This window comes from Methylobacterium sp. E-046, from assembly GCF_022829625.1.
Taxonomy (GTDB): domain Bacteria; phylum Pseudomonadota; class Alphaproteobacteria; order Rhizobiales; family Beijerinckiaceae; genus Methylobacterium; species Methylobacterium longum.
Genome location: NZ_JAKSYP010000290.1, coordinates 113,654 through 171,324 on the forward strand (window position 1 = coordinate 113,654; position 57,671 = coordinate 171,324).

A 57,671-nucleotide genomic window follows, 5' to 3' on the forward strand; every position below is an offset into this window, starting at 1 on the left:
GCCATCGCGCTCGCCCGCTCCAGGTCCAGGATATGGCGGGCGATCTGCATGGAGGCGTAGTTCTTCGCTTTGGCCTCGATCTCGAAATCCGCCCAGATGAGATGTCGGGCCACGAGGTCGTTCACCGCCCGGTTCCACATCATGTCGGAATGGGCCGCGAGGTCCCGGACCGCGTGGCCGGCCGCGCGCAGCGCCGGGTAGTCCGGCAGGGTGTCCGGATCGCACGCGGCCGAGACCGCCTCGCGCGACACGCTGATGTGAGCCACCGGCCGCACGCCGCGCCAGGACTCCCGGACCCGGCCGACGAGGGGATGATCCGGCTCGAGGTACGCGCCGCCGCTCTGGACCCAGTGGTGGTGCAGGTCGAGCACGATCGGAACCACGTCGGCGAGCTTCAGCACGGCCTCGACGCCGAAGACGTTCTCGTCGTTCTCCACCGTGATGAGGTCGCGCGCCACGCGGCTCGCCCGGGGGAGGGTGGCGCGGAAGCCCTCGACCCCGGGGTCGCCTGCGCCGACATGGATGTTGATGTGCGCGCCGTGCGGGTGCCAGCCGCCGCCGTAGCCCATGCGGTCGAAGATCTCGGCGTGGTAGTCGAGTTCCGAGAGGCCGTTCGCGATGGCCGCGGGATTCCGGCTAGCCAGCAGGCAGAACGGGCCGGGATGGAAGCTCAGGCGCACGCCGAGCCGACGGGCGAGGGCGCCGGCCTCCGCGAGGCCGCGCTCCACGAGCGCCGCCATCTCCGGCTCCGCATAGATCTCCTGCGCGATCGGGTGGGTGTAGCCGGGCAGGACGTTGCTCGCCATGCGCAGCAGCCGCTCGATCGGCGGCCGGTCCCCGACCCAGGCGATCTGTCGGGCGAGGGCGTCGAGGTTGTGGGCGACGAGACCGGAAAGCTTCGCCCGCCGGTCGGCCGGCTCCAGCTTGGCGAGGTGGGCCATCGTCACGCTGGTGAGGTTCATGTGGAGCGTCGCATCCCGCTCCGCCTTGAGGGTGGCGTGCGTGCCGGGCGGCTCGTCCAGGACGAACTTGCAACAGAATCCGAGGCGTGGCTGATCGCGCATAAGGAGCACAACGCGCGGAAGCACCGGGCGTCCCCGCGAAACCCGCGGAACGGCCGCTGCACGACGACGTTGGGAGTCCCGAGCGCGGCAGTTCCGCGCGGCGGATCGTCCGGACCCATGCTTCCGTCGCCCTCGCGTTCGACCGGACCGTCCGAGACCGGCTCGATCCTGTGGATCCTGATGCTCGGGTCCGCGCTGGTGGCCCTCGCCGCCGCGCCGGGGCGGCGCGGACCGTCGAGCCCATCCGAGACACCGCCGGCGGAGGGCGGCCGGCCCAGGGCGAATCCTGGACAGCAGAAGGGCGCGGCCGCCGGCGCGCGCTCGATCTCGGGCCGCGCCGCGCAGCTCACCGCGGCCACCCAGCCGGAGCGGGGACGCGCCGCCGAGAGCCCGACCGAGATGACCCAGTCCGGCTGGAAGGACATCGCCGTGCGGGTCTACCTGGAGTTCAACAAGGACCGGGTCCTGGCGGTCGCCGCAGGCGTGACCTTCTACACGCTGCTGTCGCTGTTCCCGGCCATCGCCGCCCTGGTGACGTGCTACGGCCTGTTCGCGGACGTGAACGCCATCAACGATCACCTCGCGCAATTGCACGCGGTCCTGCCATCGGGGGCAGTCGAGCTGATCGGCGATCAGGTCAAGCGCATCGCGGCCAAGGGCAGCGGCTCCCTGAGCATCACGTTCTTCTCCAGTCTCCTCCTGTCGATCTGGAGCGCCAACGCCGCGATGAAGGCGATGTTCGACGCGCTGAACGTCGTCTACGAGGAGGAGGAGAAGCGGAACTTCTTCTGGCTCAACCTCCGGTCCCTGACCTTCACGATCGGCGCCCTGCTGTTCATCATCATCGCGCTCAACGCCATCGTGGTGGTGCCGGTGATGCTCAACTTCATGGGGCTGGGCTCGACCGCGTGGCTGCTCGCGGCCCTGCGCTGGCCGGCGATCCTGATCGTCCTGCTCGGTGGATTGTCGGTGCTCTACCGGTTCGGCCCGAGCCGGGAGCATGCCCGGTGGCGCTGGGTCGGGGTCGGCAGCGTGGTGGCCAGCCTCCTCTGGCTCGTGGCCTCGCTGCTGTTCTCCTGGTACGTCGCCAATTTCGGCACCTACAACGAGACCTACGGGTCGCTCGGCGCGGTGATCGGCTTCATGACCTGGATCTGGATCTCGTCGACGATCGTCCTGCTCGGCGGCGAGATCAATGCCGAGCTGGAGCATCAGACCGGTCGCGACACCACCACGGGCCCGCCCCTCCCGATGGGCGCCCGCCGCGCGCGGATGGCCGACACAGTGGGTGCCGCCGCCTGATCCCGGCCAGTGTGCCGCGGCGGCGCAGGGCCGGCCTCGGGGCAAGCCGAACACCCTGCCGAACACCCCGCGCGATCCCTATATAGCGACGCGAATAGGGAGATCGTCATGGCCGACACGCCGACCACCAGCCCCGAGGCCCGCAGCGAGGCCGAGTGGCGCACCACCCTCACGCCGGAGCAGTACCGCGTGCTGCGCGAGCACGGCACCGAGCGCGCCGGCACGAGCTGCCTGCTCGCCGAGAAGCGTCCCGGCACGTTCACCTGCGCGGGCTGTGGCCAGCCGCTGTTCGAGCAGGGGACGAAGTTCGAGTCCGGCACCGGGTGGCCGAGCTTCTTCGAGCCGATGGAGGGGGCGGTGGAGACCACGGTGGATCGCAGCCACTGGATGGTCCGCACCGAGGTGCACTGCGCCCGCTGCAAGGGCCATCTGGGCCACGTCTTCGATGACGGCCCGGCGCCGACCGGCCTGCGCTACTGCATGAACGGCGCCGCGATGACCTTCGAGCCGGCAACGTGAGGCGGCGCCCGGTTTAATCTGGGTTGTCAAATCTGGGCGCGACGCTGGGATTGCGGGGACAGATTCGGTCCCCGCCGGAGTAGCGACCGGTTCCCGTCTTGATTTCGTCGCTTTTTTGCTTAGCGCTGTATGCTCTCATGTTGTCGCCATCCGGTGATTGCCGGCGGATGCGGTCAGGTTCGAGCGAATACGGCGTGGCGGCTCAGCTTATACGCCGATTCTGCCGGTTCCACTTGATGCGTGCCGCCGCGCCGGAAGACCTGAGGGGTGTCCGCCGGATCGGCGCGCCGCCGACCAAGCGGGAGGGTTTTTGAGTATATGAGCACCGTTCGCCGATTTCTGGTCGCCCCGTCCCTCGTCCGCCTGATCCGGAAGGAGCGCGGGGGCACCCGCATCACGGAGGGGCACTTCGCACCGCAGGGGGGCCGCGCCTCGTACGTGCGCGTCGACGGCCAGGTTTGCCAGCTGGTGCTCGTGAACAAGGGAGCCGACGGCACCCCGGTGGAGGAGCGAACCGACGTGCCGCGTGCCCATGGCGACGCGCTGCTCGACGTCTGCCCCGGCAAGGCGGCCTACGACCGCACCACCCTGAACGCCGGCGGTCGCGAGATCGCCCTCGATCGCTACGTCACGCCCGGCAGCCTGGATCTGATCAGCGTCACCTTCGACAACGACGGCGAGGCCGCCGGCTTCCAGGCGCCCGGCTGGTTCGGCCGCGAAGTCAGCAGTGAGCCGGCCTTTGAGCGGCAGGCGCTGGCCATCCAGGGCGTGCCGGCTGCCGAGGAGGTGTCGCTGAGCAACGCCGCGCTCGACGCGGTGCTCGACCTGATCGAGCCCCGCTTCGGGTTCGGCCGCTACGGCAGCTCCGCCCGGACCCAGGAGGCCGACGAGGGCGCGCTCCGCCGCGTCGTCGCCCCGCCCGCTGCTCCGGCCGCACCGCCCCCGCCCGCCGTCCCGGTGCCGCCGCCCGCGCCGGAACCCGTCGTCGAGGCTCCGGCCGCAGTGCAGCCCGAGCCGGCCCCCGAACACCCTGTCGAGCCCGAGCCGGCGCCCGCTCCCGAGCCGGCCCACCACGCGGTGCCGGCAGAGTCCGAGGCCCCGTCCGCCCAGGCCGGCGCCGCCGAGCCTCTGCACAGCGACGCCCGCATCGACGACGTGATCGAGAGCCTGTCGCAGGCGCTCGGCGCGGCGATCCACCAGCAGCCGGATCCCGCGTCCGAGTCCAAGGACGCCAAGGGCGAGGATGCCGGCTCGGTGTTCGAGCGCTGGACCGTGCGCCCGCGCCGGACCCAGCAGCAGAACTGACCACCCGCCGAGCGCCGCGGCGCGTCGGGGTTTTCGGGGCCGTCGTTTTCGGGGCCGCGGCGCGACAGGCGCTGCGGCCCTTCTGCTGCCCGGACCGGTGTCGGCGGCCGCAAACCGGTCAGTCGCGGATGATGACCGCCGCTCCGCCGCGGCTGCGGGCGAGGCCGAACAGGGCGGCCGCGTGCCCCGGCGCGAGACGGATGCAGCCGTGGCTCGCCCGGCGCCCGAGGGAGCCGGTCGCGTAGGTGCCGTGGATCGCGTATCCGCCGCGGAAGAACATCGCGTGCGGCATCGGCGAACCGTGATACTTGCGCGAGCGCCACATCGGAGCCATCAGCCCGACCCGGTAGCGGCCGCTGGGTGTGACGAAGCCGCGCCGGGCCGTCGAAACCGGCCAGTCGAAGGCGGGATGGCCGTCGACGAACACCCGCATGCGCTGCCGCGACTGGTCGATCTTCGCGACGATCCCGGCCGCGGCCGGATCGACGAGGGCGACGACGAGGAAGCCGCACAGAGCGCCGGTCGCAGCCCGATTCCGCACAGACACGGATGCCCCCGAAACGTCTCGAACCCCAGGATAAATCCCGGCGCCGCGCCAGGACAGCTCGGTTACTGGGGATGCGCCTAATCGTCAGACGGGAGAAGACTTTCCGGCGGGAATCGACAGGCTTTTGTCACGATTGGTTCCCGGCAGATTACCGAGCGGCCGTTGAGGCGCCGGGCGATAGTCGCTAGCGTGCCGGCAAATCGGGAGGGTGCGCGGCGGGCGCACGGGATGGACATGGCACAGGCAATCCACGCGACGAGTCCGGCCGCCGTACCCCGCGAGCCCTGGTACAAGGTGCTCTACATCCAGGTCCTGATCGCGATCGCGCTCGGCGTCCTGCTCGGCTGGTACGACCCGGCCACCGGCAAGTCGATGAAGTGGCTCGGCGACGCCTTCATCGGCCTGATCAAGATGATGATCGCGCCGATCATCTTCTGCACCATCGTGCACGGCATCGCGTCGATCGGCGATCTCAAGAAGGTCGGGCGCGTCGGGCTCAAGGCGCTGGTCTACTTCGAGGTGGTGTCGACCGTGGCGCTGCTGATCGGCGTCCTCGTCGGCGAGATCATCAAGCCCGGCGCCGGCTTCAACGCCGATCCGTCGAAGCTCGACGCCAGCAAGGTCGCGAGCTACGCCAGCAAGGCGGCCGCGGATTCCACCGTCGCCCACATCCTGGCGATCATCCCGAAGAGCTTCCTCGATCCCTTCGCCACCGGCGACCTGCTGCAGGTGCTGCTGATCTCGATCCTCACCGGCGTCGTGGTGACGAATCTCGGTGATCGCGCGGCCTCGGTGAACCGCGCGATCGACACCGCGGGCCAGATCTTCTTCCGGATCATCGGCATCATCGTGAAGCTCGCCCCGGTCGGCGCCTTCGGCGCCATGGCCTTCACGATCGGCGAGTACGGCATCCAGAAGGTCTACGACCTCGCGTGGCTGGTCGGCACCTTCTACATCACGGCGATCCTGTTCGTGCTGGTGGTGCTCGGGACGATCGCCCGGGTGGCGGGCTTCTCGATCCTGCGCTTCCTCGCCTACATCAAGGACGAGTTGCTGATCGTCGTCGGCACGTCGTCCTCCGAGACGGTGCTGCCGCAGCTCATGACCAAGATGCGCCGGCTCGGCGCCTCGGATTCGGTGGTCGGCCTCGTGGTGCCCACGGGCTACTCGTTCAACCTCGACGGCACGAACATCTACATGACGCTGGCCACGCTGTTCCTGGCGCAGGCCGTGGGCGTGGACCTGTCGATCAGCCAGTACGCGACCATCATCCTGGTGGCGATGCTGACCTCGAAGGGCGCCTCGGGCGTCACCGGGGCGGGCTTCATCACCCTGGCCGCGACGCTCTCGGCGATCCCGAACAGCCCGGTTCCGGTGGCCGCCATGACCCTGGTCCTCGGCATCGACAAGTTCATGTCCGAGTGCCGCGCGCTCACCAACCTCGTGGGCAACGGCGTCGCCTGCGTCGTGGTCAGCCGCTGGGAGGGTGAGTTAGACGTGACCAAGCTCAACGAGGTCATGGCCCACCCGCTCGCGATCGGCACCCACATCTCCGACGAGTCGCCGCAGCCGATGGGAACCGACAGCAAGGTCGCCGCCGCCGAGTGATGGGCACGCCCAGAGGACGTGCGCGCCTCGGCATCGATCTCGGCGGCACCAAGATCGCCGGGATCGTGCTGAGCCCGGACGGCGCGACCCTGGCCGAGGCGCGGATGGCGGCCCCGCGCGGCGACTACCGGGCGACGATCGAGGCGGTGGCCGCCCTGGTCCTGCAGCTCGAGGCCGCGGCCGGCACGGATTGCAGCGTCGGCATCGGCATGCCGGGCAGCCTGTCGCCGGCGACCGGCCTCGTGCGCAATGCCAATTCCGACTGGCTCAACGGGCTCCCGTTCGGCGCTGATCTCGCGCAGCGCCTCGCGCGGCCGCTGCGGATCGAGAACGACGCCAACTGCCTGGCGGTCTCGGAGTCGATCGACGGTGCCGGCGCGGGCGCGCACGTGGTCTGGGCGGTGATCCTGGGCACCGGCGTCGGATCCGGCATCGCCGTCGACGGGCGGGTGCTCACGGGCCGCAACGGCATCGCGGGCGAGTGGGGCCACGGCCCCCTGCCGGCGCCCCGCGACGACGAGCGCCCCGGACCCGCCTGTTATTGCGGCCGCGAGGGCTGCGTCGAGACCTGGCTGTCCGGTCCCGGCCTCGCGGCCGACCACGGACGGCGCCACGGCGGGACCCTTACGGCCGAAGCTGTGGTGGCCGCCGCCCGGGCGGGCAGCCCTGAGGCGCAGGCGACGCTGGCCGCGCATCTCGACCGGCTCGGGCGGGCGGTCGCCCAGGTGGTCAGCGTCCTCGATCCGGACATCATCGTGATCGGCGGCGGCCTGTCGCGGATCCCGGAACTGATCGCCGGCCTGCCCGCCGCGATCGCGCCCCACGTCTTCTCCGACGCCTTCGACACGCCGGTGCGCGCGAGCCAACACGGGGACGCCTCGGGCGTACGCGGAGCGGCGTGGCTGTGGGAAGCCGAGCCTGTCTGACGCGGCTGCCGTCCGCCGACGGGTCGTCGGCGGGCACGGGGGCGACCGGCGGCAGGACCGACTCACGGAGACGTCTCTTGCGGGGGCGCGGGGGGCAGGGCAGGACGGCGGCTTCCCAGCCTCGATGGCCCGATGATCGTCCGCACCCGGCCCAACCTGCTGACCCTGCTGTTCACCCTGCGCGGCTCGATCCTGCCGCGGGTGGCGCCCAAGCTCGCCGGGATCGTGGCGGTCTCCTGCGCGGTGGTCTGGGCGGAGGCACGCTGGCCCGAGGCCTTCCCGGTGACGGCCGGCGTCACGCCCTTCACGGTGGTCGGCCTCGCCCTGTCGATCTTCCTGAGCTTCCGCAACAACGCCTGCTACGAGCGCTGGTGGGAGGCCCGGAAGGCCTGGGGCAGCCTGATCGGAGAAGTCCGCAATCTCGCCCGCGCCCTGCCGGCCTTGCTGACGGGGCCGGAGGCCGCCCCGCAGCTCCGGCGGCTCTCGGCATTCGCGCACGGGCTCCATGCCCGCCTGCGCGGCCTCGACGAGGCTGCAGCGGTGGACCGGAAGGCACCCGGATCGGACCGGACAGGCCCCAACCCGACCGACTCGATCCTGGCCGCGATGACCCGGGATCTCGCCGCGCTGGTGCGGGCGGGACGTCTCACCGACATCCAGTTCGGCATCCTGGAAGCCCGCATCGAGGCCCTGTCGGGGGTCCACACCGCCTGCGAGCGCATCGCGAACACGCCGCTGCCGTTCGCCTACACGCTGCTCGTCTACCGCACCGCCTGGCTCTACTGCCTGCTTCTGCCGGTAGGGCTGACGGGTTCGCTGGGCTGGGGGACGCCGGTCGTGGTGGCGCTCGTCGGTTACACGTTCTTCGGTCTCGACGCCCTCGGGGACGAACTGGAAGAGCCCTTCGGCACCGAGCCGAACGACCTGCCCCTCGACGCCATGGTCCGCACCATCGACCGGATCGTGCATCACGCGCTGGGCGAGCCGATGCCGGAGGCGCTGGCGCCGGACGGCTACTGGCTGCGGTAGGGGCCGACCGCCCCTTCCGGGAATGGGCGCTGCGGCGCGCAGGTCACCGCTGCCATACCGGCGTCGATCGCACCGCACCCACACCGCTGTGGCGATCCGCTCTCCGACAGTCGGGCGGCGGGATCCCGCCCCCGACGGGGGCGCTCCGTTCGGCCGCAGCCGGTTGGACGGGCCGGCTGCAAGATGGCCCTTGCACCCGCACCGAAACGGACATAAACATATCTTTATGTCTATCGAACGCGAGCGCGTACTGGGATCGATCCCGTTCCCCGAGGCCCTGGGCGTCCTGCGCGCGGCCGCCGAGGAGACGCGCCTGCGGATCCTGGCGCTGCTGGTCGAGGGCGAGCTGTCGGTCTCCGACCTCACCGACATCCTAGGCCAGTCGCAGCCGCGGATCTCGCGCCATCTGAAGCTGCTGGTGGAGGCCGGGCTCGTCGAGCGCCATCGCGAGGGCGCCTGGGCGTTCTTCCGGCTGTCCGAGGGCCGCGCCGGCCTGGCCGACCCGCTGCTGTCCGGCCTCGACCGGACGGTGCCGCCGCTGTCGGAGGATCGCGCCCGGCTCGACGCCGTCCGGGCGCAGCGTGCCGAGACGGCTCAGACCTTCTTCGCGCGGTTGGCGCCCAAGTGGGACGAGTTGCGCTCCCTGCACGTGCCCGAGGCCACCGTGGAGGCTGCGGTCCTCGATGCGCTGGGCGCGCGCCCCATCGGCAGCCTGATCGATCTCGGGACCGGCACGGGGCGGATGCTCGGCCTGCTCGCGCCGCGCGCCGGCCGCGCCACCGGCCTGGATTCGAGCCACGCGATGCTGTCCGTCGCCCGGGCCAACCTGGAGCGGCAGGGCCTGTCGCGGGTCGACCTGCGGCAGGGCGATATTCACGCCCCGCCCTTCGCCCGGGGGAGCTTCGACCTCGTGGTGGTGCATCAGGTGCTGCACTATCTGGACGATCCCGCGCGGGCGCTGCGCGGCGCCGCGCGTCTGGTGGCGCCGAATGGCCGCCTCCTGGTGGTGGACTTCGCGCCGCACGAGTTGGAGTTCCTGCGCACGGGACAAGCCCACCGCCGGCTCGGCTTCTCCGCCGATCAGGTCTCCGGCTGGCTCGCCGAGGCCGGACTGGCCACGGTCACGACCCGGGATCTGACGCCGCGCGAATCGGGCCAGCTCACCGTGACGCTGTGGCTGGCCCAGGATGACCTCGCACAGGATGAACGTGCCCGAAACGGGCTGGCTCAGGACGCGTTGGCCGGCATCGACGCAGAACAGCCTCGGCGCGCCGTCGCCTGAGCCACACAATTTCCGCAGACTTCGTCTGAACCGACCGACATAGAGGACGAGACCCCGATGCGCCGCTCCACCCACCGCGCCAGCCGCGACGGCTACCACCCGATCCGCGTCTCGATCGAGTTCTTCCCGCCGAAGACCGACGAGATGGAGAAGATCCTCTGGAACTCCATCGAGCGCCTGGCGCCGCTGCAGCCGAGCTTCGTCTCGGTGACCTACGGGGCCGGCGGTTCGACCCGGGAGCGCACCCACAACACGGTGGCCCGGATGGTCCGCGAGACCGGCCTCAAGCCGGCCGCCCACCTCACCTGCGTGGACGCCTCCCGCGAGGAGATCGACGCGGTGGTCCAGTCCTACTGGGACGCGGGCGTGCGCCACATCGTGGCGCTCCGCGGCGACCCGGCCGAGGGCGTGGGCCATGCCTACCGGCCGCACCCGGAGGGCTACGCCTCGACCGCCGAGCTGGTCGAGGGGATCAAGCGGATCGGCGCGTTCAAGGTCTCGGTCTCCGCCTATCCCGAGAAGCATCCCGAGGCGTCCTCGCTCGACGCCGACATCGACGCCCTGAAGGCCAAGGTCGATGCCGGCGCCGACCAGGCGATCACGCAGTTCTTCTTCGAGAACGAGATCTACCTGCGCTACCTGGAGAAGGTCCGCGCCGCCGGGATCACCATTCCGATCATCCCGGGCATCCTGCCGGTGCAGAACTTCAAGCAGGCGGCGAACTTCGCCCGCCGCACCGGGGCCTCGGTACCCTACTGGCTGGCCGCCCGGTTCGAGGGGCTGGAGGACGACGTCGAGACCCGCCGCCTCGTCGCCGGCGCGGTGGCGGCCGAGCAGGTGCTCGACCTCGTGGACGAGGGCGTCAACGACTTCCACTTCTACTCGATGAACCGCTCGGATCTGGTCTACGCGATCTGCCACCTGCTCGGCCTGCGCGCCCAGGCGCCGAAGCTGGCGGCCGCCAAGGCGGCGGCTTAGATTTCAGTTGCGCCCGGTTCGGCCACGAGGCCAGTCCGACGCGGCGCACGGGATTGCTTCGCTGCGTTCGCAACGACGGTGTGCCCGAGCCGACGGCCTGGGCACGCACGAGAGACCGACGACCCCACCCTCCACTTCATCCTGAGGTGCCGCGCGAGCGGCCTCGAAGGAGGGCTCCTTCGAGGCCTCCGCTTCGCTCCGGCACCTCAGGATGAGGTGATCTGACAGGACGCACGATGACCGATTTTGCCCCCGTCGACGGCCCCGAGATCGCGAAGGCCCTGCGCCAGCGCGCGGCGGAGAAGATCCTCGTCCTCGACGGGGCGATGGGCACCGTGATCCAGCGGCTCAAGTACTCGGAGGAGGACTTCCGCGGCGACCGCTTCAGGGACCACGGGCACGATCAGAAGGGCAACAACGACCTCCTGATCCTGACCCAGCCCGACGCGATCCGGCAGATCCACCTCGACTACTTCCTGGCCGGCGCAGACGTCTGCGAGACCAACACCTTCTCGGGCACCACCATCGCCCAGGCCGATTACGGCATGGAGTCGATCATCCACGAATTGAACGCCACCGGCGCGCGGCTCGCCCGGGAGGCGGCCAAGCGCGCCGAGGAGACGGACGGCCGCCGCCGCTTCGTGGCCGGCGCCATCGGCCCGACCAACCGCACCCTGTCGATCTCGCCGGACGTGAACAATCCGGGCTTCCGCGCCGTCACCTTCGACCAGGTCAAAGAGGCCTATGTCGAGCAGGTCCGCGGCCTGATCGACGGCGGCGCCGAGCTGATCCTGATCGAGACCATCTTCGACACGCTCAACGCCAAGGCGGCGGTGGCCGCGGCCTGGCAGGTCTTCGACGAGACCGGCATCCGCCTGCCGATCCAGATCTCCGGCACGATCACGGATCTCTCGGGCCGCACCCTGTCGGGCCAGACCCCGGCGGCCTTCTGGCACTCCCTGCGCCATTCCGATCCGCTGACCTTCGGCCTCAACTGCGCGCTCGGCGCCCGCGAGATGCGCGGCCACATCGCCGAGCTGTCGCGGATCTGCGACACCCTGGTCTGTGCCTACCCGAATGCCGGCCTGCCCAACGAGTTCGGCCTCTACGACGAGAGCCCGGAGGCGATGGGCAAGCTGGTCGGCGAGTTCGCCGAATCCGGCCTCGTCAACATGGTCGGCGGCTGCTGCGGCACGACGCCCGACCACATCCGCGCCATCGCGGCGGCGGTCGCCGGCAAAGCGCCGCGGCCGATCCCCGAGATCCCGCGCCTGATGCGGCTATCCGGCCTGGAGCCCTTCGTGCTGACGAAGGAGATCCCCTTCGTGAACGTCGGCGAGCGCACGAACGTCACGGGCTCGGCCAAGTTCCGCAAGCTCATCACCAATGGCGACTACGCGGCGGCGCTGGACGTCGCCCGCGATCAGGTCGCGGCCGGTGCCCAGGTGATCGACGTCAACATGGACGAGGGCCTGCTCGACTCCCAGAAGGCGATGGTCGAGTTCCTCAACCTCGTCGCCGCCGAACCCGACATCGCCCGGGTGCCCGTGATGGTCGATTCCTCGAAGTTCGAGGTGATCGAGGCGGGCCTCAAGTGCATCCAGGGCAAGCCGATCGTGAACTCGATCTCCATGAAGGAGGGCGAGGAGAAGTTCATCGAGGCCGCCAAGATCTGCCGCTCCTACGGGGCCGCCGTGGTGGTGATGGCCTTCGACGAGCAGGGTCAGGCGGATTCCTACGAGCGCAAGGTCGAGATCTGCACCAAAGCCTATCGGATCCTGACCGAGCAGGTCGGCTTCCCGCCCGAGGACATCATCTTCGACCCGAATATCTTTGCCGTTGCCACCGGCATCGAGGAGCATAACGGCTACGGCGTCGCCTTCATCGAGGCGACCCGCACGATCCGCGAGACCCTGCCGCACGCCCACATCTCGGGGGGCGTCTCGAACCTCAGCTTCGCGTTCCGCGGCAACGAGCCGGTGCGCGAGGCGATGCACGCGGTGTTCCTGTTCCACTGCATCCAGGCGGGCATGGACATGGGCATCGTCAATGCCGGCCAGCTCGCCGTCTACGACGAGATCCCGGCGGAGCTGCGCGCGCTGTGCGAGGACGTGGTCCTCAACCGCCGCGACGATTCCACCGAGCGCCTGCTGGAATCCGCCGAGCGGTTCAAGACCGGCGCCTCGGCCCAGGCCAAAACCGCCGACCTGACCTGGCGCGAGGCCCCGGTCGAGAAGCGCATCGAGCACGCGCTGGTCAACGGCATCACCGAGTACATCCTGGCCGATGCCGAGGAGGCGCGCCAGGGCGTCGAGCGCCCACTCCACGTCATCGAGGGCCCGCTGATGGCCGGCATGAACGTGGTCGGCGACCTGTTCGGCGCGGGCAAGATGTTCCTGCCGCAGGTGGTCAAGTCCGCCCGCGTGATGAAGCAGGCGGTGGCCTATCTCGAGCCCTACATGGAGGCCGAGAAGCTGGCCAACGGCGGCGACGGCAAGCGGCAGGCCGCCGGCAAGGTGCTGATGGCCACCGTGAAGGGCGACGTCCACGACATCGGCAAGAACATCGTCGGCGTCGTGCTCGCCTGCAACAACTACGAGATCATCGATCTCGGCGTGATGGTGCCGGCCGCCAAGATCCTGGAGACCGCCAAGACCGAGAAGGTCGACATCGTCGGCCTGTCGGGCCTGATCACGCCGTCGCTGGACGAGATGGTCCACGTGGCCGGCGAGATGGAGCGCGAGGGCCTCGACGTGCCGCTTCTGATCGGCGGCGCCACCACCAGCCGCGTCCACACGGCGGTGAAGATCCACCCGGCCTACGCCAAGGGGCAGGCGGTCTACGTCACCGACGCGAGCCGCGCGGTGGGCGTGGTCTCGAGCCTGATCTCCAAGGAGACGCGTGGGCCCACGATCGAGAAGGTCCGGGCCGAGTACGCCAAGGTCGCCGCCGCCCACAAGCGCTCGGAGCTCGACAAGCAGCGGCTGCCCCTCGCCAAGGCCCGGACCAACGCCTTCAAGGTCGACTGGTCGGCCTACAAGCCGGCCAAGCCGACCTTCACCGGCACCCGGGTCTACGGCTCCTACGAGGTCGCCGATCTCGTGCCCTACATCGACTGGACGCCGTTCCTGCAGACCTACGAGTTCAAGGGCCGCTTCCCGGCGATCCTCGACGATCCCGATCAGGGTCCGGCCGCCCGCGCCCTCTACGAGGACGCGCAGGAGATGCTGAAGCAGATCGTGGCGGAGCGCTGGTTCAACCCGAAGGCGGTGATCGGCTTCTGGCCGGCCAACAGCGTGGGCGACGACATCGCCCTCTACACGGGCGAGAGCCGGCAGGAGCGGTTCGCCACCTTCCACGGCCTGCGCCAGCAGCTCTCGAAGCGCGACGGGCGCTCGAACACCTGCCTGTCGGACTTCGTGGCGCCGTCCGAGACCGGCATCGCCGATTATATCGGCGGCTTCGTGGTCACGGCGGGCCTGGAGGAGGTGCGGATCGCCGAGCGGTTCGAGCGGGCGAACGACGATTACCGGGCGATCCTGGTGAAGGCCCTCGCCGACCGCATCGCCGAGGCCTTCGCGGAGCGGATGCACGAGCGGGTGCGCAAGGAGTTCTGGGGCTACGCCCCCGACGAGGCCTACGCACCCGAAGACCTGATGAAGGAGGATTACGCCGGCATCCGCCCGGCCCCGGGCTACCCGGCCCAGCCCGACCATACCGAGAAGACGACGTTGTTCGACCTGCTCAAGGCCGAGAGCCGGATCGGCGTGAAGCTCACCGAGTCCTACGCCATGTGGCCGGGCTCCTCGGTGTCGGGGATCTACATCGCCCATCCGGAGGCGCATTATTTCGGCGTCGCCAAGGTGGAGCGGGATCAGGTCGAGGATTACGCCGCCCGCAAGGGGATGGATGTCCGCGAGGTCGAGCGCTGGCTCGGGCCGATCCTCAACTACGACCCGGCGCGGTACCTGGCGCAGGCGGCGGAGTAGGGGCGGGGCACCACCGTCATCGCGAGCGCAGCGAAGCGACCCACGGCAGCGCGACAACAGTCAGCGTGGCGCTACCGGGATTGCTTCGCTCCGCTCGCAAGGACGGCGCGGCGGCCCGAACCGCCCGTCCAGCCTCAGCAGGTCCCGGCACCCCGCGTGTTCACGTACAGCGCATAGACCGAGTGCGTGGACGTCATCAGCAGCAGGTTGCGGTTGAGGCCGCCGAAGCACAGGTTGGCGCAGCGCTCCGGCAGGCGGATCCGCCCGATCAGCTTGGCCTGCGGGGAAAGCACGATGACCCCGTCCTCGGCCTCGCTCATCCCCCAGCCGCACCAGAGATTGCCGTCGACATCGGCACGGAACCCGTCCGGCGTGCCGGTGCCGGCATCGTAGAACACCCGCCCGTTGGCAGTCTTGGTGCCGTTCTCGACCACGTCGTAGACGCGGATCAGGCGGTTGGGCTTCGCCCGCGCCTCGATGACGTAGAGCTTGGACTCATCCGGCGAGAAGCACAGCCCATTCGGACCCGCCACGCCCTCGACCACGACACTGGCCTGTCCCGTCTTCGGATCGATCCGGTAGACGTTGCCGGGCAGTTCCGGCGCCGCCATCGACTCGTGCGGGTTCGGCCCGAAGGCCGGATCGGTGAACCAGACCGCGCCGTCGGAATGGCAGACCACGTCGTTGGGCGAGTTCAGCGGCTTGCCGTCGAACCGGTCCATCAGCGTGGTGATGGTGCCGTCGTGCTCGGTCCGGGTCACGCTGCGGGTCCTGTGCTGACAGGTGATCAGCCGGCCCTGCCGGTCGCGGGTGTTGCCGTTGGCGTAGTTCGACGGCTTGCGGAACACTGAGAGCGCGCCGGAGGCCTCCTCCCACTTCATGATGCGGTCGTTGACCACGTCGCTGAACAGCAGTGATCCCATGTCGCCGAACCAGACCGGCCCCTCGGCCCAGCGGAAGCCCGTGGCGACGCGCTCCACCGTCGCCGAGGCGAGGCGGTACCTGGCGAAGGCCGGATCGAGGATCTCGACGGCCGGGTCCGGCACCCGCTGCGACGGTTCCCAGCCCGCTCCGGCCGCCCGTGCAGCGCCGAGCACCGCCGCCCCGGCCAGCAAGCCCCTGCGCGCGATCGTCACCATGTAACCTCCCTGTGGTCTGGCCCGCCGCCCGTTGCCGACGTTTCCAGCCTGTCAGTGGATCTCGGGTTCGGGGATGCCGCCCGCGCCCTCGAGGAAGTCGAAGTCGCAACCCTCATGCGCCTGCCGCACGTGCTGGGCGAACAGGCGGTTGTATCCCCGCGGATAGGTCCGGTCCGGCGGGCGGAAGGTCTTCACGCGCTCCGCGATCTCGGCATCGTCGAGGTGCAGGTGGATGCGCCGTCCCGGCACGTCGACCGTGATCAGATCGCCGGTGCGCACGGCGCCGAGGGGCCCGCCCGCGGCGGATTCCGGCGACACGTGCAGGATGCAGGCGCCGTAGCTCGTCCCGCTCATCCGCGCGTCCGAGATGCGGACCATGTCGCGCACGCCCTGGCGGAGGAGCACCTTCGGGATCGGCAGCATGCCCCATTCCGGCATGCCGGGGCCGCCGATCGGGCCGGCGTTGCGCAGGATCATCACGTGGTCGGGGGTGACGTCGAGGGTCAGGTCGTTCACCGCCGCGCTCATCGCGTCGTAATCGTCGAAGACGAGCGCCGGACCGGTGTGCTGCAGGAAGCGCGGGTCGGCGGCCGGCGGCTTGATCACGCAGCCGTCGGGGGCGAGGTTGCCGTACAGGATCGCGGTGCCGCCGGTCGACACGATCGGCTGGTCGAGGGGGCGGATCACGTCGTCGTTGTAGACCCGGACGCCGGCGAGCCCGTCGCCGATCGTGCCGCCGGTGACCGAGCGGGCCTCGAGGTGGAGGAGGGGGGAGAGCCGCGCCATCAGCGCCCGGATGCCGCCGGCGATGTGGAAGTCCTCCATCAGCCACTGGCCCGAGGGCCGGAGGTTGGCGATCACCGGCACCCTCTGGGCGAAGTCGTCGAACTCGGTGAGCTTGACCTGGAGGCCGGCGCGGCCCGCCATGGCGACCAAGTGGATCATCGCGTTGGTGGAGCCGGCGAGCGCGTTGTGGACCACGAGGGCGTTGTCGATCGAGCGGCGGTCGAGGATGTCGGAGGGCTTCAGATCCTCCCAGATCATCGCGACGATCCGCCGGCCGCAGGCGCTGGCCATGCGGGGATGGTCGGCATCCGCCGCCGGGATCGAGGCCGAGCCCGGCAGGCACAGGCCCATCGCCTCGGTGATCGACGTCATGGTCGAGGCCGTGCCCATGGTCATGCAGGTGCCGGCCGAGCGGGCGATGCCGGCCTCCATGTCGTTCCATTCCTGCGTGGTGATGGTGCCGGCCTCCTTCTCGGCCCAGTACTTCCAGACGTCCGAGCCCGAGCCGAGGATCGTGCCGCCGGAATGCCCGCGCATCATCGGGCCAGCCGGCAGGAAGACCATCGGCAGGTTCATGGAGATGGCGCCCATCACGGTACCGGGCGTGGTCTTGTCGCAGCCGCCCATCAGCACCGCGCCATCGACCGGGTGCTGGCGCAGCAGTTCCTCGACCTCCATGGCGAGGAGGTTGCGGTAGAGCATCGTGGTCGGCTTGACGAAGTTCTCCGACAGCGACAGCGCCGGCAGCTCGATCGGGAAGCCGCCCGCCTGCCAGACGCCGCGCTTCACGTGCTCGACGCGCTCGCGGAAGTGCTGATGGCAGGGGTTGATGTCGCTCCAGGTGTTGATGATGCCGACCACCGGCTTGTCGCTGAAGTCGGCGCGCTCGTAGCCCATCTGGAGCATCCGCGAGCGGTGGCCGAAGCTGCGCAGGTCGGTGGCGCCGAACCAGCGCTGGCTGCGCAGCTCGCCCAGGGTCTTCGTGCGCGCGGTCATGAGGGACTCACAGGTTCGGCCGCGAGGGACCGTCGGGAACGCCGCAGTGCTGGTCGGGCCCCGGGCTCAGCGGCCGGTCCGCTTCCGCCACGCGGCGAAGTCGGCGAGGCTCTGCTCGTCGGTGGCCGGATAGAGCCCGAGGATCGAGCGGCCCTTGCGGACCTCCTCGGTGACGAAATCCTCGTACGCCGTCATCTCGACGGCCTCGGCGGCGACCGCCTCGGCGATGTGGGCCGGGATGACCGCGACGCCGTCGCCGTCGCCCACGATCACGTCGCCGGGGAAGACCGGGGCGTCGCCGCAGCCGATCGGCACGTTGATGTCGATCGCCTGATGGACGGTGAGGTTCGTGGGCGCCGAGGGCCGCGCATGATAGCTCGGCATGTCGAGCGCCGCGATCTCGTCGGCATCGCGGAATCCGCCGTCGGTCACGAGGCCGGCGCAGCCCCGCACCATCAGCCGCGTCGCCAGGATCGAGCCCGCGGAGGCGGCGCGTGCGTCCTTCCGGCTGTCGATCACGAACACGGCGCCCGGCGGGCATTCCTCGACGGCCTTGCGCTGCGGGTGCGCCCGGTCGCGGAACACGGTGATGGGATTGAGGTCCTCGCGAGCCGGCATGTAGCGCAGGGTGTACGCCTCGCCGACCATCGTGCCGCCGCCCTTCCTCAGGGGCAGGACGCCCTGGATCATCTGGTTGCGGAAGCCGCGCTTGTACAGCGCGGTCATCAGGGTCGCGGTGCTGACGGTCTTCAGCTTGGCGCGCGTCTCAGGGGACAGCCCGGGCATCTGGTCTCCTCCCGATGGTCGTGTCGCCGGGAACCGGAGCGTCGCGGATCCGGCCCGAACGGACCTCTGGTCCCTGGGCGCCGACTGATATCTCAGGACTTGCATAGCACGCCGCGCGAAGCCATTGTCAACTCCAATGCACGCGGCCTACCGAGCGGCGGATCGATCTCTGAAACGGGCGAGAACTCTGTTGGCCAGCCCCAGACCTGTCACGGCTGAAGCGGACGGCGACGCCCTCGTGCCGAACCCGCGACCGCCGCGCTCCCTCGCGGAAACCGCCTACGACGCCATCGAGCAGATGATCATCAGCCGTCGGCTCGCCCCGGGCGCGATGGTGTCGGAGGGGGAACTCGCCGAGGAACTGGCCCTCGGGCGCACGCCGGTTCGCGAGGCGCTGGCACGGCTCAAGGCCATCGGCTTCGTCGAGGTCCACCCGCGCCGCGGCGTCCTCGTCACCCCCGTCGACATCATCAAGCACCTCGAACTCCTCGAGGCCCGCCGCCCGCTGGACGAGACCGTGGCCCGCTGCGTGATCGCGCGGGCCTCCGAGACGGACGTGGCGGCGCTCCACGCCTGCGCGACCGGCCTGATCGCGGCGGCCGGCGCCCGGGACCGCGAGGCGTATTTCCGGCTCAAGCGCGCGCTCCACGAGGCCCTCGTGGGGGCCGCCTACAACCCGACCCTGACCGGCACCATGGCGGCACTCCATGCCCAGTCCCGCCGCTTCTGGTACACCTACGAACCGACCGCGAGCTTCCTCGACTGCGCGCGCATCCACCTGGGGATCGTGGCGGCGATCGCGGCGCGGGATCCGGAGGCGGCGGTGACCGGGATCGGGACGCTGTTCGACTTTCTCGACCAGATGACCCGCAAGGCCCTCGACCGGCGGCCGCTGGTCTGACAGGTTGACGGCACAGGGCACGCCTTTATCCTCGTCTGAGATATCAGGCGCATTCCAGGCCGCGGGGCGTGATCGCGGCGGAGCGGTCCGTCATGGGATCCGGGCCCGGCAGACGCCAGGGAGAAACGGCTTGAACGCATCGCCCGCACGCACCGGCGCCCAGGTGCTCGTCGACCAGTTGCTCGCGCAGGGCGTGGAGCGCGTCACCTGCGTGCCCGGCGAGAGCTACCTCGCGGTGCTCGACGCCCTGCGCGACAGCGGCATCGACGTGCTGGTCTGCCGCCAGGAGGGCGGAGCCGCCATCATGGCGGAGGCCGCCGGCAAGCTCACCGGCCGGCCCGGCATCTGCTTCGTCACCCGCGGCCCCGGCGCCACCAACGCCTCGGCGGGCGTCCACATCGCCCGCCAGGATTCCACGCCGATGATCCTGTTCGTCGGGCAGATCGCCCGTCGGATGCGCGACCGCGAGGCCTTCCAGGAGGTCGATTACCGGCAGATGTTCGGCGGCGTCGCCAAGTGGGCGGTGGAGATCGACGAGGCGGCCCGCATCCCGGAGATCCTGGCCCGGGCCTTCCGGGTGGCGATGCAGGGTCGCCCGGGCCCCGTCGTGGTGGCGCTGCCCGAGGACATGCTCGACGACGTCGCCGCCGTGGCGGACGCGCCGCGCGTCGTCCCGGCCGCACCGGCCCCGTCGCCGGAGGACGCGGCGCGCCTCCGGGCGCTGCTGGCGGAGGCGCGGCGGCCGGTGGCGCTGCTCGGGGGCGCGCGCTGGACGCAGGATGCCGTCGCCGCGCTGGCGGCTTGGTCCGAGCGCCACGACGTGCCGGTGGCGGTCTCGTTCCGGCGGGCCCAGCTCTTCCCCGCGGACCATCCGAACTTCGCCGGTGAGCTCGGCATCGGTCCCAATCCCGCGCTGCTTGCCCGGATCAAGGACTCGGACCTTCTGCTGATGGTCGGCGGGCGCCTCTCCGAGATGCCGGCACAATCCTACGGCCTGCTCGGCATCCCAAATCCCGGCCTGCCGCTGGTCCACGTCCATCCCGACGCGGCGGAGCTCGGCCGGGTCTACCAGCCGGCGCTGGCGATCGAGGCGACGCCCGGGACCTTCTGCGCGGCCCTGCCGGATTTCGCGCCCACCGGCAGCGGGCGCGCCGCCGAGGCCCACGCCGCCTACCGCGCGTGGTCCGAGACGCCGGAACCGAAGCCCGGAGCGTTCCAGTACGGCGAAGCCATCACGTGGTTGCGCGGGCGGCTCCCGTCCGACGCAGTGATCTGCAACGGCGCCGGCAACTTCGCCACCTGGATCCACCGCTACTACCGGTTCCGCGCCTTCGGCACGCAGCTCGCGCCGACGTCGGGCTCCATGGGCTACGGCCTGCCGGCCGCCGTGATGGCCAAGCGCAGTCACCCCCACCGGATCGTCGTGGCGCTCGCGGGCGACGGCGACGTGATGATGACCGTCCAGGAATTCGCCACCGCGGTGCAGTACGGCGTCGCCATCGTCGTGGTCGTCCTCGACAACGGCATGTACGGCACGATCCGGATGCACCAGGAGCGCGAGTATCCCGGGCGCGTCTCGGCGACGGAGTTGCGCAACCCCGACTTCGCCGCCCTCGCCCGCGCCTGCGGCGGCCACGGCGAGCACGTGGAACGGACCGGGGATTTCGCCCCCGCCTTCGAGCGCTGCCTCGCCTCGGGCCTGCCCGCGATGATCCATTGCCGGGTCGATCCCGAGGCACTGACCCCGACCATGACCCTCGCGGCGATCCGCGAGAAGGCGCTCGACGCGCAGCGCGGTTGACCGCCATCGCGGGGCGCCGAGACGCTCCCCTATCACAGGATGAGGACATGCCCATGACCCTGCGCGGCGAGAACCTGATCGGCGCCGAGGCGCGGCGCGGCACCGAGGCGGCCTTCCGGGCCGTGGAGGCCGCTACGGGCGCGTCCCTGGAGCCCGACTTTCCGGGGGCGAGCCTCGCCGACCTCGACCGCGCCTGCGCGCTGGCGGAGCGTGCGTTCGATACCTACCGCGAGACCGACCCGGAGACCCGGGCCGGCTTCCTCGAAGCGATCGCCGCGAACATCCTGGAGATCGGCGACGATCTGGTCACCCGCTGCATGGCGGAGACCGGGCTGCCGCGCCCGCGGATCGAGGGCGAGCGCGCCCGGACCGCCGGCCAGTTGCGCCTGTTCGCCGGCGTGGTGCGCGCGGGCGGCTACGTCGAGGCCCGGATCGACCCGGCCCTGCCGGACCGCAAGCCGCTGCCGCGGCCCGACCTGCGCCTGCGGCGCATCGCGGTCGGCCCGGTGGCGGTGTTCGGGGCGTCGAACTTCCCGCTCGCCTTCTCGGTGGCGGGGGGCGACACGGCCTCGGCGCTGGCGGCGGGATGCCCGGTGGTCGTCAAGGCGCACCCGGCCCATCCCGGCACCTCCGAACTCGTCGGCCGGGCGGTGCAGAAGGCGGTCGCGTCCTGCGGCCTGCCGGACGGGACGTTCTCGCTGCTCTTCGATGCCGGCCAGTCCATCGGGCAGGCCCTGGTGGCCGATCCCCGCATCGCCGCCGTGGGCTTCACCGGCTCGCGCCGGGGCGGAACGGCCCTCATGGCGATCGCCGCCGGGCGCATGATGCCGATCCCGGTCTACGCCGAGATGAGCAGCATCAACCCGGTCCTGCTGTTTCCGGGGGCGCTCGCCGCGCGGGGCGCCGCGATCGGCACGGCGTTCGTGGCCTCGCTGACGCTGGGCGCCGGGCAGTTCTGCACCAACCCGGGCCTGATCCTGGCGGTGCCGGGGCCCGGCCTCGACGCCTTCCTGAAGGCGGCGACGGCGGCCCTCACCGAGAGCCCGGCCGCGACCATGCTGACGCCGGGCATCCAGCGCGCCTATCGCGAGGGCGTCGCCCGGGTGGCGGGCCACGCCGCCGTCACCCTCCTGGCCGAGGGCCCGGAGGGCGCGGCGGCGCAGGGCCGGGCCGCCCTGTTCGCCACCGATTCGGACGCGTTCCTGGCCGAACCCGTGCTGCAGGAGGAGATGTTCGGCGCCTCGGCCCTCGTCGTCCGCTGCCGCGACCTTGCCGCGATGCGGGCCGTGCTCGAGCACCTGGAAGGTCAGCTCACGGCGTCGCTGCACCTCGCCCCCGAGGATCACGCCGCCGCGCGGGATCTCATGCCGCTCCTGGAGCGCCGGGTCGGGCGCATCCTGGTGGACGGGTTCGGCACCGGGGTCGAGGTGGCGCACGCCATGGTCCACGGCGGCCCCTACCCGGCCACCTCGGACGGGCGCACGACCTCGGTGGGCAGCCTCGCCATCGACCGGTTCCTGCGGCCGGTGAGCTACCAGGACGTCCCCGACGCCCTGTTGCCGGCGGCGCTGCAGGAAGCCAATCCGCTCAACCTTCCCCGGCGGATCGACGGCACGCTCGACCCGCGCTGAGGCGGGCACGCGGGCGGGCCGCCGGAAACGGCCCCGCTCGCGGCTCGGCCATCTTGCCAGCCCGCCCCCCGGCGTCTAGAGAGCCCCGGCCCACGGTGGGGCGTCGCCAAGTGGTAAGGCAGCGGTTTTTGGTACCGCCATTCCCAGGTTCGAATCCTGGCGCCCCAGCCAAGCTTCCGCTAAGTCATTGATCTGATTGCAATTGGCTCTCAGCCGCTTCGGCGGCCTCACCGATTGTACGCAGAGCTGTTGCACGCGCTTGTCCACAGGGGCAGGCCGTTGACGATTTGTTCTAACGTGTACCGTCGCGGGGCGGTATATTGGTGGCGAAGGCGATTCCGTTGCGATGAGCGGACGCGACCCTCTGGTGCCCCGGTTAGGGGGAAGTCCATAACGGTCGCTCTGAGCCTGGGCACCTCCGACCCAGCAAGTGCGCGCACACTCGGCTGGGGACTCAACGCGGAAAGCCTCCGCGTCCGGGATGACCCCGCCATGCAAACAGCGGCTCAAATCCGCGACCACCTCCGCGCGTTCGTCGATCGGGAGCGAGGCGCGCGGATCGCGCGCTTGCAGCGTGACCTCAATCCACCGCGCGCACCTCTCATCGGCGACTGGCCCACGCTCATGGAAAAACGTGAGCGGGAGTATCGGATCTTCGGACGCCTGCAGACGCTAGCGGCAGAGGAAGGTTTCGACGCAGGGTACGACAGTGAACTTGATGGCCGCCTGAAGCGGGAAGGCTTCAGCCTGACCGAGCGCGGGGCTATCCGACGGCGCATCGAGAACGGTTACCTGCGCGATCTCGGTCGCCCGGACGAAACCGGCCGGCTCACGCCACCGCGCGCTTATCTTCAGACAATGCTGACCAGCATGAACGAGCCTGTGACGGAGGCCGGCCTCAATCGCTGCCTGCGTGGGCTGGCGGCGCTCTCCGGCCATGTTTCACGCGAGTTCGCCTCGACTTATGCCGAGGCGCGGGCAGATCCACGGGAGGCCTGGGCCAACCTCTCGGCGATGCGCGCCAGGGGCGAGATGCCGCGTGACACGCTGGGCTGGGCCGCATCCGACTTCGACGGCGCTGACAGTTTCGAGTGGGGCGACTTCGAGGTCCAGGTCCCCACAACACCGCCGCTGTCAGAAAGCAGTTATACAGATCCGGCTACTCCTAAATCCGAGCCCGTCGGCCAGCCGGCACCCGAGCAAGACCCCATAGCCGACCGGAAACATCCACCCGCGGCGCCAGCTCCTGCGTCGTACCCTTCAAAAACGGAGGCCGCCGCGCCGGAAGAGGCGTCAAGGCCATCGTCTGGATCTTCGGAGCTTGACGGAGAGGATCGCGGTCCAGCCGTCACCGGTTGCGCTCCAGCCCTCGACCAGCGAGGCCTGGACGATGCGCATGAGGACAGCGAAGCCGGTTTTGGCCCGGTCATGAACTCGCTGACCGAGATGGTCGAAGAGCTCATCACGCACAAGGGCGCCACCTGGGACGAGAAGACCCAACGGCAGCATCGGGCGGTCGCGGCAATGCTGGGCGACATCGCCGGCACCGATGACCTGCGGCAGATCCGGCATGCCCATCTCGCTGCCTATATCCAGAACCTGTCGAACCTGCCGAAGTCCTACGGCAAGAGTTCACGTGATGCGGCACTGTCGATTGCGGACCTGGTCGAGCGCGGCCGAACGATGCGGGCCGCGGGGCAGACAGAGAAAGTCGGGCTCAGCCCCGCGACCGTGAACCGGCATATCACGCAGCTCTCGACGATCGCGAAGTACTGTCGGGCCAAGCAGCGTCCGATTGGGCAGGTCGAGCTCTTGGGCGACTTCCGCCTAATCGACCCGGAGCGGGACGGCGAGAAGCGACCGGCCTTCGAGGTCGACGAGGTGAAGACTCTATTCGCGCACCCCGTCTGGACCTCGACGGCCTCGGAGGCGGAGATGCTGCGGGTCGCACGGGGGCAGCAGATTTTCGCAGTCGTCTACTGGCTGCCGCTCCTGGGCTACTACACCTGCGCGCGCCTGTCCGAGTTGGTCTACCTCGAGCTCGGTGACATCGACCTGGAGCAGGCCACGCTCAAGATCCGGCCGACACGCAGACGGCGCCTGAAGAACGCGGTGTCGCGTCGGACGCTGCCACTCCATCCAGAGCTGATCCGCCTCGGCTTCCTGGATTACGTGCGGGGTAGATCTGGTGCACGAAGCGATCTGATCTTCGCGGAGATCGCGAAGTTTGGCGAGAACACGCCCTTGTCGAACCTGTTCGACAAGCGCTGGACGGTCGTTCTGGACGAAGCCCTGCCCTCGGCCCGTGAGGAGCGCAAGACGTTCCATTCCTTCCGGCATTTCGGTAATACGGAGATGATCCGGCGGCTAGTGCTCGATCCGATCCGCGAGTCGATGATGGGCCATGAGGGCGCCACCGTGAACTCACGAAACTACAAGAAGACGCTCAAGCCTGAAGATCTGCGAACGGCCATTGCCGCCATTCCCGAAGTCACGCACGGACTTCGGGCGTGTGACTGGACGCTCATTGAGTCATCGCTCACGCTCGGCTCTCTGGAACGCCAAGTATCGGCAGAGGGAAGTTGGTCGCGCCGCCGATACCTCCCGTCATCGTCTCCGCACTCCGCGCGCAAGGACGCTGCGAAAGGACCTGGACGGTCCTCCCCGCATACAGAAGCTTGTCCGCGCCGAAACCAAAAGCCGTTTAAAGTGCCTTGAAGACCCATGCGGCACGTCCGCTTCGGCAACCAAGTCGCTGAAGCTGACGCGCCGCTTTGGGTGGATTTCCGCCGGTCCGTTTTCGGACGGCAACGTACGTGAGCAGACGTTGCCGCCGTGCCCGTTCACGTCCCAATCGAAACGTCCGGACCGCCCTGGGCGCTTCTCCGAAGCGGTCGTTTGTCGGTGCTCAACCGACTTCGGTTCGGGGCGGCGGGCGGACAGCTGCCCGTTACACGAGAGCCAGCGCGTCGCACCTAAACCGAGCAGGTCACGTCGACAATCGTCGGCGCGCCCTCGACGTTACCAGTCCTTGGCCACTCGGAGACATCACTGCAGAGCCGATCTGTGCCGCTCGTCAGGTCATAAGCAGTCGCGCACCCATCGCGTGGGACATGAAGAAGCGCAGCATCTCCCGACTCGCATCGGGGCCCTGGGGATCGGTGTGTGACCCGGATGGGTGGCCGCCGGCCCAGGCATGGCCGGCACCGTGCAGGAGCCATTGCTCCGATGACCAGGCTCCATAGGTCTCTGCCAGGACGGTCCGCTTGAACGACCTCCCGGCTGCGGAACGCCCCTCGGTGGTGGTGCCAGTTAGTTCCGTCCCCGGTCGCGATTGCGCTATGGCCTGGTCACCGTTGATCGATGCGACGGTCGCGTCGCGGTCCCCATGGAACACGATGGTCGGGACTGGATGCGCTGTCCGCAACGGTTGACGCACGGCGCCCCGGCGCATCGTCGAGAGGGCTGCCGCCATCGACCCGGCGGCCCCGCTGGCGAGTCCAGAATGGATGCCGACGGCGGCATAGATGTCCGGGTAGGTTTGGCCCATTACTGCGGCCGCTGCCCCGCCCGAGGACAGGCCCGCGACGTAGACCCTTGCCGGGTCCACGTCGAGGTCCTCCATGATCCGTCGGGTCAGCCCGGCGAGAATGGACGGCTCGCCCCTCCCGCGGTGCTGGTCGCTGTCCCTGAACCAGTTCCAGCTCTTGAGCATGTTGGCCGACCGGGGCTGATCGGGATAGGCCACGATGACGCCCTGCTCCTCGGCCAGCCGGTCCATCCGGGTTCCGATGGCGAAGTCGCGCGCGGTCTGCGAGCAGCCGTGGAGCATCACCACGAGCGGACGGGGACCGCTTCCGGAACCCGACGGCACAAACAGGTCGTAGGCGCGGCTACCGGCTTGGTTGCCGTACCGACGTGCCAAGGCGCCGGGCCGGTCGATGGATCGCTCCGCCAATTTAATCGCCGCGGGTCCGGGACGCTCTGTCATCGGGATGCTTTCAAGGATGGCCCTGTACGGAGCGGAATGCGAGCTACGGCAGGGCGCCGATCATGCCCTTTGCCTCGGTCATCGTATTCTCGCATGAGCGCTTGTCGCCGCCTCGGTCCTCGGCGGACGCCCGGACGATGAGGGTCCGCGCGGCGGCGATGTGGTCGGCGGTCGAGACCGTTTCGGGATCGCTCGGAGAGCCGCTTCGGACGGTGGTCAGGCCCCGTAGTGAGCCCGCTCGAAGCTCGTGGCCCGGCCGAAGGCCGGCGACCTGAACTGCTCCAGCGCTGTCAAGGCGACGCTTGATGGTGCTGATTTGCTCGGCGCAGGACGATGCGAGGGCGGGAAGCGGTAGGGTCGCAAGAACAGCGATGGCAATCAGGCGCATCATGATGTCTCTCCGGAGGATGGCAGCACCTCCGGACCCGCACGACGAGCGGACGATCGGGATGCCGTCCCTCACGCGGCGATGCGAGGGTAGCATCTATCCAACACGAGCCAGCGACGAATGTTGCACTGCAACACAAAACGCAGGGCAGACCCGTGTCGACCGCCATCGCTGCAACTTGCCGGTCCGGTCACCCGGTAATGGTCCGGCCGGGCGCGGTCGCCACCGCTTCCTGGGGTGATAAGGCTGCCAGCGTCCCGAAAGGCGGTCGGGCGATCCCATTCGCTAAAATTCTTATTGTCGCTCGTGGGATCAAGGGAGTCGGGGATTAGTTGTCATCATGCTTAGCGCTCGGCGGCGAGCGGTTTTTTACGCGGTTTAGCGCGTGATATTTTCCAGTAGGATCATCGAAATGAAGGCACTTACTTGGCAGGGCCGAGGCAAGATCTCATGCGAGACTGTGCCGGACCCGAAGATCGAGCATGGTCGTGACGTCATCATCAAGGTGACCGCCTGCGCGATCTGCGGCTCGGACCTTCACCTCATGGGCGGCTTCATGCCCACAATGGAGTGCGGCGACGTCCTCGGGCACGAGACCATGGGTGAAGTCATCGAGGTTGGTCGGGACAACGCCAAGCTGAAGGTCGGCGACCGTATCGTGGTGCCCTTCACGATCTGCTGCGGCGAGTGTCGCCAGTGCAAGTGGGGCAACTGGAGCTGCTGCGAGCGCACCAATCCAAATGGAGCGATGCAGGCCAAGGTGTTTGGCTATCCGCTCGCCGGACTGTTCGGCTTCTCGCACCTTACCGGTGGCATCCCCGGCGGCCAGGCTGAGTACCTGCGGGTGCCCTACGCCGACGTCGGCCCCATCGTCGTACCCGAGGGCCTGACCGACGAGCAGGTGCTGTTCCTCAGCGACATCTTCCCGACCGCCTACCAGGCCGCCGAGCATTGCGACATCGGTCCGGAGGACACGGTAGCGATCTGGGGCTGCGGCCCAGTCGGCGTGCTCGCGGTGAAGTGCTGCCTGATGCTGGGTGCCAAGCGCGTCATCTCTATCGACAGCGTCCCGGAGCGCCTCGCCCTGGCGCGGGAAGCCGGTGCCGAGACCATCGATCTATCCACCGAGAACATCCAGGACACGCTCATGGAGATGACCCACGGCCGCGGACCAGACTCGGTCATTGAGGCAGTCGGCATGGAGTCCCACGGGGCGGACACCACGCTGCAGAAGGTGTCGTCCGCCATTATGGAGCACACCGTCAGCCTGGAGCGTCCGTTCGCGCTCAACCAGGCGATCCTGGCCTGCCGCCCCGGTGGCAACGTCTCGATGCCCGGCGTCTTCGCGGGCCCGGTCGGTCCCGTCGCCTTGGGCGTCCTGATGAACAAGGGCCTGACCCTGAAGACCGGCCAGACCCACATGGTCCGCTACATGAAGCCGCTGATGGAGCGCATCCAAAACGGCGACATCGACCCGTCCTTCATCATTAGCCATCGCTCCACGAACCTGGAGGACGGCCCGGCGCTGTACGACATGTTCCGGGACAAGAAGGATGCCTGCACCAAGGTGGTGTTCAAGCCTCACGGCTAAAGAACGACCACGGAGCTGAAGAACGTTCATCTCCAAGGACGGGGCACGGCCGGCTCCTGATGGGTCGCCGCCGCCAACAACAGACAAGAAAGCGTCTCATGCCCACCGCGGTGATTTTCGACGTCGATGGTACCCTCATCGATTCGGTCCCCCAGCACGCCCGTGCCTGGCAGGATGCCTTCCGGGACTTCGGTCACGACATCCCTTTCGAAGAACTCAGGAGGCAGATCGGCAAGGGCGGGGACCTCCTGATGCCGGTGTTCCTGTCGGAGGCGGAGATCGCCGAGAAGGGCGATGCCCTGGAGGAGCACCGCTCGGGGATCCTGAAGGAGCTCTACCTCCCGACCATCAAGGGCTTGCCGCAGGTTCGGGCGCTCGTCGAGCGCCTGCTGGCCGACGGCAAGCAGCTCGCACTCGCCTCCTCCGCCAAGGGCGACGAGCTCAAGACTTACAAGAAGATCGCCGAAATCGACGATCTCATCAGCATCGAGACGTCGTCCGATGACGCGGAGGAGAGCAAGCCGAACCCGGACATCTTCCAGGCGGCCCTGAAGCGCCTAAACGGCGTCGCGGCACAGGATGCCGTCGTCGTCGGTGATACGCCCTACGATGCCGAGGCTGCTACCAAGGCCGGCATTCGGACGATTGGGCTGCTTACGGGGGGTGGACGGTCGAAGAACTCATGCAGGCCGGCTGCATCGCCACCTATCGGGATCCGGCTGAACTGCTCGCCCGATACGAGACCTCGCCACTCGTCGGGTCGCAGGCCTGATCGTACGAGGACGGAGCACCTCCCATGGCAGCCACGAGCTCAAGCCCGTCCGAGGGTCCACACCTGCGCACCATCGCCATGCCGCGCGACACGAACGCTGCTGGCGCTATCTTCGGAGGCTGGACGGTTTCGCAGATGGATCTGGCCGGCGGAACCTTTGCTGCCCAGCGAACTAAGGGCCGCGTGGCGACGGTCAGCATCGACGCAATGCGTTTTCTCAGGCCGATCTCGGTCGGCGATGAGGCGAGTTGCTACTGCACCCTACAGGAAGACGGCGAGACATCGTTGGGCGTTCGGATCGAGGTCTGGATCCGGGACAGGACCGGAGGTGATCCGCAGAAGGTCACCGAAGGGGTGTTCACCTATGTCGCCTTGGATGACGAGGGGAAGCCGCGGCATCGGGCCTGACTCCGGTCTAACAGGAACTGGAGGCGTTCGCCGTTCCCAGGTTGCAGGGCCGAGGTGTCTGGACTCCTATGCATGGCTGCTTTCGGGAAGCGCTGATGTCCTTCCTTACGGCTGGCATGGGTCGGGACCCGTCCGTCCGCTCTACGACCGGGTTGGGTGGATCTTTGCTGGTCCGCTTTCGAGACATCGGATCAAGGAAGCGGACCTTCGCGCGGGCGAGAGCAGTCGACTGCTTCTCGTCCATCTCTGTCATTTAATGCGCCTCGGTCGATCCTTAATAGCGGACGTCCAACGTGGCGGCTGCGGCGGTCCGTTCGCATAAGGGCATTTTACGAGTGGCCGCAGTAGCGGGGTGAAGTCGCGCGCCCGCTCGAAAAAGACCGTTTTGAGCGAATTTTCGGGGCAGACCAGATATTGTCGGCTGCTACGTGACCAGGCGAGGCTGTGCGGCCGGAACTGCACCGACATCCGCCAATGATTGCCCCCCAGGCAGCCTAATGGCCGCGCTCTGCAACGAGCAGATGATCAGAAATCCGCTGGGGTCGCCGAAGGCTGCGAGAACGCCATGCAGCTCTGGCGCGAGCTTCGCGAGCGCGGCTTCCCCGGCACCGCGAAGCAAATCCGGCGCTGTCTGGGCGAGCGACGTACGCGTCCGGCCAGGACCACAGCCGCGCGTTACCGGACGTTGCCCTCTGCCCCGAGGGCCGCCACGGCGTCGCCCCCCCCCAGCCGCTGCCCTCCCCGAAGCAGCTGTCCTGGCATCTCCTGCGCGATCCGGGTGAACTCGGCGCAGAGGCTGCGGCGGCGGTTGTGCGCGTGCTTCAGGATGAGGAGGTGACGCGGGTCGTCGACCTCGCTCGACGGTTCTGCCGGATCGTGCGCGGTCGTTGCAGCGGCGTACGGGCCGAGCCCGGCACCATCGCCGCCTTCGACGCGTGGTTGGGCGAGGCCCGTACGTGCGGAGAGCGTGTGGTCGAGGGCTTCGCCACCAGCCTCGGGCAGGACGGGGCCGCCGTCCGCGCCAGCCTCTGCCTGTCCTGGAGCAGCGGGAAGGCCGAAGGCCAGGTTAATCGCGTCAAGCTGCTGAAACGCCCCATGTACGACCGCGCCAAGCCCAACTTCCTGCGCCATCGCTTCCTCCTCGCAGCCTGATCCGCCAAACTCGGCGATGAACCACCCTGTGGGGGCCGATCACTTAGGACATTTCAAGGATCGATGGGGGTGGCCACGATCGAGCATGGCCTTTGGTGACACCTTAGGCGACGAGGCATCAAGCAATCGCATAAGTCCTTTATTATCACGCGCTGTTGGGAAGACGTACGGCGAAATCGCCCGCGGTCGCCGTCGCCAACGGCTCATCGCCCGCACCGGGGTTTCTCGCACGCGCCGGTGAAGCCTCTCCAACGACGCGTCCACTCTCATCGAGGACGAGGAGCGCCTCGCCGTCCGCGGGTAGACCGCGCAAGAGATCGAGGTAGGGCGCGGCCACCGAGATCGTCCGGCCTGGCCCGGCCACGGCGGTGATCCGACCGACTGCGATGCGGTAGGCATATATCGACCGAGGCTCCAGGACGCGCGCGGCGAGCATCGCCCCGCCCACCGCGATGAGCACCGGCACCATCATCGCGTCGAGGCTGCGCGTGAGCTCCACCATCAGCACCACCGCGGAGACGGGGCCTTGCGTCGTCGCGGCGAGCACCGCCGCCGCCACGATCACGGCGCAGGCTCCACAAGGGGCCCCCGGCCACAGGAACGCCCAGCCGGCGCCCGCTAGTCCTCCGAGCATCGCGCCGAAGGTGATAGTCGGGGTGAACAAGCCACCCGGCGCGCCGCAGCCGAGACAGGCCGCGGTGGCCAGCGGCTTCACCAGCGCCATCGCCGCGAGGATCGGCCAAGCCAGCGTACCCGTGAAGGCTAGCTGAACCGCGTCCTTGCCGTTGCCGAGAAGCTGCGGCAGCGGGATCGCAAGCAGGCCGAGTCCGACGAAGACGACGAGCGGCGCCACAACCGCGCCCACACCGCCCTTGGGTCGTCGCGTATCGGCGAAGGTGACGACGCGCACGTAGAGGGCCGAGATCGCCCCCGCCGGCACGCTCGCCGCAACGGCGAAGGCGACGAGGGAGGGTGAAGTCGCGTAGGTCGGCACAACGTAGACCTGACGGTCCGGAAGCAGCAGCCACGCCGTGCCGGTGGCGATCGCCGTCGTCGCGATGGCGGGAGCAACGAGGGGCAGTGCGAGCGTCCCCAGCAGTACCTCCAGCGCGAACAGGGCTCCCCCGAGAGGAACATCGTACACGGCGGCGATCCCGGCCCCGGCCCCAAAGGCGGCGAGCACGCGCCGCCGGCTCCCCGCGAGCCCCGCCCGGGTGGCGAATAGGCTGGCGAAGGCAGCTCCCACCTGCTTGGGCGCCTGCTCGCGCCCCAGCGAGCAGCCGAGCCCAACAACTACTATTGAGATCGCGCCTTGGGCGAGGTTGCGTGGGAAATCGAGCGCGCCGCTTCCGAACCACAGCGCTGCCGACAGGTCGCCCCCGTGCCGACCGACGTGACGTAGTATGGGAATCCCGACGGTCACGAGCAGGCCACAGAATGACAGTACCAGAACCCGGTGCCCCCACCCCGTCGCCTGCACCGCCTCCAGAAAGGCATCGCTACGCGCGCCGAAGGCCAGCCATTGCACGAGGGTGAGGAGTTGCATCAGCAAGCCGGCGCCGAGGCCGGCAGCGAGTCCCGTGGCGGGTACAAGTAGCCAGAAGCGCCGTCCGAGCAGGCCGCCGGCCACGACGTTCGGCTGCGGCGAGGCGGGAGGCGTCGCTCCCGACGGGCTCTCAACGGGGGCAGCATCCCAGACCCCGCCATCCACGATCTTGGCGCGCATGCGCTTTTGTCGTGTCATATCAATCCAGCCGAACGGGCGGACTGATCAGCCGGTCGAGTCCGTCCACCAGCCAAGTCAAGGCCCCGCGCATCGGTCCGAACAAGCCAAATTGATGCTGCCGATAAAGGAGCGCGTGCGCGGCGCGCGCTGACAATCCCTTCAAATGTCCGCCCCCGAAGGTGACGCGCCCGAGCGTACCCCAGCCGTTGTAGTCGGCGAGCGAGACGATCATCCCTCGCTCGCGAAATCGGAACGGCGGCGCTGCACCGTTACCCTGCCACGCATCGAAATGCCGGGCGAGGTGCTGCGCCTCCTGCGCCGCAGCCTGGGCGGTCGCCGGCACCGGTCTGCCGGTTTCCGGATCCAGCAAGCTCGCGCAATCACCGAGCGCCAGGATCGCGGGATCCTTCGTGGTACGCAGGGATGCCGCCACCACGAGCTGGCCGGTTCGCGAGCGCTCCAGCCCCTCCACACGGTCGAGTGCGTCCGGTCCCCGCACGCCGGCAGCCCAGATCTTTATGCGCGCCTCGATGCGGCTGCCGCCGTCCAGGGCGAGGCCCGCGGCGTTGGCGCCCGTCACCCTCGCACCCAAGCGCACGTCGACATCGAGCTTTCGCAGCGTGTCGGCCGCCGCTTTCGAGACGTGGTCTGGAAATGCCGGCAGCAGGCGTGGACCGCTCTCGATCAAGGCGAGGCGGAAGCGGCTGGGTAGGATCGGTGATCCATAGGCCGCCAGCTGATCGACCGCACGCTTCAGTTCGGCGGCAAGCTCGACGCCCGTTGCCCCGCCGCCGACGATGGCGAGATCCAGTTCTTCTTCCCGTCCGAAGGCAGACAACGCGAGTTGACGCAGGCGTGCATGCAAAGCTTGAGCACCTTCGAGACCGTCGATGGTCAGGCAGTGCTCGGCCACGCCCGGCGTGCCGAAATCGTCGGCGCGACTGCCCACAGCGAGGACGAGTCGATCGTAACTGAGCCGCAGCGGTTGCGGCAGAGGGCCCGCCGCGTCGTGATGGCCTAGGGGCGTGATGGAAACCGTCCTAGCCTCGCGGTCGATATCGCCGAGGCCTCCGGGTATGAACGTGAAGTGGTTGCGCTTGGCCTGCGCCAAAAAATCCACCTGTTCGCGATCCGGCCTGGCCGTGCCCGCGGCGAAGGTGTGCAGCATTGGTTTCCAGACGTGCGACAGGTTCATGTCGATCAGCGTGACCGCCGCACGACCATGTCGACCGTGGCTGCGACCGATCCGGGTCGCGAGGTCGATCCCGGAGACGCCTCCGCCGACGATCACGATACGTGTCGGACTCACGACGTCACCTCCGCAGGATGACGAGGGCACTCGACGCCGGCATCCTTCCCACGGCTATACGGATACCGCCCCTGAGCGCGCGAAAGCGAGATCTGCCCAAGGTACGACGGCGGAGAAGTGACCGGTCCCGTCCGTCGCGATTGCGGCTTAGTCGGCGCGAACACTTGCCCGTCAAGCATGGAGGGCTTCCCGGGGCTCGGTATGGTCGAACAGTTGGGGCGGCGCGATCTCGTTCTTGGCACCCATCCGCGCCACTAGGTGGTCAGCGACCCGCAGGGCGTTGGCGATGATCGTCAGGGTCGGGTTCACGGCGCCGATCGACGGGAAGAAGCTGGCGTCGGTCACGTAGAGGTTGTCCAGCTCATGCGCCTTGCAATTCCGGTCGAGGACAGAGGTGGCCGGATCGTCGCCGAACCGCAGGGTTCCCGCTTGGTGCGCCGTCCCGCCGATCGGGACGTTCTTGCCGAGGTAGAGCGATCGGTCGAACAGGTGCGGATGGATGTCGGTGACGCTGCAGATCTCGCGCAGCTTCTGCCGCAGCCGCTTATGCGCTTCGACGTTGGTCTCGGTGAGGTCGAGATGGACCTTTCCGTCCTTATAGTAGACCCGGTTCTGGGCCAGCGGCACGTCCTCCGAGGTCAGCCAGAAATCCACGGAGTGCTTGGCGATCCAGTCGAACGGCTTGTCGGGAAACCATTGCAAGAAGCCGGGCAGGCCCTCGCCGTGGATCTGGACGCCGTCCGACTTGCCGACCATCTGGATATGGCCGAGGGGGAAATCCCAATCGTCATCCGGATCTGGATCGCCGAAATAGAAGTCGTTAAGCCCAAGTGTCTTCTGGAACCGGGTCGGGTTCGGCACCTTCGAGATCGCCAGCACCGTTGAATTGTTATGGCGCATGTAGTTGCGCCCGACTTGATCTGAGCTGTTGGCGAGGCCGTTCGGATGCTGCGCGCTCGCAGAGCGCAGCAGCAGCAGCGCCGAGGAGAGGGCGCCGCAGGCCACCACCACGAGGTCGGCCGAAGCCTCGAAGGCGGCGCCGTCGCGGGTGCCGGAAACCCCCGTGACGGTACGGCCCGACGGATCGGTGACGAGCCGCTCGATATAGGTGCGGGTCAGGAGCGTCAGGTTCGGGCAGTCGCGCAGGGCGGGATCCACCACCATGGTCTGAGCGTCGGACTTGCCGTTGGTCGGGCAGGGGAAGCCGTCGAAGGATTCGCACTTGATGCAGGGCGAGGTCGGCACCGCCCGCCCGTCCTTCTCCACCAGGCGGACGCCGACCGGCAGATGGAAAGGGTGGTGCCCGGCCGTCTTCAGGTTGTCGAACAATTGCTGGATCCGCGGCTCGTGCGAGACGGGCGGATGCGCGTAGGGCTTCCTCGACCAGGGCTCGGTCGGGTCCTCGCCGCGCAGGCCGTGGACGTGGAACAGCTCCTCGGCGGCCTGATAGTACGGTTCGAACGTGTCGTAGCCGACCGGCCAGGCCGGCGCGATGCCGTCCTGATGGCGGATCTCGGAGAAGTCCTTCTCGCGCAGGCGAAACAGGATCGAGCCGTAGAACTTCGAGTTCCCGCCGACGTAGTAGTGCAGGCCCGGATGGAAGCTTTTGCCGTCCGAGGAGTACCACGTCTCCTTAGCCTGGTAGTGGCCATCGACGATCACAGCCTGGCTGTCCCAGTTGCGCGGCTCGCGTAGCAGATAGTCGCCGCGCTCGATCAGCAGGATACGCTTGCCGGTCTGTGCGAGACGCCACGCCACGGTCCCGCCGCCAGGGCCGGAACCGACGATGATGACGTCGTAATGCTCGCCCGCCATGACTGATCGCTCCTGATGAACGGTTAGATCCGTTGAACCTCGATCCAAGTACACTTTAAGTCCACGCTACCGAAAAACTAAGCGAAATTTCGTTTGTTTATCGCTAGATTATTGTAGACCCATTCCATGATGGCGCGTAGTATTATTCTGGAGCGTCGCCATCCGACGCCTGCATGGCGGAGTCCATTGATTGCGATGATGATACTGAGCCTAGTCGTCGCCTTCGGCGTGCGCTGCCTTCTCGTGATCCTGTTCCTGCCGTTCTCCGCCGCCGACAAGATCTTCAACTTCTCCGGGGCCGTCGGGCAGGCGAGCGAGATCGCCCCGTCCCGCGGGTTGGCACGCGGACTGATCATCGCCGGCCTCTTCGTCGAGATCGTGATGTCGTTAGGCGTCGTCACGGGGATCGCCGATCGCTTGGCGGCCTTCGTACTTGCCGGATACTGCATGGCGACGGCGCTCCTGTGGAAGCAGTTCTGGAAGCCGGGCGATTTCTGGGCTGGCGGCAAGGGTCGCGAGCTATTCTGGGATTTTCTGAAGAACTTCTCGCTCGGTGCGGGCTTCCTGCTCATCACCTTCGGCACGAATTCCACGACGGTGCTCGACTTGCTCTCCGATCCGACAGCCTCGTCGCACCCGTACAGTCTGGGGTCGGCTGCGCGGTGACTTGCGCCGCCGGGACGCACAGCTCCCTCCAGCGGCATCCTGGCCCACGACCGGATTACACCAGCCCGCTGGGCGCCGCGTCGAGGATTGAGGATAGGGCGATCCACCGCTTTGCCGGTCAGGGACGCCACGTCGCCCGAACGGTGATGGATGCCGGGCGCAGCACACCCCGGCAGGTAGACGGCCGTGTTCGTCGCCCCCTTGATCAAGACGCAGCATCGCGAACGCCGAGCGGGAGCCAGCGCCGTCCCTCCCGGTCGAGAAGCCGGTCGGCGGCGTCGGGGCCGTCGGTACCCGATGCGTACGGTTGTATGGCGGTCGAACCTTCGCCCGCCCCGTCGCCCCAGGCTTTCTGCAACGGCTCGACCGCGGCCCACGCGGACTCGATCGCATCCGCCCGTTGGAACAGCGTGGCATCTCCGATCATGCAATCGTACAGCAGGGTCTCGTAGCCCACGTTCGGACGCTCCGGGAAGCAGTCCGCGTAGCGGAAGCTCGTCTCCGCCTTCCCGAGCCGCATCGTCGGCCCCGGCACCTTGGCGTTGAATTGGGTCTGCGTACCCTGGACCGGGTCGATCTGCAGCCTCATGATGTTGGCTGCGATGCTGCCGGTTTCGGTCCCTTTAAACAGCAGGTATGGCGCCGGCTTGAAGGCGACGACGATCTCGGTACGGCGCCCGGCCAAATGTTTCCCGGTGCGCAGGTAGAACGGCACGCCGGCCCAGCGCCAGTTCTCGATCTCCAACCTCAAGGCCACGTAGGTCTCGGTCGCGGAGTCCTTTGCCACGTCGGGCTCGTGGCGATAATCTCGTTTCGCCACGCCGTCGACCTTGCCGGCCGTGTACTGGCCTCGTACTGCGTCCTGCGATGGGATCGGACGGATCGCGGCCATGAGCTTCGCCTTCTCGTCGCGGACCGCCTCCGCGTCGAACGAGTTCGGCGGCTCCATCGCCACCATGGCGAGCAGGGTGAAGAGGTGGTTCGGCACCATGTCGCGCAACGCGCCCGTCGCCTCGTAGAAGGCTCCGCGACCCTCGACGCCTACCGTTTCCGCGGCTGTGATCTCGACGTGGTCGACGTATTCGCGTCGCCAAAGCGGCTCGAAGAGGCCGTTCGCGAAACGGATCGCCATAAGGCTCTGCACCGTCTCCTTTCCCAGGAAATGGTCGATCCGATAGAATTGGGATTCGTCTGCTGCCTTCAGGATGCGTGCGTTGAGTGCTTCCGCGGAAGGCAGATCGGCGCCGAAGGGCTTCTCGATCACCACGCGACGAAAGGAGCCTTCGGGCTGCCGCAGGAGCTGTGCCTCCCCGAGGCCGTCGACGATCGGACCGAAGAAGCGGGCCGGCACCGCGAGGTAGTAGATCACGTTGCCCGTCAATCGCCCGGCAAGGCCCTGGAAGGTCTCCGACTTGAGGAAATCCCCTTGGGCATAGTGCAGCCGATCGCGGATGAAGCCCCAGGTCGATTCATCGATCCTATCGACGTGGAACTCCGCAGTGGGATCCTTCGTGAAGGACTGCATCGTTTCGGTGAGTGACTCGCGCCACCCCTCGTCATCGAGATCGAGATGGTCGATCCCGAGGATCGAAAATCCGTCGTCGAGCAGCCCGTCGTCCTTCAGGTTGTACAGGGATGGCATCAGCAGCCGCTTGGTCAGATCGCCACCGGCGCCGAAGATGACGAGGGTGCACGGCGGGGCCTGCTTCGTGCCGGCCGGCGCCGTATCCTTGGGCAGGACTTCTGTCGGCATGGAAAAGCTCCTTCGGTTTGGGGCAATCAGGTGCGTGTGACACTGACGGCGGTCGCGGGGCCCGATGCCCAGCGGGGGCCGGCGGGACCACGATCGTGGCGCCTTCAGTCCGGGATCCGTTTCGGCGGCGTCTTGCGACCGTGACGTGCCGCCGGGCCCTCGCTGCGGGCATGGTTGAGCAGGGTGTTCACGAAGGCGACGTGCGTGAACGCTTGCGGGTAATTGCCGACCAGGCGCTTACGCTTGACGTCGTACTCCTCGCTGACGAGGCCGAGGTCGTTGAAGACGCCGATCAACCGGTCGATGACCGTCTTCGCCGCATCGTGTCGCCCCAGTCCGATGAGGTTGTCGACGTACCAGAACGTGCAGGGCAGGAAGGCGCCCTCGTCGCCCGACAATCCGTCCGTCGTCTGACCTTCTGTCTCGTAGCGGAGGATAAAACCGTCCCGCAGCAGTCCACGACCGATCGCGTCGACCGTGCCGACCACCCGCGGGTCGTCCTGAGGTAGAAAGCCTGTATGGGCGATGAGCAGCAGGCTCGCGTCGAGCGCCTTCGCGCCGTAGGACTGCACGAAGCTGTCGAGTTCCGGGTCGAAACCCCGCTCGCAGACCTCGGCATGGATCGCATCGCGGATGGTGCACCAGCGCGCCGCTTGCTCGTCGGTCGTGAAGCGTCCATCCCTCTCATGCATCCGCAGCGCCCGGTCGAACGCGACCCACGCCATCACCTTCGAATGTACAAAGTGACGTCGACCGCCGCGCACCTCCCAAATTCCCTCGTCGGGCTGCCGCCACGCCTGTTCGAGATGATCGAGGATCGCCAGCCCCACCCGCAGGCCATCCGCGCTCACCGGAAGGCCCCGGACATGGGCTTGATAGATCGCGTCGAACAACTCGCCGTAGACGTCGAGTTGGAACTGCGAGGCCGCGGCGTTGCCGATGCGTACGGGCTTCGATCCTTCGTAACCGGGAAGCCACGCGAGTTCGATCTCCGGCAGCATCCGCTCACCGCCGATGCCGTAGAGGATCTGGGCCTGCTCCGGGTTGCCGGCAACCGCCCGTAGCAGCCAGGCAAGCCAGTCACGTGCCTCCTCGACGTAGCCACCATCCATCAGGGCGATCAGCGTCAGGGTCGAGTCGCGGATCCAGCAGAAGCGATAATCCCAGTTGCGCTCGCCACCGATCCCCTCGGGCAAGGCGGCGGTGGGCGCGGCGACGATGCCGCCGGTCGCCCGATAGGTCAGCGCTTTCAAGGTGAGGAGCGAGCGTTGGAGCAACCCATCCGCGGCTGTGCCGGTGGCGCAACGGCTCGACCAGCTACGCCAGACCTGATCGGTCGCGTCGATCACGGCACGCGGCTCGACGGGAGCGGGATCGGGCTGATGCGAGGCGGCGTAGCTCAGGACGAAGCGACGGCTCTCTCCGGCCTGAACCGTGAAGTCCGCCACGGTAGTCATGACATCGGAACCGCGCACCGGGACGTCGGTGCGCAACACAACCTTGTGGGGTCCCGAGACCGCGCGCAGGTCGCCGAGTTCCGAGCGTGAGACCCAGGGCATGGCCGAGCCGTGATCGAAGCGCACCGCCATCTCCATCCGCATGGCGACGTGCCCGTGCACGCCCTCGACCAGGCGGACGAGATGCGAGCCTTCGCCCATCGGCATGACGTCAGTGACCAGCACCTCGCCCAGGTGCGTCTTGTGGCGCGTCTCCAGCACCAGGCTGCCCTCGCGGTAGGACCAGCTCGTCTCGACCTGCTCCGCGGACGGATAGATCCTCCAGAAGCCGTGTTCTTCCGTCCCAAGGAGCTTCGTGAACAGCGCGGCTGCGTCGAAGCGTGGCCAGCACAGCCAATCGACGCTGCCGTCACGGCCGATGAGTGCGGCGGTGCGGCAGTCGCCGATCAACGCGTAATCTTCGATACGAGTGCTCATCGCTCAACCATCCTCGCGATTCAGATCGATCCTGCTCTACGTAGCCGAAGTCATCATTCGTAAAATTCATTGTCGAAATTTTTTGTGTCAAAAATTCTTTAAGGCCGCACAACCTCTCGAAGCAAGATGCGATGGTATAATTTAATTCGTTCTGCTGAAACGATTGCGCGGTTCCTATGGGTGCTTGTCACAGTCGTCTGCCTACACTGCTACGGATGATGCAAATGTACGGCGCCAGGCGGCATCATGGCTTGGTTCATGTGCAACATGATCCACACGGTGCCCCCAATCAGAAGGAGGACGATCAGCGCGCCGAAGGCGAGTGCCATGGCGTTGTTGATGTTGTCGGGAGCGGTCGTGAGGTGCAGGAAGAACACGAGATGCACGCCGACTTGCGCGAGCGCGAACACGATCAGCGCTACTGGCACCCCTGGCCCATAGATGAGGCCAGTGTACGAGGTCGCGAAAGCGGCTGCTGTCAGGATCGCGGCTAGCACGAGCCCGATCAGGTAGGTGCGCACGCTCGACCAGACGTCGGCTCTCGGACGCTGTTCGCCCGGAGCCGTATCGCCGTTGCGCCTTCCCCTCTCCAACGTAGGTTCTGCCCCGCGCTGCACGGTCGATCCGAGCGCATTGGGTGAAGGGTGTGGGACTTCGGAGCTCGGGATAGCTGTGCTCATGGCGCGGAGGTCTTTCCGGCTGCAGTATTTAAAGATGATCAGGACCGCGAGGCCTGCCATGGCGGCCAACTCGCGACGCCAGGATAGCCGGTGGCGGTCGGCGGGACTCACGCGCTCACGCCCATCAGGTAGACCACAGTGAAGACGCCGACCCAGACGATATCGAGCGCATGCCAGAACAGGCTCCAGCAGCTCGTGCGCCGGACGACGTCGTCCCGGAACCCTTTGGCGGCCACCTGCGCCATCATGGTGAGCAGCCAAAGCAAGCCCACGCTCACATGCAGCCCGTGGCAGCCGACCAGCATGAAAAAAGCCGACAGGAATGCGGAGCGACTCGGTCCTGCACCCTGCGCTACGAGCCCGGCGAACTCCCGCGCTTCAAGGAGCAGGAATACTGCTCCGAGCACGGCGGTGACGAGCGCCGAGACCTGGAACCACAATCGGTTACGCACGCGCATCGCGACGACCGCTAGGCCGCAAGTGACGCTCGACAGAAGTAGGCAGGTGGTCTCTATCGCGACGTTGCCACGTTCGAACAAGTCCGCTCCAGATGGGCCGCCCGCAGTGGCGTCTTTCAGGACCGTGTAGGCTGCGAACAGCGTCGAGAAGGTGATGATGTCCGATAGAATGAAGATCCAGAAGCCATAGCCCACTACGATGTGCTTGGGCGATGGACCTCCCGAGCCGTGGCCGGTTGATTCGTCGTCCCCGCCCGATCCCCGGCCCAGCCGGTAGGGATCATGATGGGAGCCGCGCGCGCGGAGTGGCTGCGCGTCGGCGGAGGGCGACGCGATGGCGGCAGCGGTCGCGCTCACGAGGCGTACTCCATGACCTTGAGCGCCTCTGTTCGGGCTCGGCGGTTCATGGCGTCGATCTCGGCGACGCCCTCGGCAGAGATCTTCTCCTCGCTGCGGTCGCGCCAGGCGAAGACGACGAAGGTAGCGTAGGCGCCGATTAATCCGACGATGGCCATCCACCAGATGTGCCAGATCATGGCGAAGCCGATGAGCGTCGCAAAGAAGGCGCACACGAAGCCGGTGGGGCTGTTTCGCGGAACTTCGATCGGCTGGTAGCGCGGAACGGCGGGCAGCGCATGTTGATCGCGGGCGCGTTCCTTCACCGACCAGTAGGGTTCCTCGCCGTGCACGTCCGGTAGAACCGCGAAGTTGAACGCGGGTGGGGGTGATGCGGTCGACCATTCGAGCGATCGCCCATCCCAGGGGTCGCCGGTCGTGTCGCGCAATGCATCACGGTGTCGGATCGAGACGACCAGCTGCACAATCTGACACCCGATCCCGGCGAGGATCGTGAGCGCGCCTGCGAGCGCCACGAGGAGCCAGGGGCGCCATTCGGCCACGTCGTAGTGCTGTAGGCGGCGGGTCATCCCGTCGAGGCCAGTGAGGTACAGCGGGCCGAAGGCGAGCCAGAAGCCGATCTGCCAGCACCAGAACGATGCCTTGCCCCAACCCTCGTGCAGACGAAAACCCGTCGCCTTCGGGAACCAGTAGGTGTAGCCGGCAAACGCCCCGAACAGCACGCCGCCGATGATGACGTTGTGGAAGTGCGCCACCAGGAACGTGGAGTTGTGCAATACGAAGTCGACCGGGGGTATGGCGAGCAGGACGCCGGTCATGCCGCCGACCACAAAGGTGAGCATGAAGCCCACGGACCACAGCATCGCCGCGCTCATGCGCACGCTGCCGCCATACATCGTGAAGAGCCAGTTGAAGATCTTCACGCCGGTGGGCACCGCGATGACCATCGACATGATGCCGAACACGCCGTTCACGTCGGCACCCGCGCCCATGGTGAAGAAGTGGTGCAGCCAGACCATGAAGGCGAGAAGGCAGATCGCCATGGTCGCCATCACCATCGAGCGATAGCCGAACAGCGGCTTGCCCGAGAAAGTCGAGACGACTTCCGAGAAGATGCCGAAGGCTGGCAGGATCAGAATGTAGACTTCCGGGTGTCCCCAGGCCCAGATCAGTGACATGAACAGCATGGAGTTGCCGCCATTCGTGTCGGTGAAGAATTGGAAGCCAAGGTAGCGGTCGAGGATCAGCATACCTGAGACCGCAGTGAGGATCGGGAAAGCCGCGACGATGAGCAAATTCGTAGCCAGCGACGTCCAGCAGAACATCGGCATGCGCAGGTAGCTCATGCCCGGGGCGCGCATCTTCAGGATCGTTGTGACGAAGTTGATGCCCGTCATCAGCGTCCCGACACCGGAGATTGACAGTGCCCAGAGCCAGTAGTCCACGCCGACCCCGGGCGAGTATGTGATCTCGGAGAGGGGGGGATAGGGCAGCCATCCCGTGCGCTGAAACTCTCCGATCACGAGCGACACGTTAACGAGAAGGGCACCCGTGCAGGTGAGCCAGAACGACACCGAGTTCAGCGTCGGGAAGGCGACGTCGCGCACGCCGAGCTGCAAGGGCAGCACGAAATTCATCAGCCCGATCATGAATGGCATCGCCACGAAGAAAATCATGATCGTGCCGTGCGCCGAAAAGATCTGATTGTAGTGTTCGGGTGGGAGATACCCTTCCGCATTGAAGGCCAGCGCCTGCTGTGAGCGCATCATCATCGCGTCGGTGAAGCCGCGCAGCAGCATCACCAGCGCGAAGATCACGTACATCATGCCGATCCTCTTGTGATCGACAGACGTGATCCACTCCCGCCATAGGTACGGCAGATGCCCAGCCAGCACGATCCAGCCGAGGATGCAGAGGAGCACCACGCCCACGAGGGCACCCGCCGCGAGCGGGATCGGCTGATCGAGGGGGATCGCGTCGAGGGTGAGCTTGCCGAGCACGATCAGGTTCCCTGCTTGGAGATGGTCGTCGTGGGCTTTACGCTCGGATTGGGCTTGCCCTTCTCAGGTCCTGGACCGGGCGGCAGACTCTGACCCACGATCCTGTCGAACAGGCCGTCGTCCGCGAGCCGGTAGGTCACCGGAGGATCTTTGATGCTCTGGCGCGAGAGGGCCTTGTAGGCATCATCGTCGAGCGTGCTGATCGAGGCCTGCGCCCCGCTAAACCAATTTGCGAATGCTTCGGGAGGTACGACCCTGGTCTCAAAGTTCATGTCCGAAAAGCCGTCGCCGCTCAGGTGTGTGGAGAGGCTGTAGAAACTACCCTCGCGATTGGCTTGAAGGTTGAGCTGCGTGGCCATTCCGTTCATCGTGTAGATCATCGAACCCAGTTGTGGCACGAAGAACGTATCCCAAACACTGGAAGAGGTCAGATGAAGTCGCACAGGAGTGCCGACCGGCAGGACTAGATAGTTGAGGCTTGCAATTTTTTGTTCGGGATAGATAAACAGCCACTTCCAATCGAGGGAGATGACCTGGACCTCAAGTGGCTTCTTCTCGCTCCTCAGGGGTTTGGCTGGATCGAGGTCGTGCGCGCCGATCCAGGCGATGCCCCCGAGGAAAACGATGGTCATAAGCGGCACGGACCACGTCACGATTTCGATTTGGCCGGAGAAACTCCAGGTGGGCAGGCGCTTAGCCGCTGTGTTTCCCGGACGAAACCACCAAGAGAAGGCGAGCGTGGCCAGCATTGTCGGGACGACGATGCAGAGCATGGTGGCGAGCGCATTGAGGAGTATCGTGCGCTGGCCGGCTGCGACCGGTCCGGCCGGATCGAGGATGCGCAAGTTGCACCCGGCGAGGGCTGTTGTGACAAAAATCAGAATGCCGAGCCCTGAAGCGCGCCGAATGAAATTCACGACCTGCCTCTCATGACTTTTAGGTTGAGCGGTGATGTCGTTCGCATTTTCAGCGAGCTGCCGCCCACACGCGCCTCACGGTCGTTTAGGTTTGGCCGTGAGGCCGTCCGCGAGCCCGGGAGCGATCTGTTCCGGTTTTAGGGCCGGGGTAACTTGCGGCTCTGGAAGGCGCGCCTCCGGACCCGTCCCCCCCTGCGTCGCCGGAATGCAGTCGAGTGCGGGCGCCGGCGGCGAGAAGACTTCGCGGACGTTCGCAACCATGCTTTCAAGCGGTCCGCGTGCGGCCTGACCTGCCCTGTCACTGCGCACCGTCACGGTCGCAGTCAGGCCGGAGACGAGCGGCACGCCAGGCGGCACCTCAGTGATGCGGATGCGCACCGGCACGCGTTGGGCGAGTCGCACCCAGGTATAGACCGCTGTGACGCTCGGCAGACCCTGCGTGCTCGCCGCTGCATTCGACACCGCGATGCCTCGGGTGATCGTATCGACCTGGCCCACGATCGGCGGCGCGAACCCCATCAGCTGGGCTTCCGCCCGATCACCGACGCAGATGCGGCCGAGCTTGGTCTCCTCGAAGTAGCCGTCGATCCAGTAGGAATCCGTGTCGATCACCGAGACGTTCGGCGTACCGGTCGGTGCATAATTCCCTACCCGCATCAGCAGGTTGGTGACAAAACCGTTGACCGGACTGCGAACCTCCGTGCGCTGCAAGTCGACCTCGGCCTGGTTCTGCTGCTGCTGAGCCTGCTCGAAAGACGCCTGGGCCGCGTCCGCCGAACCGACAGCTTGCTGCTGTGACTGGGCGGTGGTGGCAACGTCTCCGAGCGCGAGCAGCCGCTTCGCCTGCTCGCGCTTGACCTGATAATCGGCGGCCGCCTGCCTGACAGTCGCCTTTGCGCTGGCGAGCTTCACGCGGTAGTCGAACGGATCGATGACGTAGAGGACGTCGCCCTTCTTGACGTACTGGTTGTCGACGACCCGCACCTCGGTGATCTGGCCGGGGACCTGCGGGGCGACGTTCGCGACCTGCACCCGCACGCTTCCGTCGCGCGTCCAGGGCGCCAGGACGTAGTAGCTCCAGACGACGAGCGCGCCGAGCACCGCCGCAGCGAGAATTAGCCCCGTCGCCGCCATCTTCGCCGCCCGCTGTACCAAGCTGGCCCTCTCCCGGGTCGGCTCCGCGGCCCAGCGGAGCGGAGCGCCGGCCGCGGGAGTGGCAGGCTCTCCATCGTGCGAAGGTTCGGCCCGGCCTTTGGATGTGGCGGTTGCGTCAGTCGTCATGGCTCAGAACAGCACGATCAGCAGGGTGAGGATCACGACGTAGAGGGACAGCAGCGCGACAGGTGGCGCGCTGAACAGATCCTCGAAGCCGACTTGGGCGAGGACGGGACGCAACAGGAGAAACAGCGCGAGCGCCGCGCCGAGATAAGTCACGAACGGCGAGATCAGGACACCGCCCACGACGAGTTCCGGGAAGGTCTGTCTCATCGGGCGACCTCCGCTCCGCCGGGCCCGGGAGGTGCGTCGATCAGATCCGCTGTCCAGGCCATGTCGGCGGCCAACGGCAGGAGGGCGTCGTCGCCGGTATCGAGCAGCGCGCCTGCGACCCGTCGCAGGCCGTTCCCGTCGGTTGCCTCCAGGGCGGCACGCGCGTCTTCCCTCATCGGTCGATCGATTGCACCTGCTCCGCCCGGGGGGGCGTGGAGCGCGCGCCGGACACGCCGCGCCGCGCGGGCTAGATCGGTCATCCTGAAGGCCATGGCGAGGTCGGCCTCCCGATCGACGGAGCGTCCCCCCTCCAGGCTTGCGAGCGTCCCGATCCGGCTTGCATCGAGCAGCCGGTTCTCGTCCTCCGGCCGGTCCAAGCCGATGCCGCGCAAGGCCTGGTGCATGTCCTGGCGCACCGACGCGAGCACCCAGCGCCGCCGCTGCGCTGCGCCCGTTGGGAACAGCACGCGCACGAGAACGAAGGCGAAGACGGCGACCAGGACAAGTAGGATAGATAGGAGAAGATAGGTTTGCGGGTCGTAGCTCTGTGGGTTGCTCGGCTGCAGCACGACGATGGTGTAGACCGTGGTGAGCAGGCCGGCGCCGGTCAGCGCCGGATTGTGACTTGAAGTCACTAGCAGGGCCCCGAGGAGCGCAGGCGCGGTGCCGATCATCAGGAGCGGAAAAGCGTCGACCCCGCTGAGGAGCACGAACTGCGTGATCCCGCCGAGCACCACGGCGGCCGGCAGGCCGATGAGGGCGCCTTTGGTCATCGCTCCTGGGTCAGGCGCGTTCGAGGATAGGCAGACGATGACCCCGACCATCGCCCAGGCGAAGGCGGTCATAGACCAGCCGGTGAGCGAAAGCAGGAAGCCGGTCAGCGCGCTCGCCACGAAGGCGCGCAAGGCGTTGCGCAGGGCTCCCTCTCGGGAGCGGTAGATCGGCATCCGCGGCGCATCGGCCACCGCACGGCTGGCAAGTGCCGCCGCGTAGGCCGCGGCGGCCGCCTCCTGCCGTGCGTGCAACTCCCCGGCGAGCCGGCGCAGGATCAGCTCGTGCAGCCCGGCGCCGCCGGATCGTAGCGCATAAGTCCTGGCGAGGGCGAGGGCGCGCGCCGCGCGGATCTCGCCGACTAGGGCGGCGAGCGTGGCGCGCACGGCCCCGGCCCGGGCCGAGCCCGACACCGCCTCGGCCGGCAGCGCGTTGAGCAGGAGGTGCTGATTGGAGGCGGCGCTTAAAAGTGCTGCTGCTTGTGCGTCGGTGCCGGCATCCGGTCCGGCGCGCAGCAGACCGTCCGTGAAGGCGCGGACCGTCGTGATGCCCCTCTGGATGCGGTCGAGTAGGGTCGGCCCAAGATCGGGGCCGGCGAAGACGTCGATGACGAGGATGATGCTGGCGATACCGATGGCAATCGCCGCGCAGCGATTGATGACCTCGGAAAACAGGCTGGCCGGGTCGTCGATATGTATCACGGCGACGATCGAGACGGTGTAGCCGCAGACCACCGCGCCGTAGGCGCGATTGCCGTCGAGGAAACCGGCTGCGAACACGCACACAGCCAGCCAAGCTGAATAGGCGAGCACGTAGAGATCGCGCGTCTGCGCGAACAACCCAACGATCACGATCGCCATCGCGCCGCCGACGATCGTGCCGAGGAAGCAGCAGATCGACTTCTCGACGACCTGGCCGCGGGTTTGAAGTGCTAGCATGGCGGCGATGACGCCGGCACTCTCGGCGCCGTCGAGCTGGATCCAAAACGCCACCCCCAGCGCCAGGTGAATAGCGAGCCACACGCGCAATGCGAACAGCCAGCGGCGCGACGGCAACCCGGCAAAACGACCGTCTGCGAAGACGTGAATGGCCGGCCAACTCAACATTGCGCGCATCTAGCAATAACAGCTAGCATATCAATTGCCGCCCCATTTAGCCAGCCTAGTTCAAGAGTTATAATTATAAATTTTAGTAGACGCAAGTGAAGCTTAGAGAATTTCTGCGGATTTATATTGTACCATGCGCGTCCGGCAGTTAGATGGAATGCCGATATAGCGCTTGTGCCGGATCATTTTAGACATCGAGGATCTCATCGGTGATTGACCCCTTCGACAGCATCCTCACTCGCGAACAGATCCGAACGCTGCTCAGCGTGGTTGAGCAGGGCAGCTTTCACAGCGCGGCCGCGCTGCTGGGCGTGCGGCAGCCGGCCATCACCCAGCTGGTTAGGAGGTTGGAGGAGAAGCTCGGGCGGCGGCTGTTCGATCGTACCCCCGCCGGTGTCCACTTGACCGTCGATGGCGAGGCCGTGCTGATCTACGCCCGCGCTATGGCCAAGCTCGGAGCCGACATGAGCCGCCAGTTCAGCTTGCCAGCTCGGCATGACACTTTGCTTCGGATCGGGATCGGCGAGGAGTTCGGCCGGACGGCCTTGCCCGCAGTCCTCGCCCTTTTCGCCCGCCTGCATCCCGGTTTCCGGTTCGAGGCGGTATGTGCCCTCCCGAGCCAAACCCTGTTCAAGATACTCGACGATGGAAATCTCGACGTCGTCGTCGCTCGTCAGGATCCGGCACGACGTTCCGGGGAGATCATTTGGACGGCGCCCACGATCTGGATTGCCCGCTCGGACCTTGCGCTCTCCAGGGCCGATCCACTCCCCCTCGTCCTGCCAGCTGCCGGCGTCCTGCGCGACAATGTGCTGACCACTCTGGCTGCGGCGTCTCGGACGTGGCGCATCGTGTTCGGGGGGGGATCCATGGCAATTCTTGAAGCCGCGATACAGGCGGGCCTCGGGGTCTCGGCCTGCACGCCGCGGACGAAGATCGCCCACGTCACCCCCGTTGACGCAAAAGAGGGCCTGCCTTCCCTGCCGCAATCGGTCTTTGTCTTCGAACGCAAGTCTCCAACCCGATCGGAAGAAGTCGAAGCGTTCTGTGGCGTATTGCAGACCGCCGCACAGCTGTCGTTTTCCGACGATCGGGTGGGAGCTGATCAAGACGCTAACACATGTACGCATTGAGGCAGTCAGAACCGTTTATTTTCGGTCCGCTCCACGGCGAAAGAGCGAGATGCGCCATCACAGACACGATCCGAGCAGGTCTCTCATGTTTCACTTCCGCAAGGAACGGCATGGGTGGTTGCATCCTTGGATTTGAGTCTCGAGTAACTCGTAAATTGAGAATACAGGGGGTGCAACGCTTATTTTAGGAACTCTGACAGCAAAGGGCTATCGAGTGCGATAACTTCAGCGTTATCCCTCAATCGAAGCGGTCGGCCCAGAGTCAAGCAATCTTTAAGTTCTATGAAGCCCCCCCCGGAGTAAGATCTGGATCCTAATGATAGGTCAGGATGGCCAGGCAGCGGCGGCGATCGAAGCGATAAGAGACAAGCGCTTGCCACACGGCAAGTCCTCAGACGATTAAGTGATAACATGTATGTTATATCTCCCTATAGATTTTATGCATCGGCACTGGAACCGATCGGCGCCTCAACATTTGTGATGAAACTTGGTCTCCATAAAAATCGGAGGGCGTGATGCTAATCTTGGCATTCGTATTGGTTGGGCTGGCCATCCTGGGATCACTAGTCGGGTTCGGCATGTTAGGAACATCGGTCGGACCGCACGCGCTCAACAGTTATGGCTGGGCTCTATTCGTGAACGCCGCTGCCCTCGGGGCGTTATTGGTCGTGCAGAAGCAGCGGCGTGCCCCGATGCTCTGAAACCTCGTAGCAGATCTTTATTCTTCACCCTCAATCATAGTCGTCGTCTGAGCGAGGTGCGCTCGGAAGGCCTCAATGAAGCTTGTCTGGGAGTGTGACGCCATGTCGAACATGAACATCGGAGCTCTCGCCCTTGCAATTGGCCTTGTTACCCCAGCATTGGCCGAGCCTCCGGCCATGGGAGGACCGAGGATGTTGATCCACGGCAACTACTGCGGCCCGGGCAACAACGCCCCGTCGCCACCGATCGATATGTTGGATGCAGCCTGCGCCCGCCATGATGCGTGCACACCGAACGGAAGGGTGCCGTCCCGCACCTGTAATGCCCGGCTTGAGCAAGAGGCAGACGCCATCTCCCGTGACACCCGACAGCCCGCTGATTTACGAGCGATGGCTGGCTTCGTAGCTGCCGGAGCCGCAATGCTTCAGATAGCGGATGGCCCCACCGCAATTTCAATAGTCACGTCAAATATTGCGAACCGATAATACTGATGAACGTTGGTTCGAACGAATATTGATGCGGCAATTGCTTGGCCAATGACGTCTGCTTCCGTGGGCCATAGGTCGCTCCGACGGCATTCGACACTCCTGGATAGCCGATACCAAGGGTGAAGTTAGGCGCACAATTCTGGTAGCTGGTCGGCCTGTCACGCAACGAAAGGCGCGCGTGATCCAAATCATTCCTCGAATGCGAACTAAATTCAAGTCAACAAAGGGGCAGACCAAAAATGATCCTCGACCTGACCGGCAAGACGGCGGTTATAACTGGTTCGTCGCTCGGGATCGGATGGGGCTGTGCACATGGCCTCGCCGCCGCAGGCGCGACCGTCATACTGACGGGGCGGCGTCAAGACACTCTGTCCATCGCACGTGAACGGCTGCTTATTGCCGTCCAAGGAGCAACCGTCCGGGCAGTGGCATCCGATCTCAGTACGGTGGAGGGGTGCGAGCATCTTCTGACCGTTGAGCCGCGGTGCGACATCCTTGTCAACAACCTCGGGGTCTATGAACCGAAACCCTTTTTTGAAACGCCGGACGCGGACTGGGAGGCACTTTATCAAGTCAACGTCATGAGTGGCGTACGTTTGTCGCGTGGCTATGTGCCGATGATGATGAACCGCGGTTGGGGCCGCGTTGTCTTTCTCAGCTCAGTCGATGGTATCGCTATTCCGGTGGACTCTTTGCACTACGGGGTCACTAAGGCTGGCGTGCTTGCCTTGTCGCGTGGGTTGGCAAAAGTGACTGGCCGCACTGGCGTGACGGTCAATGCCGTGTTGCCAGGCGTAACTGGAGTCGAATGGGTCAAGGACATGATCGCGGGCATGGCCTTACAAAACGGTCAGGCCGTCGACGAGGCCGGCGCCGCAGCGGTAGCGGCTCGATATCCAACCTCGATCACGCAGCGCGTGCAGTCGGTAGAAGAGGTTGCCAACTTGGTAGTCTACCTATGCTCGCCAAGTTCGTCGGCGACAACAGGAGCAGCGCTGAGGGCTGATGGCGGTATCATCGAGACCCTCTGTTGACCAAAAGCTGCCGCTAAAATCGTAAACCTACCCCTACAATTGGGGAACAGGCCAAGCGGCCGAAGCAATATATTATTACAGGCTGCAATGCTTTCGCAGCTTTCCTTATGATCAGGCTAGGCGCCGAGGTGAATGTCGACTTTTGCATGCGAACCCAATGCCCGCTGCCGCTCAACTCGGACATTCGTCCTATTCTGTCGTATGTACGAAAATCGATCATTTTATCGACAATTAAGGACAGTAGCGTACGACCCTTCTCGGACTCTCGGAAAGTCCGCTCTGTGGCAGCGTGATAGATGGCCACCTAGATGTTTGTTCCCGGCATTTGGTGGAGCGGGTTTGACCTGAAGCGGCTTGGCTCAGCGGACCATGCCTTGCAGATGGCCTCGTAGAGCGTGAGGCCACGCAGGGTCTTCAGACGGCGCGCGAAGTTGTAGGCGCTGACGAAGTCGGCCAAGTGAGCGCGGAGCTGTGCATGGCTGTCGTAGTGGTAGCGCTTGACCGCGGCGTCTTTGATCGTGCGGTTCATCCGCTCGACCTGACCATTCGTCCAGGGGTGACGCGGCTTGGTCAGCCGATGGTCGATATCGTTGCGGGCGCAGGCGGACTCGAAGCTGTGGGCTCGGAAGGTCTCGCCGGCTGCGATCGCCCCCTTGATGATGGAGGCGGCCGAGGCGACGTTGCCGGGCGTGGTGAAGTGGGTGCCGTTGTCGGTGAGCACTGTGTGCACCTTGTAGGGCACGGCCTCGATCAGATGCCGAAGGAAATCACCGGCAACACGCCGGGTGGCTTTCTCATGCAGCTCCACGAAAGCGAACTTGGTCGTGCGATCGATGGCGACGAGTAGATAAAGCCGCCCTTCGGCTGTGTGGACCTCAGCTAGGTCAATGTGGACGTAACCGAGTGGGTAGGCCTTGAAGCGCGACCGCTTAGGCTTGTCTCCATCGACCTCAGGCAGTCGACTGATGCTGTGGCGCTGGAGACAGCGATGCAGCGACGAGCGGGTCAGGTGCGGGATCGTCGCCTGGAGCGCGTAGAGGCAGTCATCGAGCGGCAGGAGCGTATGACGGCGAAAGGCGACCACGACCGCTTCGTCCTCAGGTGACAGCACCGTCGACCGCGGATTTTTGGGACCCGTGCGTTGGTCGGCGACCGAGGCCCGACTCCTCTACTTGGCGACCGTCTTCTGATTGATCCCGTAACGCTTCGAGAGCGCCCTCAAGCTCGCTTGACTATGCTGGATCGCTCGACGGATTGCCTTGTATCTTTGAGTTGCCTGCCGGCGCGAAGCCAGCGAGGCTACATGGTGAGGGTCAGCCCGCGTTCGCCTTGGGCTCTCAAGCCCGCGACAGAGCATGGTGCGACCCTCACCGCCACACTAGGCCTAACGACGATTAAGTCTTCAAAAATCGTACGATTTATTTCGTAGAACGCCGAATCTTAAAATTTACATCTACAGCTATTATTTACATTTAGTACTTAATCAAATCATTTATCCTATAATAAGTAAAATACTGAAAAAATTTAGTTACATTTTTGGTAGGCACTTGAACTTCGCAACATTTTGAATTTAGCGACGACGCTACTAGAAAGTTTGATGGCTGAAAGACTACTATTAGGCACAGCACAGAGAAATCTAAGTGGTAGCCTTAGACTGGCGCCGAAGTGTCCGCTTCTGCGGGAAAGTCTAATGTGTGCGTCCAACCCTTCTCAAACAACAGCCTACGGAGTGGAGGCGTTTAAAAAAGACCATTCTCTTTACGTATCGGTTGAGTCGTCTGGAGTACCGCTTGGGATGGAAAGCAGACAAAGGTTGTTTGGCTGAATTAGCGATGTAGATTGGCAGACGGTTCGCTCAGGCAGCCTGGAAGCGGCTATGGCGTCACTGTGTGGGAGTGGCACTTATGAGGTTTAGGCGGGCCTCGTCGCCCAAAGGGAACGTCATTGAGGTCGAAGGCGCGGCAGGTTGGACACCGATGACGGGCTCTGACGTGGATCGGCATCCCGACCTCGTCCAAACCCTCATCGATTGCCCTCCACAGCGAGGGGCGGGAGCCTCCTCACTGCTGCCGTTCCAGCCTCGCTCCTACCGCGACTTTATGCTGTACGAGCGACACTACATCCAAGCGGCATACGGTTACCTTCGGCGCTTCCGACCCGTTGTCTCCGGCATCGCGCGTGGGTTCAAGACGGTGACGGGACGCGATCTGCCGCCGCTCCGGCCTGCATCGCTGTGGTATCACAAGCCGATCTACTACATGGGCAACCACCTCGCCTTCGTCGCGGACGGGGCGGAGATCGTCTGGCCTTCCTACACGGACGCGCTCGACTACGAATTGGAACTTGGCTTCTTCCTCTGCCGCCCTCTCCTCAACGCCACGCCGGAGGAGGCCATGACGGCGATCGGGGGCTTCGCCGTCTTCAACGACTTCAGTGCGCGTGACGTGCAGGCGCCGGAGATGCGCAGCGGCTTCGGCCCGCAGAAATCGAAGCACTTCTGCAATGCCATCTCGTCGATCGTCGTCTCTGCGGACGAGGTTATTGATCGTTTTGATAACCTTCGCGGTCGGGTCATCCTCAATGAACAAACCGTAGCAGAGTGCGCCTCGGCTGGAGCACGCTTTTCCCTGGGTGAGTCTCTGGCACACGTTTCCCGTGAGGAAAGGCTGTACGCTGGCGAGTTCTTCGGAACCGGAACTTGGCCGAACGGCTCCGGATTGGAGAACGGCCACTGGCTTAAGCCAGGGGACACAATCCGGATCGAGATAGACGGTGTCGGATCGTTGACCAACAAGGTCGTGCAAAGAGACCGCTAGCGTCCGGACCCATACTCTGACCTAACCCAGTCGTTGGCCTCCCCTCTCAACAACCCCAAAGCGGACGTCCTGTGGGTCGGCAAAGGATTAATAGCAACCTAAACGCGTTGTCTGATATCCGACCGCTTTCCCGACAGTGATCCTGCGCGAATTGGAAACCGCTCGGAATGCCCCCCCCATGTGTCGGGAAAGCGTGTCGGCTTTTCAGGTGTCAGTAAAACGCTGTCGCGAACTGCAACGTCTGCTCCGTGCCATCGCCCGCCAGAAAGTAGACCGACGGCTTTCGGCCAGCGTCAGTCATAAGGGGGGGCCTCGCTCCACGTCCGCTTTTAGGCCTCGCTGCGGGAAGTCCAAATGACTGGCTCGGGTCGCATGCGGAATGACCGCTCGGGGTCGGACGCGGAACGTCCGCTTCCGGCTAGACCGGCAAGATCCACCCGTGGCGCTTTGCCGACGAAGACTCGATCATGGCCGAGGCTTAAAGCGAGCGTCCATTTCTTCGAATTTTGGCTCACTGCGATCCCTTGTGGAGCAGCGGAATGCGCCCTTGGCACTGGGCGCAGGATCGTATCAACTGCTTGTGCGCACTAAGCTGAAGCGCGTGTAAAATCAATGACTTGTCCCGGACGAATGGCTGTGTTCGTGCTGGGTGAGAATCCTGGCGCCCCAGCCAAGCCTTCCCGAGGTCGTCGATCCAGTTGCAGGCGGCTCGCAGCCGCCGCGGGACTGGACCGCGCGTTCGTGCACCGAGCCGGTCTGCGGGGCGAAGGGCGACGCGCACGTGATCGCGAGCACGCGCGACAGCTGCCCTGTTCGGATACCTGTGATCGAAGCGCCCAGCGCGGTCGACACGGCAGATGGCGACAGCCCCGCGCGCCAAGCCGAGCCGGACGGTGGCGCCGCGTTCAACCATGACGGCCGGCGTCGTCCGCCCGAACCCCGGATCGGCCGGACGGCTCTCGGCTTGAGCCCGCTGGATACGGCGGGACGAAGAAGGTCCGCTTCGGAGCAGGCCTGGCGGAGGGGCCGACGGGCGCAGGCCGACCGACTTGGTAAAGAGGTCGGTTCCAGCCATTCTGTGCGCGGTCGGGGGTGCCGTACCGGTTCGAGGGCTGCATGAAGCGACTGGACGTAGCGGTCATCGGCGGTTCGATCGCCGGACTGACCGCGGCTTGCCTGCTTGCGCGGAGCGGGCATGCCGTCTCGGTCTTCGAGCGGTCGGCGAGCGCACTCACGAGCCGCGGAGCGGGGATCGTCACGCATCCGGGTCTCCGGTCGGTGCTGGAGCGCTGCGGCAGCCCGGCCGCCGCGCGTGATCTCGGCGTGACGGTGGAGGGCCGCAGGGTGCTCGACCAGGACGGGCGCGTGATCGCGGAGCGCAGGCTGCCGCAGGTGCTCGCAGGCTGGGGGCGTCTCTACCGCCTGCTGCTGGACGCGCTGCCGCCGGACCGGATCCGCTTCGGCGCGGCGCTGGCCACGGTCGACCACCGGGAGGATCACGTCGTCGCGGGCTTCGCGGACGGTCACCGGATCACGGCCGATCTCCTGGTCGGAGCGGACGGGCAGTTCTCGACGGTGCGGAGCCAGTTCCTGCTCGCCGTGACGCCGGCCTATGCGGGGTACGTGGCATGGCGCGCGGTCGTGGATGAGGCGGCCCTCTCGCCCACCACCCGGTCGGCGATCGGCGGCCATTTCGCGTTCTGCCTGCCGCCGGGCGAGCAGATCCTCGGCTATCCGGTCTCAAGCCTCGAGGACGGGGACGCGGCGAGGAGGAGCTTCAACGCGGTCTGGTACAGGCCGACCCAGGAAACGGCGCTCAACGCGCTGCTGACCGATACCGGCGGCATCCGCCATGCCCTGTCCATCCCGCCGAGCCGGATCAAGGCGGAGGTGCTGGCGGCGATGCGCGCGGACGCGGAGCGGGTCCTGGCGCCGCCGTTCACCGAGGTCATGCTGCGTGCCGGCCAGCCGTTCCTGCAGGCGATCCTCGACATCGAGACGCCCACCATGATCCCGGCCCGCGGCGTCGCCCTGATCGGCGATGCCGCGTTCGTGGCCCGCCCCCATGTCGGGATGGGCGTGACCAAGGCCATGGAGGACGCGGCCGCCTTGGCGGAGGCCCTCGACGCGGCCGGCGGCGTCGTGGAGGCCGCCCTCGCCGCCTTCGACGGCCGCCGAAGGGCCTACGGCGCGGCCGTCGTGGCGCGGGGACGGGAACTCGGCGCGTACCTGCAGGCGCAGCAGCACGGCGCGGCCGAGCGGGCAGCCACGGAGCGGTTCCGCAGTCCCGAGGCGGTGATGGCCGGGACGGCGGTCCCGCCGGACGAAATCCTCGTCTAGAGACACGTCCGATCGCGTCGCACACGGCGCGACACGAGAGGCGGCGGGTCGGTATCAGCCCCGTTCCGGTCGCGGCCCCCGAGCGTGCCGCAAGGCGGCCGGTACGGCCCTCAGGCGTGCTTCTCGGGTCGCGCCCAGCCCGGTCTCAGGCCGCGCTGCGCTCGGCCCCGGCACGCATGGCGGCCGGGAGCGCGAGGGGCGGATTCGCGCTCGCCAGGAACTCGACGGTGGTGAAGATCAGCTCCGTGTCGCCGATATTGGCGAGGTCGTGGGTCATCGACTCGCCCGGCCCGAAGGACAGGTGCTGGATGTCGCCCGCGCGGTAATCGACCTCCGCGATCCGTCCGTCGCCGTAGTGCGAGCGGGCGCGCCCCGCGGTCACGGCCGTCCAGAAATAGTCGAGGACGTGCGTGTGGAAGCCGATGCGCGCGCCCGGCGCGAGGACGATGGTCCAGACCCGGCAGCGCGCGTCCTCCGAGAGGAGGCGGGTGCCGACGCAGCCGTTCCCGCGGGCCGCCGCGAATTCGCGGGCCAAGTCCGGCGGCAGCGCCGCCGATGCCGGTTGTGATCCCTGGGTCATGGCGTTCCTCCGGCCTGCGAGGCTAGCGCAGTTTCCGCGGAAGTCATCGTCGAAGCGGCCAGTTCCGCTGCCGCATCGACGCCGCCACCGCGCTTCTCGGAACATTCGGAGCCCGGCGCTACGGCCCGGCGGCCGCAGGCGCCGCCATCACCACCCGGCGGTGGGTCGCGAGCAGGCCCGGCAGGGCCGCGTCCAGCATCGCGGCCCGGACCGCGTCGCGGTCCGCGGTGCCGTCCATGCCGTAGACCCGCGAGCGCAGGCCGACATAGACCAGGGCGCCGTGGATGCCGAACAGGAGCTCGAACTCGTCCGCGGCGAGCGGCTGCGCCTCCGGGTCCGGCAGGTTGGATTCCGCCCGCATCCCGGCGAGCAGCGGCGCAAAGATGCGCGCGCGGACCATGCCGAGGTAGCGGCTGGGGAGATCGAAGCCCTTGAGACCCGCCGAGACGAAGATCCGCAGCCACGCGTAGTCGTCGATCCGGCGCTGGTAGTCGATCTCGAAGCGCCGGAAGCGTTCGAGGCAGGGGAGGGCGGTGTCGCGCACCGTCGCCTCCCAGCCGGGATCCCAGCGCCTGAGGTAGACCTCCTCGTAGATGCGCTCGATCAGCGACGCCTTGGTCGGGAAATAGCGGAACAGGAGCGGCTGCGTGATGCCGAGCCGGCGCGCGAGTTCGCGGGTGTGCCCGTCGAGCCCGACCTCCGCGAAG

Annotated in this window: 41 protein-coding genes, 1 tRNA gene and 3 pseudogenes (2 of these 45 running past the window's edge); 23 read left to right on the forward strand and 22 right to left on the reverse strand. The window is 66.8% G+C overall.

The annotated features are described in order from the left end of the window. Positions 1-1,064 carry the 5' portion of a UV damage endonuclease UvsE gene (locus MKK82_RS32195; protein ID WP_238284612.1) on the reverse strand. Its footprint begins 10 nt before the window's first position, so only the first 1,064 of its 1,074 coding nucleotides appear in the window; the start codon lies at positions 1,062-1,064; the stop codon falls past the left edge of the window. 117 nt (positions 1,065-1,181) lie between these two features. Between MKK82_RS32195 and MKK82_RS32200 the strand changes: the two genes are divergently transcribed. The 3 genes from MKK82_RS32200 to MKK82_RS32210 all read left to right on the forward strand — a co-directional run bounded on the left by MKK82_RS32200 (position 1,182) and on the right by MKK82_RS32210 (position 4,190). Beyond that, complete coding sequence (locus tag MKK82_RS32200; RefSeq protein WP_238284613.1) at positions 1,182-2,366, forward strand: YihY/virulence factor BrkB family protein; 1,185 nt, start codon at positions 1,182-1,184, stop codon at positions 2,364-2,366. A gap of 108 nt (positions 2,367-2,474) precedes the next feature. After that, positions 2,475-2,885, forward strand: a complete 411-nt coding sequence (gene msrB / locus MKK82_RS32205; protein WP_238284614.1) for a peptide-methionine (R)-S-oxide reductase MsrB — start codon at positions 2,475-2,477, stop codon at positions 2,883-2,885. 318 nt (positions 2,886-3,203) lie between these two features. Beyond that, complete coding sequence (locus MKK82_RS32210; RefSeq protein WP_243987973.1) at positions 3,204-4,190, forward strand: hypothetical protein; 987 nt, start codon at positions 3,204-3,206, stop codon at positions 4,188-4,190. 118 nt (positions 4,191-4,308) lie between these two features. Here the strand turns inward: MKK82_RS32210 and MKK82_RS32215 are convergent, their stop codons facing one another. After that, on the reverse strand, positions 4,309-4,737 hold the full coding sequence (locus MKK82_RS32215) for a L,D-transpeptidase (protein ID WP_238284616.1): 429 nt from the start codon (positions 4,735-4,737) through the stop codon (positions 4,309-4,311). A 234-nt stretch (positions 4,738-4,971) separates the two neighbouring features. Between MKK82_RS32215 and MKK82_RS32220 the strand changes: the two genes are divergently transcribed. From MKK82_RS32220 to metH, 6 genes are all read left to right on the forward strand, one after another. After that, positions 4,972-6,345 carry a dicarboxylate/amino acid:cation symporter gene (locus MKK82_RS32220; RefSeq protein ID WP_238284617.1) on the forward strand — a complete coding sequence of 458 codons (1,374 nt, stop codon included), beginning with the start codon at positions 4,972-4,974 and terminating at the stop codon, positions 6,343-6,345. Next, complete coding sequence (locus MKK82_RS32225; protein ID WP_238284618.1) at positions 6,345-7,271, forward strand: ROK family protein; 927 nt, start codon at positions 6,345-6,347, stop codon at positions 7,269-7,271. Before MKK82_RS32220 ends, MKK82_RS32225 begins: the two co-directional genes overlap by 1 nt. Before the next feature lie 132 nt (positions 7,272-7,403). Then, entirely contained in the window at positions 7,404-8,300 is an 897-nt protein-coding gene (locus tag MKK82_RS32230; protein WP_238284619.1) for a bestrophin family protein, read from the forward strand. A gap of 226 nt (positions 8,301-8,526) precedes the next feature. Beyond that, positions 8,527-9,582: an ArsR/SmtB family transcription factor gene (locus tag MKK82_RS32235; RefSeq protein WP_238284620.1), complete on the forward strand. Its 1,056-nt coding sequence runs from the start codon at positions 8,527-8,529 to the stop codon at positions 9,580-9,582. 57 nt (positions 9,583-9,639) lie between these two features. Next, positions 9,640-10,560, forward strand: coding sequence for a methylenetetrahydrofolate reductase [NAD(P)H] (metF, locus tag MKK82_RS32240; RefSeq protein WP_238284621.1), 921 nt, complete (start codon positions 9,640-9,642; stop codon positions 10,558-10,560). Positions 10,561-10,796: 236 nt separating this feature from the next. Next, positions 10,797-14,549, forward strand: coding sequence for a methionine synthase (gene metH / locus MKK82_RS32245; RefSeq protein WP_238284622.1), 3,753 nt, complete (start codon positions 10,797-10,799; stop codon positions 14,547-14,549). 134 nt (positions 14,550-14,683) lie between these two features. Here metH and MKK82_RS32250 read toward each other — a convergent pair whose 3' ends face one another. The 3 genes from MKK82_RS32250 to MKK82_RS32260 form a co-directional block, all read right to left on the reverse strand. Continuing rightward, entirely contained in the window at positions 14,684-15,688 is a 1,005-nt protein-coding gene (locus MKK82_RS32250) for an SMP-30/gluconolactonase/LRE family protein (RefSeq protein WP_238284623.1), read from the reverse strand. A gap of 51 nt (positions 15,689-15,739) precedes the next feature. Beyond that, positions 15,740-17,470 carry an L-arabinonate dehydratase gene (gene araD / locus MKK82_RS32255; RefSeq protein ID WP_243987975.1) on the reverse strand — a complete coding sequence of 577 codons (1,731 nt, stop codon included), beginning with the start codon at positions 17,468-17,470 and terminating at the stop codon, positions 15,740-15,742. A gap of 66 nt (positions 17,471-17,536) precedes the next feature. After that, positions 17,537-18,256 (reverse strand): ribonuclease activity regulator RraA, encoded by a 720-nt coding sequence (locus MKK82_RS32260; protein WP_238284625.1) that lies wholly within the window; start codon positions 18,254-18,256, stop codon positions 17,537-17,539. A 190-nt stretch (positions 18,257-18,446) separates the two neighbouring features. Between MKK82_RS32260 and MKK82_RS32265 the strand changes: the two genes are divergently transcribed. The 5 genes from MKK82_RS32265 to MKK82_RS32285 all read left to right on the forward strand — a co-directional run bounded on the left by MKK82_RS32265 (position 18,447) and on the right by MKK82_RS32285 (position 25,307). Next, positions 18,447-19,157: a GntR family transcriptional regulator gene (locus tag MKK82_RS32265; RefSeq protein ID WP_243987976.1), complete on the forward strand. Its 711-nt coding sequence runs from the start codon at positions 18,447-18,449 to the stop codon at positions 19,155-19,157. A gap of 130 nt (positions 19,158-19,287) precedes the next feature. After that, positions 19,288-20,958, forward strand: coding sequence for a thiamine pyrophosphate-binding protein (locus MKK82_RS32270; RefSeq protein ID WP_238284627.1), 1,671 nt, complete (start codon positions 19,288-19,290; stop codon positions 20,956-20,958). A 53-nt stretch (positions 20,959-21,011) separates the two neighbouring features. After that, positions 21,012-22,589 (forward strand): aldehyde dehydrogenase (NADP(+)), encoded by a 1,578-nt coding sequence (locus MKK82_RS32275; RefSeq protein WP_238284857.1) that lies wholly within the window; start codon positions 21,012-21,014, stop codon positions 22,587-22,589. Between the two features lie 96 nt (positions 22,590-22,685). Further along, positions 22,686-22,760 (forward strand) — tRNA-Gln (locus MKK82_RS32280). A 321-nt stretch (positions 22,761-23,081) separates the two neighbouring features. Next, positions 23,082-25,307: a tyrosine-type recombinase/integrase gene (locus MKK82_RS32285; protein ID WP_243987977.1), complete on the forward strand. Its 2,226-nt coding sequence runs from the start codon at positions 23,082-23,084 to the stop codon at positions 25,305-25,307. A gap of 358 nt (positions 25,308-25,665) precedes the next feature. Here the strand turns inward: MKK82_RS32285 and MKK82_RS32290 are convergent, their stop codons facing one another. Both MKK82_RS32290 and MKK82_RS32295 read right to left on the reverse strand, forming a co-directional pair. Then, the gene (locus tag MKK82_RS32290) at positions 25,666-26,580 is read right to left on the reverse strand and encodes an alpha/beta hydrolase family esterase (protein WP_243987978.1); all 915 of its coding nucleotides are present in this window, start codon (positions 26,578-26,580) and stop codon (positions 25,666-25,668) included. Positions 26,581-26,623: 43 nt separating this feature from the next. Then, positions 26,624-26,971 carry a hypothetical protein gene (locus MKK82_RS32295; RefSeq protein ID WP_243987979.1) on the reverse strand — a complete coding sequence of 116 codons (348 nt, stop codon included), beginning with the start codon at positions 26,969-26,971 and terminating at the stop codon, positions 26,624-26,626. A gap of 409 nt (positions 26,972-27,380) precedes the next feature. Here MKK82_RS32295 and MKK82_RS32300 point away from each other — a divergent pair, with 409 nt between their 5' ends. The 4 genes and pseudogenes from MKK82_RS32300 to MKK82_RS32315 form a co-directional block, all read left to right on the forward strand. Beyond that, on the forward strand, positions 27,381-28,559 hold the full coding sequence (locus tag MKK82_RS32300; RefSeq protein WP_243987980.1) for a zinc-dependent alcohol dehydrogenase: 1,179 nt from the start codon (positions 27,381-27,383) through the stop codon (positions 28,557-28,559). A gap of 98 nt (positions 28,560-28,657) precedes the next feature. Next, a pseudogene (locus MKK82_RS32305) lies at positions 28,658-29,176 on the forward strand (HAD family hydrolase); the annotation flags it as partial. 179 nt (positions 29,177-29,355) lie between these two features. Beyond that, positions 29,356-29,739 (forward strand): acyl-CoA thioesterase, encoded by a 384-nt coding sequence (locus MKK82_RS32310; protein WP_243987981.1) that lies wholly within the window; start codon positions 29,356-29,358, stop codon positions 29,737-29,739. A 541-nt stretch (positions 29,740-30,280) separates the two neighbouring features. Beyond that, positions 30,281-30,891: pseudogene (locus MKK82_RS32315) on the forward strand (ISL3 family transposase); the annotation flags it as partial. A gap of 145 nt (positions 30,892-31,036) precedes the next feature. Here MKK82_RS32315 and MKK82_RS32320 read toward each other — a convergent pair. The 3 genes from MKK82_RS32320 to MKK82_RS32330 all read right to left on the reverse strand — a co-directional run bounded on the left by MKK82_RS32320 (position 31,037) and on the right by MKK82_RS32330 (position 35,741). Further along, positions 31,037-32,617 (reverse strand): chloride channel protein, encoded by a 1,581-nt coding sequence (locus tag MKK82_RS32320; RefSeq protein ID WP_243987983.1) that lies wholly within the window; start codon positions 32,615-32,617, stop codon positions 31,037-31,039. 19 nt (positions 32,618-32,636) lie between these two features. Beyond that, a complete protein-coding gene (locus MKK82_RS32325; RefSeq protein ID WP_243987985.1) occupies positions 32,637-33,926 on the reverse strand; it encodes an NAD(P)/FAD-dependent oxidoreductase in 1,290 nt (429 codons plus the stop codon). A 171-nt stretch (positions 33,927-34,097) separates the two neighbouring features. After that, positions 34,098-35,741 carry a GMC oxidoreductase gene (locus MKK82_RS32330; protein WP_243987987.1) on the reverse strand — a complete coding sequence of 548 codons (1,644 nt, stop codon included), beginning with the start codon at positions 35,739-35,741 and terminating at the stop codon, positions 34,098-34,100. A gap of 195 nt (positions 35,742-35,936) precedes the next feature. On the opposite strand from MKK82_RS32330, the gene MKK82_RS32335 reads away from it, so the two are divergent. Then, positions 35,937-36,407 (forward strand): DoxX family protein, encoded by a 471-nt coding sequence (locus MKK82_RS32335; RefSeq protein ID WP_243987989.1) that lies wholly within the window; start codon positions 35,937-35,939, stop codon positions 36,405-36,407. 205 nt (positions 36,408-36,612) lie between these two features. Here MKK82_RS32335 and zwf read toward each other — a convergent pair whose 3' ends face one another. The 9 genes from zwf to MKK82_RS32380 form a co-directional block, all read right to left on the reverse strand. After that, positions 36,613-38,160, reverse strand: coding sequence for a glucose-6-phosphate dehydrogenase (zwf, locus tag MKK82_RS32340; RefSeq protein ID WP_243987991.1), 1,548 nt, complete (start codon positions 38,158-38,160; stop codon positions 36,613-36,615). A 104-nt stretch (positions 38,161-38,264) separates the two neighbouring features. Then, entirely contained in the window at positions 38,265-40,094 is a 1,830-nt protein-coding gene (locus MKK82_RS32345; RefSeq protein ID WP_243987992.1) for a glycoside hydrolase family 15 protein, read from the reverse strand. Positions 40,095-40,303: 209 nt separating this feature from the next. After that, complete coding sequence (gene cyoD, locus MKK82_RS32350; protein WP_313902130.1) at positions 40,304-40,834, reverse strand: cytochrome o ubiquinol oxidase subunit IV; 531 nt, start codon at positions 40,832-40,834, stop codon at positions 40,304-40,306. 47 nt (positions 40,835-40,881) lie between these two features. Further along, entirely contained in the window at positions 40,882-41,502 is a 621-nt protein-coding gene (locus MKK82_RS32355; RefSeq protein ID WP_243988053.1) for a cytochrome (ubi)quinol oxidase subunit III, read from the reverse strand. Between the two features lie 83 nt (positions 41,503-41,585). Further along, entirely contained in the window at positions 41,586-43,589 is a 2,004-nt protein-coding gene (cyoB, locus tag MKK82_RS32360; RefSeq protein ID WP_243987993.1) for a cytochrome o ubiquinol oxidase subunit I, read from the reverse strand. A 2-nt stretch (positions 43,590-43,591) separates the two neighbouring features. Further along, positions 43,592-44,506: a ubiquinol oxidase subunit II gene (gene cyoA, locus MKK82_RS32365; RefSeq protein ID WP_243987994.1), complete on the reverse strand. Its 915-nt coding sequence runs from the start codon at positions 44,504-44,506 to the stop codon at positions 43,592-43,594. A gap of 75 nt (positions 44,507-44,581) precedes the next feature. Further along, complete coding sequence (locus MKK82_RS32370) at positions 44,582-45,661, reverse strand: HlyD family secretion protein (protein ID WP_313902131.1); 1,080 nt, start codon at positions 45,659-45,661, stop codon at positions 44,582-44,584. Positions 45,662-45,790: 129 nt separating this feature from the next. Next, positions 45,791-45,994, reverse strand: a complete 204-nt coding sequence (locus tag MKK82_RS32375) for a DUF1656 domain-containing protein (protein ID WP_243987995.1) — start codon at positions 45,992-45,994, stop codon at positions 45,791-45,793. Continuing rightward, a complete protein-coding gene (locus MKK82_RS32380; protein ID WP_313902132.1) occupies positions 45,991-47,880 on the reverse strand; it encodes an FUSC family protein in 1,890 nt (629 codons plus the stop codon). The genes MKK82_RS32375 and MKK82_RS32380 overlap by 4 nt, the downstream gene beginning before the upstream one ends. Positions 47,881-48,080: 200 nt before the next feature. Here MKK82_RS32380 and MKK82_RS32385 point away from each other — a divergent pair, with 200 nt between their 5' ends. Both MKK82_RS32385 and MKK82_RS32395 read left to right on the forward strand, forming a co-directional pair. After that, complete coding sequence (locus tag MKK82_RS32385) at positions 48,081-49,004, forward strand: LysR family transcriptional regulator (protein ID WP_243987997.1); 924 nt, start codon at positions 48,081-48,083, stop codon at positions 49,002-49,004. 1,429 nt (positions 49,005-50,433) lie between these two features. After that, positions 50,434-51,228 carry an SDR family NAD(P)-dependent oxidoreductase gene (locus tag MKK82_RS32395; RefSeq protein WP_243988000.1) on the forward strand — a complete coding sequence of 265 codons (795 nt, stop codon included), beginning with the start codon at positions 50,434-50,436 and terminating at the stop codon, positions 51,226-51,228. Positions 51,229-51,532: 304 nt separating this feature from the next. Here MKK82_RS32395 and MKK82_RS32400 read toward each other — a convergent pair. Beyond that, positions 51,533-52,522, reverse strand: a pseudogene (locus tag MKK82_RS32400) (IS481 family transposase). Positions 52,523-53,204: 682 nt separating this feature from the next. Here MKK82_RS32400 and MKK82_RS32405 point away from each other — a divergent pair. Both MKK82_RS32405 and MKK82_RS32410 read left to right on the forward strand, forming a co-directional pair. After that, positions 53,205-54,044, forward strand: coding sequence for a fumarylacetoacetate hydrolase family protein (locus MKK82_RS32405; RefSeq protein WP_243988002.1), 840 nt, complete (start codon positions 53,205-53,207; stop codon positions 54,042-54,044). A gap of 1,116 nt (positions 54,045-55,160) precedes the next feature. Next, on the forward strand, positions 55,161-56,384 hold the full coding sequence (locus MKK82_RS32410) for an FAD-dependent monooxygenase (protein WP_243988003.1): 1,224 nt from the start codon (positions 55,161-55,163) through the stop codon (positions 56,382-56,384). Between the two features lie 145 nt (positions 56,385-56,529). On the opposite strand, the gene MKK82_RS32415 is transcribed toward MKK82_RS32410, so the two are convergent. Further along, entirely contained in the window at positions 56,530-56,964 is a 435-nt protein-coding gene (locus MKK82_RS32415) for a hypothetical protein (RefSeq protein ID WP_238284629.1), read from the reverse strand. Between the two features lie 118 nt (positions 56,965-57,082). Further along, positions 57,083-57,671: the 3' portion of a TetR/AcrR family transcriptional regulator gene (locus tag MKK82_RS32420; protein ID WP_238284630.1), read on the reverse strand. 104 nt of this gene lie beyond the right edge of the window; the window shows 589 of its 693 coding nt (coding positions 105-693); the start codon falls outside the window, past its right edge — the gene reads right to left on this strand; it ends in the stop codon at positions 57,083-57,085.

Bases quoted from the DNA above. Each gene is read 5' to 3' on its own strand.
- MKK82_RS32200 (WP_238284613.1), top strand. From the start codon at position 1,182: ATGCTTCCGTCGCCCTCGCGTTCGACCGGACCGTCCGAGACCGGCTCG.
- msrB (WP_238284614.1), top strand. From the start codon at position 2,475: ATGGCCGACACGCCGACCACCAGCCCCGAGGCCCGCAGCGAGGCCGAG.
- MKK82_RS32210 (WP_243987973.1), top strand. From the start codon at position 3,204: ATGAGCACCGTTCGCCGATTTCTGGTCGCCCCGTCCCTCGTCCGCCTG.
- MKK82_RS32220 (WP_238284617.1), top strand. From the start codon at position 4,972: ATGGCACAGGCAATCCACGCGACGAGTCCGGCCGCCGTACCCCGCGAG.
- MKK82_RS32225 (WP_238284618.1), top strand. From the start codon at position 6,345: ATGGGCACGCCCAGAGGACGTGCGCGCCTCGGCATCGATCTCGGCGGC.
- MKK82_RS32230 (WP_238284619.1), top strand. From the start codon at position 7,404: ATGATCGTCCGCACCCGGCCCAACCTGCTGACCCTGCTGTTCACCCTG.
- MKK82_RS32235 (WP_238284620.1), top strand. From the start codon at position 8,527: ATGTCTATCGAACGCGAGCGCGTACTGGGATCGATCCCGTTCCCCGAG.
- metF (WP_238284621.1), top strand. From the start codon at position 9,640: ATGCGCCGCTCCACCCACCGCGCCAGCCGCGACGGCTACCACCCGATC.
- metH (WP_238284622.1), top strand. From the start codon at position 10,797: ATGACCGATTTTGCCCCCGTCGACGGCCCCGAGATCGCGAAGGCCCTG.
- MKK82_RS32250 (WP_238284623.1), bottom strand. From the start codon at position 15,688: ATGGTGACGATCGCGCGCAGGGGCTTGCTGGCCGGGGCGGCGGTGCTC.
- araD (WP_243987975.1), bottom strand. From the start codon at position 17,470: ATGACCGCGCGCACGAAGACCCTGGGCGAGCTGCGCAGCCAGCGCTGG.
- MKK82_RS32260 (WP_238284625.1), bottom strand. From the start codon at position 18,256: ATGCCCGGGCTGTCCCCTGAGACGCGCGCCAAGCTGAAGACCGTCAGC.
- MKK82_RS32275 (WP_238284857.1), top strand. From the start codon at position 21,012: ATGACCCTGCGCGGCGAGAACCTGATCGGCGCCGAGGCGCGGCGCGGC.
- MKK82_RS32285 (WP_243987977.1), top strand. From the start codon at position 23,082: ATGCAAACAGCGGCTCAAATCCGCGACCACCTCCGCGCGTTCGTCGAT.
- MKK82_RS32290 (WP_243987978.1), bottom strand. From the start codon at position 26,580: ATGACAGAGCGTCCCGGACCCGCGGCGATTAAATTGGCGGAGCGATCC.
- MKK82_RS32295 (WP_243987979.1), bottom strand. From the start codon at position 26,971: ATGATGCGCCTGATTGCCATCGCTGTTCTTGCGACCCTACCGCTTCCC.
- MKK82_RS32300 (WP_243987980.1), top strand. From the start codon at position 27,381: ATGAAGGCACTTACTTGGCAGGGCCGAGGCAAGATCTCATGCGAGACT.
- MKK82_RS32310 (WP_243987981.1), top strand. From the start codon at position 29,356: ATGGCAGCCACGAGCTCAAGCCCGTCCGAGGGTCCACACCTGCGCACC.
- MKK82_RS32320 (WP_243987983.1), bottom strand. From the start codon at position 32,617: ATGCGCGCCAAGATCGTGGATGGCGGGGTCTGGGATGCTGCCCCCGTT.
- MKK82_RS32330 (WP_243987987.1), bottom strand. From the start codon at position 35,741: ATGGCGGGCGAGCATTACGACGTCATCATCGTCGGTTCCGGCCCTGGC.
- MKK82_RS32335 (WP_243987989.1), top strand. From the start codon at position 35,937: ATGATGATACTGAGCCTAGTCGTCGCCTTCGGCGTGCGCTGCCTTCTC.
- zwf (WP_243987991.1), bottom strand. From the start codon at position 38,160: ATGCCGACAGAAGTCCTGCCCAAGGATACGGCGCCGGCCGGCACGAAG.
- MKK82_RS32345 (WP_243987992.1), bottom strand. From the start codon at position 40,094: ATGAGCACTCGTATCGAAGATTACGCGTTGATCGGCGACTGCCGCACC.
- cyoD (WP_313902130.1), bottom strand. From the start codon at position 40,834: ATGGCAGGCCTCGCGGTCCTGATCATCTTTAAATACTGCAGCCGGAAA.
- MKK82_RS32375 (WP_243987995.1), bottom strand. From the start codon at position 45,994: ATGAGACAGACCTTCCCGGAACTCGTCGTGGGCGGTGTCCTGATCTCG.
- MKK82_RS32380 (WP_313902132.1), bottom strand. From the start codon at position 47,880: ATGCGCGCAATGTTGAGTTGGCCGGCCATTCACGTCTTCGCAGACGGT.
- MKK82_RS32395 (WP_243988000.1), top strand. From the start codon at position 50,434: ATGATCCTCGACCTGACCGGCAAGACGGCGGTTATAACTGGTTCGTCG.
- MKK82_RS32405 (WP_243988002.1), top strand. From the start codon at position 53,205: ATGACGGGCTCTGACGTGGATCGGCATCCCGACCTCGTCCAAACCCTC.
- MKK82_RS32410 (WP_243988003.1), top strand. From the start codon at position 55,161: ATGAAGCGACTGGACGTAGCGGTCATCGGCGGTTCGATCGCCGGACTG.
- MKK82_RS32415 (WP_238284629.1), bottom strand. From the start codon at position 56,964: ATGACCCAGGGATCACAACCGGCATCGGCGGCGCTGCCGCCGGACTTG.